This window comes from Pseudomonas sp. GW704-F2 (genome assembly GCF_059423025.1).
Genome location: NZ_JBWKXO010000016.1, coordinates 1 through 55,068, shown reverse-complemented (window position 1 = coordinate 55,068; position 55,068 = coordinate 1). Strand labels below are relative to the sequence as shown.

Sequence of the window (55,068 nt, the reverse complement as noted above, 5' to 3'; positions counted from 1 at the left end):
GGTGTGGTGATGCCGGAAGCACGCAATGCGGTAAGCATACCTAGGCCGTCAAGCGCTCCAGGTAGCATGCGATCAAGAACAATGATGTCGAAGGTATCGCTAATGGCTGCTAACAAGCCTTCACGACCATTGTTTACAAGGGTCACGTCAAAGCCATGGTCTTGAAGTGCTGCCTCGATCTCCCGCGAGGTGACAGGATCATCCTCGATAACCAGTACGTGGGTCATAGGCGTCGCGCTGAGCTCCTGGCTTGAAATTAATAGGCCGATGTAAATCAAACGACCCCTTTGATGGCATAGTGTGCCAAGCCAGTCTATACACTGAGCTTCCGACAAGATGAAAAAAAATTTATTTAAGTCTTTGCGAGGTTTGAGTGCGTATTTTAGTCATTGAGGATGATGCCCGTACCGCTTCATACCTAGTGCGAGGACTCGGAGAGAGCGGACATGTCGTCGATGCCAGTGCAGAAGGTCGTGACGGGCTCGCGATGGCGCTTGAGGGTATCTATGACGCTTTGATCGTTGATCGATGCCTACCTGGTATGGACGGTTTGTCGTTGGTTCGAGAGTTACGCAGGGAGGGGATGCAGACGCCAGTATTGATGCTCAGCGCCTTAGCCTCGACCCAGCAGCGAGTTGAGGGGCTTCAGGCGGGTTGCGACGACTACTTGGCGAAGCCCTATGCCTTTGTTGAAGTATTGGCGCGACTGGAAGGGTTATTGCGACCTAGAGATCAACAACCTGGTAAGGCGAGTACCTTGTGTATTGGCGAACTGTGCCTTGACTCTGCAGCTCGGCAGGTAACATGGATGGGGCGAACGATATCCCTTGCTCACCGCGAAACCTTGATTCTAGAAAAACTCATGAAACATTGTGGTGAGGTTGTTACTCGCTTGATGCTACTTGAGAGTGCATGGGACTATGAATTCGATCCAAACGACAACGTTATCGATAAACATATTTATCGCCTACGTCGAAAGTTAGATGATGGATTTGGAATTTCGCTAATTGCTACCATTCCTGGCGCAGGCTATTGCCTCAACGTATCGACAAACTTATCTGAAGCTCCTGCTCGATAGTAACCTGAATCGAAGCAGCTGGGTGGTGAAATGCTTGCGTATCATTAGAGCAGCTTTTGTGCTGCCGACCAATTACTCGGATTGTCGGTGTACCCCGCAACCCGAGCAGGTCGTTTTGACTGTTTAAAGGATTAGTCCTACTGCCACACGGCGAGTAAGCGACTCTGGTTATGCGTCCTTTCGGCAGTTTTCCCGACTGCACTTCATGGCACTTAAAGCGCATGATCGAGTAGTCGGCTGCTAATGAATTTGATGAGTAGAACGCCCTATCAATTCGAACGTGCGACATCGTTGGACGCCGCTTTTTGATTGCTGGCAACGGCGGTTGCGTGTTCAGATTTTTGGTAGGTTGTCATTGCAGACGCTCTTGCGGCCTCCATCTGCGCCATTACTTTATCGCCACCGCCTTCTGCCATCGCAGCTACAGAGGCACTCATCAAGGTTACGATCAAAAGAGCTTTCAGGGTTTTCATGGCAAATCTCCAGTGTTTAGGTTCAGCCATCAGAATGTTTGCTGGCTTGGGCTAATACTAAAGCTGGCTGTATTTCACGTTCTTCCCCGCAAAATGAATTTTCTGACAGGTAAATATCTGAGGTGCGCTATGTGTGACTTTCGTATCCTGGAGGCCATTTCTTCAGACCACTATCTGCATTCTCGGCGAGTACGATAGGAATGTAGAAGTGGCCCTGCCTTTCCCGACCTCTCTTCGCCAATAACAAGTACAGGATGAAAATATGAGCAGCGATATGGAGGCGTGAGTGCCCGGTACGAAGCGCGCGAGAAATATGCTCTTGGCTTCGTATCGCTCGAAAAAGGCCTTGCTGCTCTGAATCAGTTCAGGGTGGCGGCTCGAAGGCGAGAAACCGAGAGTTTTTGGGCGGGTGTCGATGCCCTAGCCAAAACGAAAGACCATCCCCACGTCAGCACCCAACGTCGCGGCGAATACCAACGCGCAGAGCAACAAAGGCACTGAGCGCGATTATTATGGCAGTGCCTGAAACAAAGACTCCGATGATCGGAACTGACTCGGAAAGAGCCAAGAAAATACCGCGAGATACGCAGCATGGGGATGCACCGTGAGGAACTCAATGAGCGTTGAGACAGGGACGCCATGATTCGGGGGCTGCCTATAGAGTACCGGTGATGAGACAATCGTGCCCGATAGGTCACACGACCATTCTGAAGCGGTCAACGGTAGCGGGAAATTCCTCGATGCGTTTTTCAAAGCGCCTAATTGGCTTAAGATCAAATGCCCTATCGAGCATTTTCGATTTTTAGACCAGGCACATCTCAAGGTTGGGGCGACCACACAACGTAGTCAACAGTGACGATGAACGCCGTACGCGGAAAACTTGGCTCACACAAAACGCTGCCAAGCACCAACTCGACCTTGTAGCACTCCCCCACAAGCCGTTCAGCCATACATTTCTTCAGCGCTGCGTGCCTTGACGGCGAAGGACACCAACACTACCAACACACTGGCCAACACTAACGATGAACCAACGGTGCCAAAATCCAGACCGCCTTTTTCGTGAGACTTGGTCAAAAAATCGCCGAGTGTCGCGCCGAACGGTCGGGTCAGGACAAACGCCAACCAGAAGAGCAGCACTGTGGAAATCCTCGTGTAGAACTTGGCCAGCATCACAGCGGTAATCGCCGCCCCGATCAGCAATGCACCTCCAGCGAAGCCCAGTCCGGAGTCATCTGCCAGGTAGTCGCCTAACGCTGTGCCCAGCGTGTTGGAAATCAGAATTGCCGCCCAATAGAACACCTCGCCCTTAGTGGTGTGGATGTTGTTTACCGACAGCGTTTTCTCGCTCAAGCGCCAGACCGCAAAAATAGTGATCAACAGGCTGATCAGAATTAGAGAGCCGGACGCATAGCCTAGGCCCAAGGTACGATCCATAAAGTCCGACATGGTGGTGCCTGCGGTACTGGTGGAGAGAATAACGACCCAGTACAACACGGGATTATAACTTTTCGAAAATAGCTGCAAACCAAGTGTAATCAGGAAGGCGCTTATCAGGATCATTGAGCTGATCGCATACCCCACATTCAGCGTCATCGACAGTAAATCACCCGCAGTCTCACCGAGGGTGGTGGCGCAGATTTTCATCGCCCAGAACGCCAAGGTTATTTCTGGCAGCTTATTCAAACTGATAGGGGTGCTCATAGGGGGGGTTCCTGAAAACGGATTAAATCTATAAATTACAGCGTCTAAAAGCTCGCCGTTCGCACCGGACTCACATGTATCATTAGAGACGACCAGTATAGGTTGTGAGTGCAACGTTCAAGCTATAGCTCGATGTATGGACGAGTACAGCTTAGGGGGCAAAATATAAAAATCCTGTCAAATAATAATCAGGATTAAGTTTATTAATCGTGTTGTCTCTGGCGTAAAATTCAGCCCTGAGGGTTTATTTTATTAACCATCCAGCAAGAAGTTTTCAGCTTGTTGGAATTAGGATTTAATGCGAGCTAACGAGCAGATTTATTGTGATTTTTTAATTTCAATAAAATTGTCGCCGGCTATATTTTTCACGTGAGTCTTGGATGTGGGGCACGCAATTTAGATTGGCTATAACTCCCATATAAATTATATGCGTTAAGTATCATCATGCAAAAAGTAATTTTTGCACGCCCGTTGCTCGGATTGTCGATGCACATCGCAATCCGAGTTGAAATCTTTGATTCTTTTAACCTGGTAACCCCTACTGCATGCTGCGAGCAAGTGGCTTTTTTAGTGGTTGTTTTTAGCAGGTTCTTTGGCTGTGGCCCATGGCAGTTAAAGCGCACGAGCAAGTCGCAGTCTGCTAAATGCTTTGATGAGTATTGCGTAATATCAATTTGTGCATTCGACATCATTGGATGGCGCTTTCTGATTGCTGGCAACGGCGGTTGCGTGTTCAGACTGCTGGTACGTTGCCATCGCAGACTCTCTTGCGGCCTCCATCTTTGCAGTTACTGTATCGCCACCGCCTTCTGCCATGGCAGCTACAGAGGCACTCATCAAGGTTACGATCAAAAGAGCTTTCAGGGTTTTCATGGCAAATCTCCAGTGTTTAGGTTTAGCCATCAGAATGTTTTCTGGCTTGGGCTAATACTGAAGCTAGGGGCATTTCACGCTCATCCCCACAAAATGAATTTTTTGACAGGCAGATGCCTAGGTGTGTCCCGTGTAACGTAAGCGTCCGAGCTACACCGTCTTGCAACTCAAATCTTAATCCGTTTAAACCACTGGTTCACGCGCTCGCACTCAAATGCCGCTGGATCAAAAACATCTCCATACCATTCAACCATCGCGTCATGCTCTGGATGATCGGGGTTGGCCATCGCTTCTAGAAACTCCTCATAGCCAGGCCCGCCACCTACGTCTTCCGGTGGGCAAGCATTGGCGCCGTCGATGCAATACGGAACCTGAGGACAGGCAATAGCAGGTAGCATTTTTTCGACCTTGATACGGTGATGCCAACTGTCACCAAAGTCGTAAAGATAATTAAATGTCCGCTTTCCGTTCAGCGCCTTGATCAGCGTTTTACGGGCTTCCGGGTTCACCGTCGGCCCCCAGCCATCAGGATCGGGAATACCGTAATTCTCACCGGCAATTTCAAACTCATGCAGATGGCTATCACTCCAGCCCATCACGACCTGGATGACATGGTGCAGTTTGCCCAAGGTAATATTTTCAGGCACCGCGAACCGACGCCAGATCGTCGGAGTGATCCACTTCAGCTCAATGTGCAGCAGCAACAAGTCGGAGGCGGGTTTGGGTAAACGGACAGTTTTAACCATGGATCAGGCGGCCTCGCAGTGTTCAGTGTGGTTCAAAGAAATGTTCCAGGGCAGCAACTCGCTCACCCGATTGATCGAGTGTTCGGCAATGCGCTCAAGCACGTAGGTCAGATAGGCCTGTGGATTTAACCCGTTTAACTTGGCAGTGCCCACCAGGCTGTAAATCGCAGCCGCTCGTTCTCCGCCTGCATCGGAACCGGCAAACAGGTAATTTTTTCGACCCAATGCGACGGCGCGTAACGCGCGTTCGGCGGCATTGTTGTCGATTTCGATTCGGCCGTCATTGCAGTAACGCGTCAGCGCCTGCCACCGGTTGAGGGCATAGAGGATCGCACCGCCCAATGCCGATTTTTTCGACAGTTGAGTCAGCGTCTGGTTAAGCCATGCGTGTAGTTGTTCCAGCAGCGGACTGGCCCGGCTTTGTCGAACCGCTTTTCTCTGATCTGGCGGCTGTCCTCGGATCTCGCTCTCGATGGCATACAGGGCCGCAATCCGTTGCAGCGCCTCGCTGGCAAGTGGTGAAGCCTGATCTTTGTAGACATCGTAAAACTTGCGGCGGGCGTGAGCCCAGCAGGCGGCTTCCTGAATGGTGCCTTTAGCATAAAGCTGAGCAAAACCGGCGTAGCCGTCAGCCTGCAAGATCCCGCTGAAACTCTTGAGATGAGCGCGGGGATGTTGCCCCTTGCGATCCGGCGAGTAGGCAAACCATACCGCTGCCGGTGTTGAGTCGCCCGCAGGTCGGTCGTCCCGCACGTACGTCCACAGGCGAGCCGTTTTGGTTTTGCCGTTGCCCGGCGCAAGTACACCAATCGGCGTGTCGTCGGCATGGACTTTATGGCCGCTCATGACATGGCGTTCAAGGGCGCTGATCAGCGGCCTGAGTAATTGACTGCTCTGGCCGACCCAGTCGGCCAGGGTTGAGCGCTCCAGCTCCACGCCCTCACGGGCGTAAATCTCGGATTGCCGATACAGCGGCAAATGGTCAACAAACTTGGAGACCAGCACGTGGGCCAGTAGCCCAGGGCCTGCAAGGCCTCGGGCTATCGGGCGACTCGGTGCCGGCACCTGAGCGATGTGCTCGCAGCAGCGGCAAACCAGCTTCGGGCGAACATGGCGGATCACTTTGAAACGCGCCGGGACGTACTCCAGCACCTCCGACACATCCTCGCCCAAATGGCGAAGTTTCCCACCGCAGCCAGAACATTTTGATTCAGGCTGATGGACGTGAATTTCGCGAGGCAAGTGTTCAGGTAATGGCTTGCGCCGAGAGACAGGGCGAGATGGCGGTTCGGTTGGCGGTGTCAGTTCAGTCTGGCTGACTTGCAACTCTTCAAGACTCAGTTGGAGCTGATCGATCATCGCGTCCAGTTGCTCGGAGCTGCGACCGAACTGCATACGACGCAGCTTGGCGATCATCATTTTCAAACGCTCAATCTCTGCCCGCTGGGCAGAGACCAGAGCCTTCAAGGCTTGAAGATCGTTAGGCAGGGAGTCGGTCGCGAGAGTCATGACCGAATGTTACTTGGGATTTTTTCAGCGTGGCAAGTCAGACCGCGAGGACGGGCGCTGTACGAATTGGCCTGCGCCAATCAATGCCTTCCAACAGCATCGACAACTGCGCAGCCGTCAGCGACACGCTGCCGCTGGTTGCTTGCGGCCAGACGAAGCGCCCTTGTTCCAGCCGTTTGCAAAACAGGCACAACCCGTCGCCGTCCCACCATAGCAGTTTGATCCGGTCACCGCGCCGTCCGCGAAAAGCAAAGATCTGACCCGAGAAAGGATCGGCTTCAAGCTGAGTCTGCACCAGCGCGGCTAAACCGTCGAAGCCACGGCGCATGTCCGTGACGCCGGCGGCGATCCAGATGCGGGTTCCAGCAGGAGGAGCAATCATCGCAGTAACTGCTGCAAGATGAGTTGCAAGGTCTGCGGTTCTGGCGTGCCAGTGATGCGTAGCGTGGCTTTACCCACTTCAACAACCAGCTCGGAATGAAACTCGAATTGAGGCCGGGCGGCTTGCGAGACATCCGGCGACGCCTCGATCACCTGGACAGGCAAAAATGTTGCACTCTGGTTAACCGGGCCGAAGGCTCCTTCCTGATACTGGTGCCGCCAGCGAAACACCAGGTTGGCATTGACGTCATGCTCACGAGCGATCAACGACACGGAGGCGCCAGGCTGAAACGTGGCCTCAACGACCTGGCGTTTGAAGTCCAACGGGAAGTTGGGGCGGCGGCCGGTTCGACGAGCGGGGGCAACTGTATCCAAGATAGTGTCCACTAAAAAATGGTGTCCACTATCTTGGCCAATTTGGAGGGCTGTCAGGAGAGGGTGCTGGCCGGACGGTTACCGTGTAACCTCCATATCTTGGGCACCATTTCTTCCTACTACTATCTGCAGTCCACGCGAGTGAGATAGTCACGTGGAAGGGGCGCTGCCTTTCCATACCTCTCTGCGGCACCGACGAGTACAGGATGAAAATATGAGCAGCGATAGTCCTAATACAAATGTTGAGCGTCTTCGGATTCCGCGCACGATCTGGGCGTTGGGCTTTGTTAGCCTGTTCATGGATCTATCGTCTGAGCTGGTACACAGTTTGCTGCCTGTGTTTTTAGTCACTACGTTGGGCGCGAGTGCATTGACTGTAGGGGTGATAGAGGGGATTGCCGAGTCGACCGCCATGTTCGTCAAAATATTCTCTGGCGCCATCAGCGACTTTATAGGGCGACGCAAAGGACTAATGCTACTTGGATATGGTTTGGCCGCCCTGACCAAGCCGCTTTTCCCTTTGGCTCACTCGGTTGAGGTGGTCTTCACTGCTCGCTTTCTGGATCGTATCGGTAAAGGGATTCGTGGCGCACCGCGAGATGCACTGGTCGCAGATGTTTCGCCACCAGAGATCCGGGGCGCCTGCTTTGGGTTAAGACAATCGATGGATACCGTAGGAGCCGTTCTTGGCCCCGCTCTGGCCATATTGCTGATGTTGTGGCTCGCAGACATACAGCTTGTACTGTGGGTTGCAGTGATTCCTGCAGCAATAGCGGTGACTCTAATTGTCACAGGAGTAAAAGAGCCCGTACACGCCCCCAGTGAACACAAATTTCGCTCTCCGATTCATTGGAGAGCCTTGCTCGACTTCTCGTCTGGGTACTGGTGGGTTGTTGTCATTGGCGGGGTATTTACACTAGCCCGGTTCAGTGAAGCGTTTCTGGTATTACGGGCCCAACAGTTAGGCTTTTCGGCCACCTGGACTCCACTGGTGATGGTGGTAATGGCACTTTTCTATACCTTGTCTGCTTACCCTGCCGGTTGGCTATCTGATCGTATCAGCCGTACGAAACTGCTCGTTGTGGGGATGGGATTACTCATCCTAGCGGATCTGGTGCTTGCTCAGTCCAGCTTTGCCATCACGATGATGCTGGGCGTTGCATTGTGGGGGCTTCATATGGGATTCAGCCAAGGCATTCTTGCCTCGCTTGTAGCCGATAAAGCGCCTGGAAAACTTAAGGGCACCGCCTTCGGTATTTTCAATTTGGTCAGTGGTGTATGCATGCTGATCGCCAGTGTTCTTGCGGGCTGGCTATGGCAAAGCATCGGATCAGACAGCACCTTCGTCGTGGGGGCATTGCTTGCCTCAACAGCTCTTCTCTTACTGTTGCTGAAGAGTCAATAATTCCTCAGGTCAGATCATCTGCTCACTGGAACATCAGGTGCCCATTCGTCTCGTCCATCAGATCGATATGCCGCGCCGGCAGTTTCTGCCAACCTGAAGCCTGCCAATAGGTGGCGGTCAAGGGTTGGGTTTGCGCCATGACAGCATAGCGCTCGGTATCGGTTGCATGGCTACGATAGATATCGAAGCCTTCGGTAAGTATCAGTGTCTAGCATCCGTCGACGAGTAGTCCCTCTGGCTCAACGTGGCCGGTTTAACTCCCTGGATTGGACAACCCAAGAAGTGCCGGCCACGCCGATCCAAATGCCAGCCCTTCAATAACCTCGCAAATTTAGCTTTATCTTTGCAGGGTTTTACTCGTGTGAGTGGCCGTGTTCAGCACTTTCGGCGGTATGAAGTTTTTCGCCACCATCGCATGCCGCCATCAGGCCAAGGAAGCAGATCAGGAGCATCGAACGGATCAGGGTCGTTTGAGTTTTCACGGGAGCACTCTTCAAAAAATGGATAAAGAAATTTCCGTGGTTAGGCTGAACGCTGCCTTTCGACAGCAGAACAGCCATCGCCGCATAGGATTACTGTTTGACGCTCAAGTAATCGCCGGTGGCTTTCAGTGAAATGGTCACGTCACTGTTGCTGCGGTTACGCCAAAACCAGCCATGAGTACCGTCAAAAATCGCGGTAAATTCTCCCTGGTTATCTTTGACTTGTTTGCCTTTACCATAACTGTGGAAATAGCCTTTTTTAGCGTTGTAGGGCTCGCCATGGGTCTCGTAGTTCACTGGCCCGCCAACCGCTGTCCATTCATAGCTGACAGTCCTGCCCTTCAGGACTTCCAGTTTGATTTCTTTCCCTTCACCAGGCTTGAGCATGACGGTGATTTGATTGGTCTTCAGAGCAGAGGTAGGTATCGCCACTGGCGGAGCAACGGGTTTCGCAACAGGTTGGACTTGCGCAACCTGCTGCGCCGGAGCCGGAGCTGAAGGGGCTTGTTGAGGTGGCGCTGTATCCGCCAAAGCCTCTTGGGCAAGGATGATCTTCAATTCGCCCATCTGGGTCAGCCCGAGTGCTCGACCCAAACCTGTAGGATCAATGGCGTATTCCGAAGGCATTACGACCGTTACCAGAAGACCGGCAGCAACCAGTATTGCAATGACAGTCGAACGTAACAGTTTGCGAGTGCTGGGCAATTCATTAACAGTTGGAAGCGGAGTATTGAACATGGTCAGAATTCCTTACGCAGAGACAAATAGGCCAGTCAGCTGGTAACCCATCAGCAGGAAACCGGCACTCATCATGGCGACGTTGGCGGTATAGGCGTGGCGCCAGAAACTGCCGGTGCGCCGCCAATACCCCATCAGAATGAGAATCGCGCTGAGGGCCAGCAATTGGCCGATCTCGACGCCGACGTTGAAGGCGATCAGGTTGGGAATCAGGCCATCAGGCGAGATCTCGTACTCCTGAATCTTGGTGGCTAGACCGAAACCATGGAGCAGGCCGAAGATTAGCGTGGCCACCTTGGTGTTGGGTTGGAAGCCGAACCAGCGCTGGAATGCACCCAAGTTATCGAGCGCCTTGTACACCACAGAGAAACCAATGATGGCGTCGATGATGTAGGAGCTGATGCTGATCTCGGTCAGCACGCCCAGCAGCAGCGTAACCGAGTGGCCTACAGCGAATAGCGTGACGTAGAGCCCCACGTCTTTCAGGCGGTAGAGGAAGAAGATCACCCCGAACAGAAACAGCAGGTGGTCGTACCCCGTCATCATGTGCTTGGCGCCCATGTAGATGAAGGGCAGCAACATGACGCCGGAACTTTCCTGGATGAAGCCCTTGTCACCTTCCGCGACGGCATGAGCCATCGCCTCGGGCATCCCGAGGAAAAGTGCAGCGACAAGTAAAAACAACAGCAGTAGTGGGCGGTGCGATGGCGCAGTGAATGCGACAACGCCACTCATTGAGTGCGAATGCATAGATCAATCCTACGTTGCAGGGATCAAAGGCCGCAGTGCGGCCATGGTCAGGATGCGAACGAAGGACGGGGCGGACGCTCGATCAAGAAAATCGGCGGACGAGGAACGGAATATCTGCGCGCATCAACTCGTATGGACAGCTTTGGCTGTGCAGCCAAACTCAACGCGGACGTGAGCTGTGGCGTTTCGTGCTGATGGTCAGGGGTCAACGGCGAGTGGTAATGATCCGAGTAGCTCGCGCTCGACATCTCTGCCTGCTGCTCATGGGAGTGATGTGCGTCTTGCGCAATCTCCCAGGCTGGCTGTTTCGATGTCACCGACAACGTATAGGTGTGCCCGGCCCAAGCCACAAACATGGCGAGAGCAAGTGCGATTACCACCGTCATTGTCAGTGTTTTGCTGAACATAGTGTTCGGGTTTCAACTCGTTTTGTAGGGCTTTGATTCGTTTGACCGTATCCCCCTAGGGGGGATACGATGCCAGCGTAATTCATTGAGGCCTGAGGCTCAAGTCATGAGTGAGCACGAACACGAACACAGCCATCCCCACACCCACCAAAGTCATGAGGCGATCATCAAGCGCCTCAAACGAGCGGACGGCCATTTACGCGGCATCATCACCATGATCGAAGAGGGTCGTGAGTGCGTGGACATTGCTCAGCAGTTGCATGCAGTTGAGAAAGCCGTATGTCAGGCAAAACGAACGCTCATCCAAGATCACATTGATCACTGCCTTGAGGACACCGTTTCGGCGCTGGGCAATGGAGAGCGTGCACCGCTGGAAGCTTTCAAACAAATCACCAAGTACCTTTAGGTCTGATATGCCCAACTTCGCTGAACTCTTGCAACAGGGTGGTTCGCACGCCTGGCTGTACTTCCCGAGCGCCATTCTGCTCGGTGCTTTACATGGGCTTGAACCGGGCCATTCAAAAACCATGATGGCGGCTTTCATCGTGGCCATCCGTGGCTCGGTAAAACAGGCCGTATTGCTGGGGCTGGCTGCAACGCTATCGCACACCGCCGTAGTGTGGCTGGTCGCCATCGGCGGCATGTATCTGGGCAAAGGCCTGGACGCTCAAACCACTGAGCCATACTTCCAGCTAGCATCCTCTGCCCTGATCATCGTAATTGCGCTGTGGATGCTTTGGCGTACATGGCGCGGTGAGCAGATGTTCAAGTTCGAGCAAGGTGATGATCACCACCATGGCGAGCATGACCACGGCCATCATGATGAAACCCACCGAATCGATACTGGCCATGGTCGTGTTGAGCTGTCGATCTTCGAAGACGGTGTGCCACCGCACTGGCGCATGAAGACATTGACCGGGCACGCTTGGGCAGCCTCAGATGTTCGTCTGATGACTACCCGTCCGGACGGCAGCACCCAGTCGTTCACCTTCGTCGAGCGCGAGGGCTTCCTGGAATCGGCAGTCGATATCCCCGAGCCTCATGAGTTCAGTGCTCGCTTGAGTCTTGGGCACGCGGGGCACTCCCATGATTATGACTTGGACTACCAGGAGCATAATCACGGCCATGTGCATTCCGAACTGGAAGGCCTGGAGTTGTCGATTGACGGCTATCAGGATGCACACGAACGTGCTCATGCTAACGATATCCGTAAACGCTTCACTAACCGCGAAGTCACCACCGGCCAAATCATCATGTTCGGTCTGACTGGTGGTTTGATTCCTTGTCCGGCTGCTATCACCGTTCTGTTGCTATGTCTTCAGGTCAAAGAGGTCGCCTTGGGTGGCGTGCTAGTCCTGTGTTTTAGCATTGGTCTGGCACTCACACTGGTAACCGTCGGTGCTGCAGCCGCGATTGGCGCCAAGCAGGCGTCCAACCGTTGGCCGTGGTTCGGCACCGTTGCGCGTCGTGCGCCCTACCTCTCCAGTGTCCTGATCATCGGTGTTGGTCTCTACGTGGGCTTCCATGGCTGGATCGGCTTGAACGCTTGAGGCGACTCTTTCGTGTTTGAACTCACCAGCTACGTTGGTCTATTCCTGGCGGCATTCGGTGCCGCCACGGTATTGCCAATGCAGTCTGAAGCCGTGCTGGTCGGAATGTTGCTCTCCGACCGGTACGTCGTATCTACGCTCTTGGCGGTCGCCACTTTTGGCAACGTTCTTGGCTCCGCACTGAACTGGTTTGTGGGCCGTTCTGTTGAGCGATTCCGCCACAAGCGCTGGTTCCCCTTGAGCGAGAGCAAGTTAGAAAAAGCCCAGCACTCCTATATGCGCAGCGGGCGCTGGTCACTGTTGCTGAGCTGGGTGCCCATCATTGGCGATCCGCTGACGGTCGTCGCCGGAGTCATGCGCGAACCATTTTGGAGTTTCCTACTGATCGTCACCCTGGCCAAGGGCGTGCGTTATCTCGTGCTTACCGCAGTCACATTGGGATGGACATGACGACGGCTAATACAACCCCGCATCCTTCACTCAAGAACCGAAGCATTAGCCTGGATCTGATCAAGTGGCTGGCGATGCTGACCATGGTTATCGATCACTTGCGCTTGGTGTGGCCGGAGATGAGCAATCTGTTTATTCTGGGACGACTGTCTTTTCCGCTGTTCTGTGTCGCCATTGCGGCCAACGTGGCGCGCTCCAAACCGGGCGAATTGCTGACGGCGACGAATGGTCGATACCTTGCGTTGATGCTGTTGTTTGCTGCCATTTCAGAAGTGCCTTATCGCTACATCAGCACCTCGGGATCATTCAACGTGTTGGTTACCCTGGCATTAGGGCTATTGATTGCGTGGGGATTGCAATATCGCACCTTGTTGAGCGGCGCTACGGCGTTGATGGCCGCCGCAGTTGCCTACGTGCTGGATGATCCACTGATGTATGGCTTCTACGGAGCACTCCTTCCATCGGCGGTCTTGTTAGCGATCAAGAGCCCCGGTGTTCTTTGGTTGCTGCCAGCGGCTCTATGCCTGTTGAGCAATACCCGCAGCAGCATCGTGACCAGGGCGATGGACTTGGAAATCTATTCATTGTTGGCTTTGAGCTCCGCGTTCGCGGCTCCCCTGATCGGGCTCTGGCTTCTTCGTCAGACTTTCACCTTCAAGGTCTGGCCGGTCGGGCAATGGGGCTACTGGTTCTATCCGGGGCACCTTGCTGCTTTGCAAGCTCTCCGGCTTCTGACCTGAGGGAGGTCAAATCAGATAGTGGGAGCCTGGTGCTTATTAGTAATCGATGGTAGAAATTGCATTGAGCAACAGAAGTATAAGTAAGCGAGAAATACTCGCCAACGCCGACAGGGGCTAGTAAAAATGGACGCATACCAGCGCCGCCGACGCATCCAATTCTGGTTGGGCTCATTCCCAGTGTTAGTAGGCTTTACCATTCTAGTTCTTGCCTTGATTCTGTCTGACAGAGGGGCCACGTTAAGCCCTCAAGAACTTGATGGCTTAAGCTTGAGTCGGCAAACGAAATCGCCTCCTCAAATAACCGACCATAAAGCAACTACAATCCTGGCGGTGGCCCAATAGAGAGCACACAGCTCCTAGCAGGGTTCATCGAACAGGTGTTAATCCGCCTAGCTTCATGGCACTCCTAGCGGCCTCTGAACTGAGGAACTTTAATAGCGTGGCAGCCTCCTCTTGCTGCACGCTGCCTGTGGTGATGGCCGCTGAGTACATTGTCATTTTCTGAACCTGATCGGGGATAAGCCCAATCACATCGATGCCTTCAATGTGCATCAGCTCACTCAATTGTTGGAAGCCTATCTCCGCTTCGCCACGGGCTACTGCTTCTGCGACAGGCTTCGCGGAAATCGTTTTGGTTTTGATCCTCAACCTTTCTGAGATGTGCATTTGAGGGAAGAGAATACGTGACAGGTATGTTCCGCTGGGCGTATCCGATAGAGCCAGAGACTTTGCGTTGAGCAACGTCTTTTTGAAGTTCTTCATGGTGCTTATATCGGGCTTTTTAGCGCCTTTGCGGACGGCCATGGCAATGAACGACTTGGCAAGCTCAATTCGACTCGTTTTTTGCAAATGGCCTTGATCTATAAGCTTTCGCAGCTCCCAGTCCTCCATGATTACAACATCTGCTTTTTGACCGCTCTCCAACAGATTTTCGATTGCCGTTGGCGTATTGCCGGTGGGCGGGGATTCTTTAATTACCAGGCTGATTCCTGTCGTTTTTTCATAAAGGGGGGCTATGGATTGAATCGCCGCGATGAAGCCTCCTGTCGTAAAGAGGGTAAGCGTTTTGGTGGGAGTGGCATCCTGTGCCTCAATGCCATCTGCAAATAGAAACAAGCAAGCCAATGCGAGCCTCGATAAGGTCTTCGTCATGACGGGATATCCTGAATCGAGTGTAGAGATGAGATTTAGCAGTGGGGGCGCGAAAAAATAGGCACCTTTCAAGCAAAGACGAAATTAAGGATGGTTAAGAAATATTTAGTTTACCGCCCGATGCACCCTACCTAGGCTGCACTGATCTTTAAAGCCTACGGCGCTTGGAGCTCGCTCGAGCTTTAGGTTTGCAATCGTTGTGTGGAGTAAAAATGAATCGCGCGCTGGTGATAGAGGACGATGAGGTTACAGCCAAGGCTATTGTTAACACGCTGACCTCCCATGGATTCGAAGTTCTATGGACGGCGAACGGTCGTGATGGATTATCAGCGGCCATTTCTGGCGGGCATGATGTGATAACACTTGACCGGATGCTGCCTGATTTTGATGGTTTGACGATAATCAGTACGCTGCGAAGCCTCGGTATTCAGACGCCAGTCTTGATGATCAGCGCATTGTCAGATGTCGATGAGCGGGTCAAAGGGCTTCGTTCAGGGGGCGACGACTACCTGACCAAACCGTTCTCTACGGTTGAAATGATCGCCAGGGTGGAGGTGCTGCTGAGGCGCCCGCTTGCCGGTGTGAGTGAGCGCCTACTGAGCGTCGGCAACCTCCATATTGATCTTATTGAGCAGTCACTCAGTCGCGAGGGCGTGCAGATCCCACTTCTCCCAACCGAGTTCAAACTGCTCACTTATTTCATGCGCAACGCGGGTCAGCTGGTTACTAGAACCATGCTTTTCCAGGCAGTTTGGGGATATCACTTCGATCCAGGCACGAACATTATTGATGTCCATATCGGTCGCCTGCGTAAAAAAATCGAGGGTGGAAATTCACCCGTTATTCAAACCATACGCGGTTCTGGTTATGTTCTTGCCTCCCAGGAATGAGCGTTGGCGTTCCTCCAATAGCCGCCTTCTTGGGCTCTACGCCTTGTTTTTTATCGCTTGGGGAGCCGTTTTTACAGGTGTGCTTTATTGGAAAATATCAACCTATCTCGGAGCTGTTGCCGAGCGGACATTGATGCAGCGAGCCCACTATTACCAAAAAATTGATGATGCCAGCCTAAAAGACGAGTTGGCCGCTAGTGAGGTGTATTCGACGTCGGGGATCGACGCCTACGGCTTATTTGAAGCTGACGGCACCCATATCGCCGGCGACCTGCTTCGTTTGCGAGCAAGTCTGCCAGGTGACGGCCAGGTACATTATCTCGAGAGAGGATTGAGCATTGCATTGCCACGAGAGCAAACCCGAAGCAGTCATGCACTGATGCAGCATCGTGACGATGGTCGAATTTTGATCCTGTCGCGCGATGGGGGCTCTATCTCCGCAGTCGGCGGTATTATCGAGCAAGCATTATTTTGGGGGTTTTCTCTTACCCTTATCCCTGGGCTGATCGGTTGGTGGCTCCTGAGGCGAAGGCCCCTACGCAGGGTACAGCGACTCCAAAGCTGCACTGAAAGTATCGTATCGGGCAATCTCGGCGAACGACTTCCGCTGTCTCCACGCCGCGATGAGCTCGACATGTTGGCCAATGCTGTCAACGTCATGCTCGAGCATATAGAGCAGCTTATGCATGAGGTTAAGGGGGCGTGTGACGGTATTGCGCACGATCTGCGTACACCCCTGACTCGCCTGCGTGCCCATCTTGACCAGCTACAGCAGTTACCCCTGGATAGCTCTCATGCAGAGACCTTGAACATGGCACTGGAAGAAAGCGAATCCATCATGTTGCGCTTCCAAGGGCTGCTGCGAATATCTGAACTTGAAGATACGAGGAGAAGGTCAGGATTTGAATCTTTTCAACCTGCGGCCCTAATAACGCAGGCGCACGAATTTTTCGAACCGTTGGCACAGGAACAGGGGCTAACACTGCTCCTTGAGATTTCAGCGGATCTTCCGGCTTTATCGGGTGATGTTTCTCTTCTGTTCGAGGCGTTGGTTAATCTTTTGGATAACGCCATCAAATTTACTCCCGAGGGTGGTGTCATTCACTTTAGGGGCTATCTGGCGGGTAACTCGCTCAATATCGAGGTCTCTGATAATGGCCCTGGAATCCCTGAGGAAGAACGTGAAAGCGTGATTCGCAGGCTTTATCGCGTCGACTCTACTCGCCAGCAACCTGGACATGGGTTGGGGCTTTCTCTGGTATCGGCAATCGTTCGGTTGCATGGATTCGTATTGAGCATCCAAGAGTCACCGCGTGGTTGCGGAGCCACGGTGTCGATTATCTGTCCTTTGCCAGAGGTGAAAGCATCCCTTGCCGCGCCAAGTTAAATTTATTTTAACCTGGGTTAATTTGAGCGATCACAAGTCCTAACTTAGTTTGGCGCGTCTTTCTGCTATCCGAGGCGGGCACTTGTGAAACACCCTAAATTGCGGCTTACACTCATTCTTGTGTGTTCTTTTTTGACACCAGCTTGGGCGGCTCCAGTATCAACCCCAAGTCCTGCGTCACCTACCCCGAGAGCGATGATCCCCGCAGCACCGCAACTGAGCGCAAAATCCTGGGTGCTTATGGATGCAGCGACCGGTACGGTTATAGATAGCCAAAACGCTGATATGCGCTTGCCCCCAGCCAGCCTGACCAAATTGATGACCGTTTATGTCGCTACCAATGAGATACAGGCTGGGCGCCTCAAGGTCGACGACCCGGTCACTGTCAGTGAGAATGCCTGGAGAACGGGCGGTTCTAGAATGTTTCTTGATCCGGGCGCCGTTGTGCCTGTGCGAGACCTACTGCGCGGCGTGGTGATCGACTCTGGCAATGACGCCAGTGTGGCGCTATCTGAGCATATCGCGGGTAGCGAAGATGCGTTTGCTGGGTTGATGAATGTCACAGCTAATAAACTTGGGCTGACTGACACCCACTTTGTGAACCCTACAGGCTTGCCGGCACCTGAACACTATTCTTCAGCTCATGATATGGCTCGGCTTGCACGGGCGATCATCACCGATGAGTCAGCTTACTACTCGTTGTACGCGCACAAATATTTCACCTGGAACAACATTCGCCAACCCAATCGGAATCTTCTCCTTTGGCGCGATCCGAGTGTTGACGGCCTCAAGACTGGCCATACTGAGGAAGCCGGATACTGCATGGTGACTTCTGCTGTTCGTGATGGGCGGCGCCTAATCAGTGCAGTATTTGGCTCGACCACGATGAACAGTCGTGCGGAAGATGCTCAAAAGATCCTGAGCTATGGCTTTCGCAATTTTGAGACGAATACCTATCAGAAAGGCGGAAAAATTTTAGCTCAACCGCGACTTTGGAAAGGCGACAAGGACGTAATCGCTGTTGGCTTGCGCGATGATGTGACACTCACGCTACCCAAGAATAGTGGTCGCAAGGTAGAAACGCGCCTACACATTAATAACGCTCTACAAGCTCCTATTGCTGTCGGCGATGTAGTCGGGAGTTTTGAGCTGTATGACGGTGTAAATAAACTTACTACCCGATCACTCATAGCGTTAGAAGCGGGAGAAGCAGGTGGTTGGTGGGTGCGTACCTGGGACACACTTCATCTTTTTTTTGCAGGATTGTTTGATGTGAAGGACGACACGGGAGAGGCAAAGGCCTGAATCTGGACGGATGATATCCAGCCGTGATTCACCTCACTGACAATCTCAAATGATGCCCACTGATCTGACTTGGCAGGGACGAAAACATCCAGTTGAGTCAGCATCCTCGATGCCCAAGGACATTTGCTTCGATGTCGTCTACCCACTGGAATGTGAGCGCTCCTAACGCAGTCATGGCAAACAACGCTATGACATGAAGCGAGATAGCCCCAATTGCAGGAATAAACCGTTCTTTGTGGCTTAACGTAGCCGATCCTGCCGAGGCTAGCGAGAAGACCGCGAGCCCTATGCAAAAGCTTGTGATGATCGCAAGGTGCCAACGAGGAAAGAGCAGCGGCGAATCCGCCCAAAAGCCGATGGTCAGGCCAATGAAGTACCCCCCGACTAAATTCGCTACGAGCGCTCCTGCGGGCATGCTAGGAAACAAAGCCTTGAGCTTCGACCCCAAAATACTGCGTAGCCACCCTCCAAACGATGCGCTTATGGCGATGGCCACTAATGTTCTCACCAAGCTGACGAACTCCTTGCCGCTCTAGGGGCTGAGAGCTTATGTACTGAAGGAAAGGGATTGGTTATCCAAAGCGACCTGTAATGTAGTCTTCCGTCTGCTTCATTTTTGGTTTGGTGAAGATGGTATCGGTCACATCATGCTCAATCAATTCGCCCATAAACATAAAGGCGGTGTAGTCCGAAACCCGAGCCGCTTGCTGCATGTTGTGGGTCACGATGATGACGGTATATTGCTCTTTCAACTCAGTAATCAACTGCTCTATGCGCCCGGTTGAGATTGGGTCAAGTGCGGAAGTCGGCTCATCCAGAAGTAATACTTGGGGGCGCAGCGCGATGGTGCGAGCGATACACAGGCGCTGTTGCTGACCACCCGACAGGCTTTGTGCGCTTTGTTTGAGCTTGTCCTTTACCTCGTCCCAAAGCGCTGCACCATTGAGGGCTTGCTCTACGCGGGCATCCATCTCATACCGGGAGAGTTGTTCATGGTGGCGCACGGCGTAGGCAACGTTGTCGTAAATGGACATCGGAAACGGCACTGGCTTCTGAAATACCATGCCGATATGGCTACGTAGCCGGTTCATCGAGTAATCCGGCGCGAGAATATTCTCTCCGTTAAGCAGCACCTCGCCGCGCGCCTCCTGCTTCGGGTACATGGCGTAGATGCGGTTGAATACCCGCAGTAACGTCGACTTCCCGCAACCTGAAGGGCCAATGATCGCAGTGATGCGTTTCTCTGGAATATCCATATCGATGGACTTAAGAGAGCGCTGGCTGTTGTAAAAAAACTCCAGGCCACGAACGCGAATTTTTGTTCTTTCGTCGGCAAGGTCACGGCTATTCATCAGGTCAACCTATTGCGTAAAAGGATCAAGCGGGACAGTAAGCTGAGTACCAGTACAAACAAGGTCAGCACCAATGCGCCAGCCCAGGCTAGGGAGTGCCAGTCATCGAATGGGCTCATGGCGTACTGGAAAACCACTACGGGCACGCTGGCAATCGGTTTCAGAAGATTGCTGCTCCAGAACTGGTTGCCGAACGCTGTAAACAGCAGCGGCGCTGTTTCACCAGTGATTCTGGCCAGTGCGAGAAGCACCCCGGTCACCACGCCTGCTTTTGCAGCTCGCAGTACGATTTGCAGAGTCAGTTTCCATTGCGGGACGCCTAACGCCAGTGCGGCTTCCCGCATGGTTGAGGGTTGCAGTTGAAGCATCTCGTCAGTGGTTCTCACCACCACTGGAATCACCAATAGCGCCAGTGCCAGAGCGCCGGCGATAGCGGAGAAGCCGACTTGGTGGTTAGTCAGTATGTTCAACGGCAGGATGACGCCGGTGTAAATGAACAGACCCAGCACAATGGACGGTGCCGAAAGCAGAATGTCGTTAATAAAGCGGACTGTGTTGCCCAGGCGCGAGTGTCGTGCGAACTCCGCTAGCCAGATTCCCGCCATCAAGCCAATGGGCGTACCGATGAGCAGGGCGATAGCGGACATCAGGGCACTGCCATAGAACGCATTTGCCAGTCCACCTTCCGTACCGGGCGGCGGTGTCATCTGTGTAAAGAGACGAAGATTGAGCGCCTGGAATCCGTTTATTACCGTAGTCAACAGAATCCAGACCAACCAAATGAGGCCGAAGGCTGTGGCGCCACAACTGAGTACCATTGCTAGCCGATTCTTGAAGGCTCGGATTTGGTAGAGACGTTCGTTACCAGTCATAGACCCTCCTTGCGTGACAGCCGCATCAGTAGGAGTCGTGCTAACGCCAAGACAATAAAGGTGACGACAAACAGCAGGAAACCCAGCGCGATGAGCGCGGAGCGATGCAGGTCGGTATAGGCTTCGCTGAACTCGTTGGCAATGACTGACGCGATGGAACTGCTTGGCATCAGCAAGGAGGCGGAGAACTGTTGAGCATTACCCAGCACGAAAGTCACCGCCATGGTCTCGCCCAATGCCCGTCCGAGCCCTAGAAAAATGCCCCCGACAACCGCAGATCGCGTGTAAGGCAGGACAATGTCCCAGACCACTTCCCAAGTAGTGCTACCTAACGCGTAAGCAGACTCCTTTAGGGTTGTGGGAACACTACGGAACACCTCATGCATGACAGAGGTGATGAAGGGCATGATCATGATTGCCAGCACAATGCCCGCTGTCAGCATGCCAATTCCTAATGGCGGCCCCTGAAACAGCGAACCGACCAAAGGAAGTTCACCCAGATAGTCATTGATCCAGGGCGATAGATGCTCTGCCATGAACGGGCCGAAAACGAACAGCCCCCACATGCCATAGATAATCGATGGGATTCCCGCAAGTAATTCAACCGCCGAGGCGACGGGCATCCGCAGCCAAGGCGGTGCTACTTCAGTAAGGAAAATCGCAATGCCAAAGCTGACGGGAACGGCAATCAGCAACGCCAGAAAAGAGGTCACCAAGGTGCCGTAAATCGGCACCAATGCACCGAAGTGATTGTTGACGGCATCCCACTCAGTGCTTGTCAGAAAGTCTAGGCCAAAAGTCTTGAGCGCAAGACTACCGCCCCAAAGTGTCGAGGCGGCGATGCTCGCCAGTAGCAAAAGCACCAGCATTGCCGCGCCCAGCATTGAACGCTTGAACCAGAGATCATGACGCTGATCGCGAGCCGCACGCTTATCACTCGTAACGTCGCCAACGTGGAGGGTCATGGTCAAAGGTTGGACTGTGTCGTTCATCATACGTCTACTCACAAACAAACCCCTTCGCCAGGCAAAACTTGCTTGAGGAAGGGGTTTGAGTGTTGCTGAATCAATGGGCGAAGTCAGACTTCCAGTAACCTTCGATACGCTTCACCAGAGAGTCAGGCAGGGCTACATAGTCCAGCGCAGAGGCCTGTTGCTGGCCTTTCTCCAACGACCATTTGAAGAAGTTGAAGGCAGCTTGGCTTTGCTCGGCATTCTTCGGCTGTTTGTACATGATGATCCAAGTGGTCGCCGTGATCGGCCATGCGCTATCGCCAGGCGCGTTGGTCATGATCAGGTTGAAGTCTTTGGCGTTAGCCCAGTCCGCAGTGTCGGCAGCCGCTTGGAAGGCTTTGGCATTGGGCTGAATGAATTTCCCGGCGGCGTTCTTCAGTTGCGCGTGCGTCATTTTATTTTGCAGGGCATAGGCGTACTCAACATAACCGATTGAGTTTTTGATCTGCTTCACGTAGGCCGAGACACCTTCGTTGCCTTTACCACCCACACCAACCGGCCAAGGCACAGTCGTGCCGAAACCGATTTTCGATTTCCAGCCATCACTCACTTTGGAGAGGTAGTTGGTGAAGTTGTATGAGGTGCCAGAGCCGTCAGAACGGTGGACGACGGTGATTTTACTGTCTGGCAGTTTCATGCCCTGGTTCAGGGCGACGATGGCCGGATCGTTCCAGACTGTAATCTCACCCAAGAAGATTTTCGCCAAGGTCTCACCATCGAGCTTCAATTGGCCCGGCGCTACACCCTCAATGTTCATCACCGGCACGATGCCGCCAATCACACTGGGAAATTGGCCTAGGCCACCGGCCTTGAGATCATCGGCAGACAACGGTGCGTCAGACGCACCAAAATCTACTGTTGCCGCTTTGATCTGAGCGATACCGCCACCCGATCCAATCGACTGGTAATTGATACGGTTGCTGGAGCTTTTGCTGTAGTCCTGCGACCACTTGGACAAAACCGGATAGACAAAGCTGGAGCCCGCACCGGTAACATCGGTCGCATGAGCAAGGCCACTCATGCAGAGGGAAGCCAGTAAGACAGACAGGCTTTTTTTAGTCAGCAACATCACGACAACACCTCAATGAAAGGAGTTAAGTGGAGGTATCCACCTATCGGAGAAGTGACGATTTAATTCTTTAAATATTTCTATCCGATGACAGTTTCGGCATTTTCAGAAATATTTTGAAATACGTGTGAATCGAGAACCTTCACTCGTTTGCTCGTTGAAAATGCTCGTCTGCATCGGTGTAAAGCCCTGGGGCTGCCGTTTACCCTCTTATGCGGAGGGCGATGTCGGGAGCCGAACGAAGGTCTGTCTTGCTTACATAATGGACAAATACGCAACGAGCAAAACGCCCAGGATTGCCGTGATGACATTGATGCCAGGGCCAGCATTGACGCTGTAGCCAAGGGGGATCTCAACAGGCTTGAGGGTCTTTACCACCTTTTTGTACTGCCAGGATGACCAACAGGCAACCGATGAGCCCAGCATTAGAAAAGCGAGTCCGATCCAGAAAGAAAAATGTTTTCCTGGAGCGCTCAAAACACCTGGCTTGAGCATTTGCAGCAGTAGTCCGAATCGTTCAATTACAAAGCCAAACGCCATCAGCGAAAGGCTGGTTCGGTTCCAGGCCAGCAAGGTTCGCTCAGCAGCAAAGAAGACTCGTGGATCGTTCAGGTCTGACATCAAATACCCCTTGGCTCTCAATAGGTGAAATCGATCTGGTCAGCGTGTGTAGACGTCTGACCGTGCTTCAGTCATTCGCTTTCATGGCTATCACCTAATCAGGCCGTGCGCCGACGTTCTAATAGAGAGAACAAGTACATACCCGCCAACATGGCCAATACGAATATGATGATTTTCCCGTGCCCCGTAAGCAGAATAGCGACCGCTGGCCCAGGGCAGATCCCCGCAATTCCCCAACCGATACCAAACACCAGGCTGCCGCCAATCAAGCGGGCATCCAACTCCCGTTTCATCGGTAACTGCATGGGGGCACCAAGCAACGATTGCTTGTTCTTGCGCGCCCAATTCAAGGGGATAGCCGCCACTGCGATAGCTCCTCCCATCACCAGGGCGAGTGACGGATCCCAGGCCCCGGCCACATCAAGAAATGCCAACACCTTGGCGGGGTTCGCCATACCTGCCAGAAGAAGCCCGAAGCCGAAGATCAGTCCTGCAAAAAATGCGCTCAGCTTGATCATTTTCATGCTCCCACCACATGACGAATGGCGTACACCGTTGCAAAACCGGCGAACATAAAGCACATCGTTGCAGTGATCGAGCGGGCTGACAGTCGAGAGATCCCACAAACGCCATGACCGCTTGTACAGCCGGAGCCGTAACGGGTGCCCACGCCTACGAGCAGCCCCGCAATAATCAGAGCGGGCCACTCAGCCTTGATCTCGATCTCCGGTAATAAGGTGAACGCTCCCCACAACAACGGAGCAATCACTAGGCCAAGAAGAAACAGCGCCTTCTCGCTCCAGCCTTCACTGCCAAATTGCATCACGCTTCCAATCAGCCCACTGATGCCTGCGATGCGACCATTTGCGAGAACGAACAAGCTAGCCGCCAGACCTATCAAGGCCCCTCCGCCTACGGAAGTCCAAGGCGTAAAGTTGATCCAATCAATGCTCATTTTGCATCTCCTGCACAGAAGTGCTGATAAAGGACATGGATCACCGCAAGCGCGGCAGAGCTGCTGATTCGGTAATAGACTTGCTTTCCCGCGCGTCGCGTTTCCACCATGCTCTTGCTACGTAGCACCGCGAGTTGTTGAGACAACGTAGGTTGCTGAATGCCCGACAAGGCCTCTAAATCGGTCACATTTAACTCACCCTGCGACAGTTGGCAGAGAAGGAGCAATCGATCAGGGTTCGCCAGCACTTTCAGTAGCTGGCCAGCAGCTTCAGCGCTAGCTCGCAGTTGCTGGATATCGAGTTCATTTTCAGGGCGTTGCATAACTGCCGACTCATTTAGAATTTATATAATATATATATTTACATAATGAATGCCTAGGGCCATGGTGTCGAGGCGGGTGCAGCCCGCATCCTGAATTGAAAAACTCGACGCAAATGAGATTAAATCTTAAATGAAAAGCTCACATGATCTTGTGACAGAAGCTAAATTACACATCAGAGAAATAGACCTTGGCTCAGCAGATGCTGCAGTAGAGGAAGCTGATCTACTGATCGATGTACGGGAGCCAGATGAGTACAGCGCTGGCCATATCCCTGGCGCAGTAAACATTCCACGTGGGATTTTGGAGTTCAGGCTTAGCAGCACGCCAGAACTCGCTATCCGAGACTTAAAGATAATTCTTTATTGCAAAACGAGCGGAAGAGCTGCTCTTTCTGCCTTAGCTCTGGGTGAGATGGGCTACGTCAATGTGTCTTCTATCGCTGGAGGCTTTGATGCTTGGGTAGCAGAGGCTAAGGCAGTAGCTACGCCAAGCCTCCCTGCGTTTGAATAAGTGAGTCTCGGTTTTTGGTACTGCACTTCGTTTGGCATCCACTGAGTCGCACCTGTATTTGTTAGATGCGACCCAATTCGTGTACTTGCAGCTACTCAACGAAGCAACAGTATCGGCATGGTGGCTGTGCTGAGCATCATCGTCGTTGTACTGCCTACCAGAAATTGTCTAATGCGCGAGTGGCCGTAGGCCCCCATGACGAGAAGATCAATTCCCTGCTCCGCCTGATAAGCGTGCAGAGCCTCGTCCACTTCTCCATGCAGGATCTGGGCGTGGATGACAAAGCCAGCAGTAAGGAGCGTGCTCCTCGCTTTCTCCAGCGACTCTCGGTTGCCTTCCGAATCAGCACCAACCATAACGAGATGAATCGGTAGGTTTGCGCAAAGCGGACTAGCGGCAAGCAGATCAACGGTTTTGTGTGCTGTGCGGCTACCGTCAAACGCGAGCATCACCTTTTGTGGCATTTTATAGCTGCTTGCGGTTATCAAAATTGGACGGTGAATTGTGCGTACAATAGCTTCAATTTGGCTGCCAAGGCTGTGCACTCCACGTTTGCTGTCTTCACCCACTCGCCCAATGACCAGCAGTCGAATATCGTCCTGAAGATCGATCAGACTTTCTATCAAGTGTCCGTGGCGCTGCTTTAACTCAGGAAAAGCTGCGCCGGCTATGACCGTCCGCTCCCTGGACTTCTCGAGCATGTGTTGACCTTGCTCCAGAGCGAGCCTGGCACGCTGAGCATCTAGAGTAGCCAGCTCCTCCAGTAGATGCTCTCGACTTCCGAGACCAATATTTCCGCTCAGGTTTGCTGATGCAGGGTATTTCTCCTCATCCAATACATGCAGCAAGGTAAGAGGCGCGCTAAGTCGTTGCGACGCCCATGCTGAGTAGTCGCAGACCGCCAGCGAGGATTGTGAGTTATCAATGCATGCCATTACGTGGGTCATTGTCGGTCTCCTTAGTGGCTCATGAGCTTATCGATGGCGTCAGGTTTGTCATGCACGCCAAAGCGGTCAACGATAGTGGCACTGGCTTCATTCAGACCGAGCACTTCAACCTCGGCGCCTTCGCGACGGAACTTGATAACCACCTTGTCCAGCGCTGCAACCGAGGTGATATCCCAGAAATGGGCTTGGGTCAGCTCGATAGTGACCTTCTTGAGTGCCTCCTTGAAGTCGAAGACATTGGTGAATTTGTCTGCGGAGCTGAAGAACACCTGGCCCACAACACGGTAAGTCCGGTGCGATTCAGTCTCCTCAAGACTGCTTGTGATATCCAGGTAGTGCCCGACTTTGTTCGCAAAGAACAGCGATGCCAGCAGCACCCCAACCAACACACCATAGGCCAGGTTATGCGTTGCCACGACCACCACAACAGTTGCCACCATGACGATGTTGGTCGACAACGGGTGCGCTTTCAGATTTCGCAGCGAGTCCCAACTGAAGGTGCCGATGGACACCATGATCATTACGGCAACCAATGCCGCCATCGGGATTTTGGAGAGCCATTCGCCCAAGAACACGACCATCAGCAGCAAGAAGATGCCTGCGCATAAAGTTGAAAGGCGAGTTCGACCGCCAGACTTCACGTTGATGATCGACTGTCCAATCATGGCGCAGCCGGCCATGCCACCGAGCATCCCTGCTGCAATGTTGGCAACGCCTTGGCCCTTGCACTCGCGGTTTTTGTTACTGGTGGTATCGGTCAGATCATCAACGATGGTCGCTGTCATCATGGACTCCAGTAGGCCCACAACTGCGAGCGCTGCTGAATACGGGAAAATGATGCGCAAGGTTTCAAGGTTCATCGGGACTTCAGGCCACAGGAAAATAGGCAGTGTGTCCGGTAGCTGACCCATGTCTCCAACGGTGCGGATATCCAGCCCCAAGTAAATCGCGATAGCAGTCAGGGTCAGGATGCACACAAGTGGCGAGGGAATCAGCTTGCCGATCTTCGGTACATATGGAAACAGGTAGATGATTCCGAGACCTGCTGCGGTCATGGCGTAGACGTGCCAGGTGACGTTGGTCAATTCAGGCAACTGCGCCATGAAAATCAGAATCGCCAAGGCGTTAACAAAACCCGTGACCACAGAGCGAGAGACGAAGCGCATCAGCGAACCTAGCTTCAGGTAACCCGCGAGTATCTGGAGTACCCCACAGAGCAGCGTTGCTGCCAGCAGATACTGAAGCCCGTGATCTTTCACCAAGGTGACCATGAGCAGTGCCATCGCTCCGGTCGCCGCCGAGATCATGCCAGGGCGACCGCCGACGAATGCGATAACTGCGCAGATACAGAAGGAGGCGTAGAGGCCGACCTTGGGGTCGACGCCGGCGATGATGGAAAAGGCGATGGCTTCGGGGATCAGCGCTAGTGCGACCACGATCCCCGCGAGCACATCTCCACGAACGTTGGAGAACCACGTTTTTTTGAGTGATTGCAACATCAGAATATCCAAGGCAATGCACCGCACGTACACCAAGCGAATGGCGAGCGCGTCGATACGAATTCAAATTTTGAGGATTATTTGACTGTGTGCTTTGGGTGTAAGAACCGGGCATACAGCAGTACGCACCGCGAGCGAAAACAGGCCGGTGCGAGGTGTTGCGAGGGGGCGTAGCGCTAAGGCGGCGTAGGCTGCCAGTAGATCGTTCGGAGTACAGTCATGCTGGTGTTCCTGTAGCTCAAGCGCGGGGCTGAGCAATAAGTATACAGTTGAGTTATCGCCGATTGCCACCCGCCGACTCAGTTTGGTTGGTTTCCTAGGACTCGCCCTGATCGGACTAGATTGAGCAGTCGAGGAGAATATGACATCGTCACTGCCAACCTTACTGAGCTACCCAAGCTGCTCCCTGCCTTGGAAGCATTCGCGGATGACTGAACCCGATAATTGCAACGAGCCCCTGCAGGCGGCATTGATTCAGGAGGAAATCCTAAAGATTCTGAAAGACGCCAAGGTGCTGGCGCGCAGATTCTACCGCCTAACCGGCAAGCCGCTGGGCGTCACCGGCGAGGTCGCAGAGTACGAAGCTGCTACTCGACTCGGCCTGTTGCTACATCCTGCAAGGCAGGCAGGTTACGACGCTACAGAGGCGCTGGAAGATGGTGTCGCGAGAATCCAGATCAAGGGTCGCTGTATCCTGAACCCGCAAAAGATTACGGGACGTATGGGTGCAATCGATCTACGACAACCCTTCGATACGGTGCTCTTGGTGCTGCTTGATTCGTAAGCGTACGGGCAAACCGTCTTGCACGACTAAGCCGGACGCCACCTATGCGGTAGCAACTCTGCAATCTCACTTGCTCGCTGCGTAGGCATGCGCGTCAGCACATCCTTCAGGTAGGCATAGGGATCGTGCCCATTGTTCCGGGCCGACTGGATCAAACTCATGATCGCAGCGGCGCGTTTGCCGCTGCGTAGCGACCCAGCAAAGAGCCAGTTCTTGCGCCCCAGCGCCCAAGGCCGTATCTGGTTCTCACACCATTTATTATCAATAGGTACGGCCCCGTCATCGAGGTAGCGCGACAGCGCCGTCCAGCGTTTCAAGCTGTAATCCAAGGCTTTGCCAATGGCCGAACCGTTATGCACGATGTCGCGCTGGGCAACCATCCAGGCATGCAACGCATCCATCACGGGTACCGCCTTTTCCTGCCGTATTCGGCGGCGTATGTCCGGTTCCAGTTCCTTGATTTCCCCCTCGATCTCGTACAGCACCTGCATGTAACGCAACGCTTGTTCAGCCAGCGTGCTCTTCTGGGTCGCATGCAGTTCGAAGAACTTGCGCCGGGCATGAGCCATGCAGCCGATTTCAGTCACGCCGAGTTCGAAGCTGGCCTTGTAACCGCCGAAATCATCGCAGACCAGCTTGCCTTTCCAGTCTTGCAGGAAGTTACGCGCATGCTCGCCGGCCCGGCTGAGGCTGAAGTCGTAAACGACAGCCGAGGTTTCGCAAAACGGGCTGGTGGCGTAAGCCCAAACGTAGGAACGATGGGTTTTCTTGGTGCCCGGCATGAGCATTTGCACCGGCGTTTCATCAACGTGAACGACCGGCTGTTCAAGCACCACTTCGCGCAGCGCATCGACCAGTGGCTGCAACTGCACGCCACAGGCGCCAACCTATTGGGCGAGGGTCGAACGCGGGATAACCAGGCCGGCGCGGCCAAACATGGCTTCCTGGCGATACAGCGGCAGATGGTCAGCAAACTTCGCAATCATGACGTGGGCCAACAAGCCCGCAGTCGGGATGCCCTTGTCGATCACCTGCGCTGGCACCGGGGCCTGGATCAGTGTTTCGCAACTGTCGCAGACCCACTTGCCACGGATATGGCGCTCCACGGTGAACACGCCAGGTGTGTAATCGAGCTTCTCGCTGACATCTTCACCGATGCGTTTGAGCGCGCAGCCACAGGCACACTCCGTGTTGTCCGGCTCGTGATGGATCAGCGTGCGGGGAAACTCAGGCGGCAAGGCGCGACGCTTGGGTTTCTGCTTTTCCTGGGTCGGTGCCGGAGTAACTTGCAGCGACTCCAGTTCCGCTTCAATGGCAGCGATATCGGTATCGATCAGATCGTCGAGCAAACTGGCCTGTTCCGGGCTCATTTGTTCGCTGCGTTTGGCGAACTTGAAACGCTTGAGTTGGGCGATCTCGTGGCTGAGTTTTTCGATCAACGTTTTGTCGTTATGGATCTTCTTGTCCATGACCTGGACGGTCTTGCCCATCGTTTCAACTTGCTCGTCGAGCGCCGAGACGCGTTGCAGCAACTGCGCCGCGAGTGCACGCAGTTGTTCGGGGTTCAGTTGGTCGAGGTCGGGGATCGAAGTCATGTCGCCGATCTTGCCAGATCAGCGTAAACAGGACGACAGGCTGATCGGACAATTGCGCTGCCGGATGGGGCATGGCTCGGTTCAGAGGATGGAAATGGCGTTTGCGGGGCCAACTCTCTGCCATGGCAAGCCCAGTATCAAGGCGTGTAGCTGTTCGGTGCTCAGCTCCATTTGTGAACCGTGGCGCGTGCCAGGCCAAGCGAATTTGCCCTGGTGGAGCCGACGTGCCGCCAACCAGATGCCCAACCCATCGTGCACCAGGACTTTCATGCGGGTGGCGCGGCGGTTGGCGAACAGATAAGCGCAGTGCGGCTGCGCCGCACCGAACACTGAAATCACGCGGGCCATGGCGGTGTCGGTGCCGGCGCGCATGTCCATCGGCTCGGTGGCGAGCCAGATGGTATCGATGCGGATCATCGCAGCAGATCTCGCAGAAAGGTGGCACAGGCTGCGGCGTTTTCGGTTGGCCAGCTCACTTTGACGGTGCCGCATGGGTGCGGGATTTCGAGACAAATAGTCGACGACACGGCTTGTGAATTTACTCCGGCTAGCTGCAAGGGCAGCGGAATGAACGCAGGCTGCAGAGCCATGGTTTTCTGCGCTTGGACTCGAATCCATTTATGGACGAGGTTTGCGTTAAGGCTGTGGCTCAGCGCAACGCTGGCAATCGAGGCCCCTGGCTGGGCGCACTCTTGAATGACCTGAGCCTTGAAGGATTTGGAATAGGAACGGCGTTGTGACTGCATGAAAGACCCGCTTAAAAGGCTAGAAATGGTGTCCACTTTCAGGTGGACACCATCACCTTTGGCGTTGGGGTCAGGAAGGTGTGTTGGCCGGACGCATACGCCCCAATCTCTATAATCGCCGACCTTTAATTTTATGGACCTCCGGCCCCCCCCCCCGGTTACATGAGGCCGGATGTTGGAGGAGGATGGCAACGAGGCTGGGACGTTAGTGCAGATGGCCAAGATTTCGTCGTATGCAGGGGCGAGTAAGAGGCTCTGAATGCTTGACTCTGGTCGCCCCAAAGCGTGACGCATACTTCTGTTTTTTCACGTTGTTTTCACCGTTTTAATACACAGCCATCTCTACATTCCCGCAGTATCTATGGTGCCGCGAAAAGGCGAGCTCCTGACTAGTACCGCTGTTCCTACCTCTGCAGGAGTGATGATATGGCTAGCATCCAGATGGGTGATGCTACAGCAGGCAAAGTGAACAATCGTACCGTGCGCTTGAGCAGGAAAAATATCGCATTTGGCTTAGCTGCCATTGCCGCATTGACTGCTGCCACATGGTATTTCCTTGCGCCCCGCGTGCCGGATCTGGGTGATGGAAATAACTTTGTACAGTCCGGCCTTAACGGACAGTGGATGGAGGGAAATGTCATAGTGATGGTTAGGCATGCCGAGCGCTGTGATCGTTCAAGCAATCCCTGCTTCGGGCCCCCCAACGGCATCACGGTCAATGGCCAGCAGCAGGCGTTGGCTGTCGCTAAGGGTTTGCAGAAGTTGGGTCTTGATAACGCTACCCTCATCTCCAGCCCGAAGACGCGTACCCAGCAGACAGCCGATCTCATCGCGGGCAATACCGCGACCTCACAGAAGTGGGTTGGCGAGTGCGACGCAGGCTTCAGGAATGCCGCGATGGCTTACAAGAAACCTAAGGAAAACCTGGTGCTGATTACTCACAGCGGTTGCATCGATCACTTCGAACGCACGATGCGGGTGCCTGCAGGTCAGCGATCCAGCGATTACGCCGAGGCATTTTTCATAGCTGCCGATGGTGCTAATGCGCCGAGGATCCTGGGCTCTCTGGGTTTTACACAGTGGAAGACAGTGATGGGCGAATCGTCGAAATGATGCGGCGCGTCACGCAGAGCACTATCGCTGGCTCGTCTGAAATCCACCAATATCCGCTTCATCCATAAGAGAGACTAGAGGAATAATCCACCAAAGTTCGCGTCACTCGCGCCGCTACCACTATTGGGAGAGCTAAATGAGGTGGGGAGTCTTCCCAAGAAGCTCATTTTTCCTGTCTTCAGTCAATTTGCCTAATCTCGTCCTCATTCTTGGGACAATGGCCACCCATCGTTCTTTCATGGCAGCAGGTCCTGCGGTCGACGCACTGTCTGATTGTCATTTCAGCGCCCATTCCCTAGTTATTCAACGGGAGGTTTCTGTGAGCTGTCACTGTGAGTTTCAGCCGCACCGAGCTCTAAACCTGGCAACAGGTAAATCGACCCAATAAGCGAAACCGGGGCAGGGAATTGCTCTGTTGTAAGTCCTATTAGGCAAAACACCCGGCTGCTCTGCTGGTCAACTGGCGCAGGATTGATGTGCACGACGTAAGCGCCAACGTGCAGCGCAACGATCTACTCGGCAAAGGAAATATGGCAATTTCATAACAGTCCCTCAGTCTCAACTAAGTTTCGCTATGTATCTTTTCCTCTGCGCAAGTTCAGTGCAGCTCACCTCAGGAGAAGCTACCTACACATGGATCACGAAAAAGCCGGATGGCTCAACAAAGTACCCGATGTGAGCGCCCCATCGCCGTCTATCGCCAGATCGACGATCCAGCCGGCTTCCTGCAAGCTGCGTTGCACGGTCTTGCCCAGCAGGGAGTTGTCTTCGACCGTCCGCGCTTTCATGCGTACTTCCCTAGATCTTCCCCATCCGAATTGCGCCAGTTCCAACGTATCACTCCGTTTGTTCGCCGGCACAGCATTTTAAGGAGACCCACCGCATGTCTTCGACCACCTCGATAACACCCCCCACAGTAGTCACTAGGCCAGCCGGGATGGTGACGCTGCCCGCGCTGGCCTATCCGGCGCTGTTCATCGCCTTCGCCCTATTCTTCGTTCTGCCTCTGGGCTTCCACGGCCTCTGGGTGCCGGATGAAACGCGCTATGCACAGGCGGCCCAGGAGATGCTGAACACGGACAACTGGGTGGTGCCGCACTTCATGGGGCTGCGTTATTTCGAGAAACCCATAGGAGGCTATTGGCTGATCGCGATCGCCCAGGCGCTATTCGGCGACAACCTCTTCGGTACGCGCATAGCCTCGGCGCTGACCACCGGTGCTACCGTGCTGCTGGTGTTCCTGCTGACTCGCCGGCTGTGGAGCGACCCACTCAAGACCTGGACCGCTTGTCTGCTTTACATGACCTTCGGCCTCGCCGCCGGGCAGGCCGGGTACTCCAACATCGACCCGCAATTGGCGCTTTGGACCACCCTCAGCCTGGCCTCGGCCTGGCTCGGCATGGAAGGCCGCAGCGCTCGGGAGCGCTGGCTAGGTTGGGCTCTGCTCGGCGCGGCCTGTGCCATCGGATTCATGACCAAGGGCTTCCTCGCCTGGTTACTGCCGGTGATCGTGGTGGTGCCTTACGCCGTGCTTCACGGGCGCTGGCGGGAGCTGCTCAAGGGCGGGCCGCTGGCGGTGCTGATCGCGGTGCTGATCAGTCTGCCGTGGGTGCTGGCGGTCAATCAGCGGGAGCCGGACTTCTGGAACTTCTTCTTCTGGAACGAGCACATCCGCCGCTTCACCAGCAACCATGCGCAGCACACGGCGCCGTTCTGGTTCTTCATCCCCATCCTGCTTGCTGGCAGCTTGCCCTGGACGCTGTTGGTGATACCCGCCCTCAAGCGTACCTGGGCGGAGCGGCGCGAGCGCCATAGCGGGTTTCTCGCGCTTTGGTTCGCTATGCCATTCCTGTTCTTCAGCCTCAGCAAGGGCAAGCTGCCGACCTACATCCTGCCATGCTTCGCGCCACTCGCGCTGCTCATGGCCAACACCCTGGTAGACAAGCTGCGCCAGAAGGACCTGCGTCTGCTGCGCGGTAACGGGCTGCTCAACCTGGCTCTAGGAGGTTTGTCGCTGCCGGGGCTGATCGGTCTCGAACTAACTCACCCTGTGTTTTCCGGCTACCCCGCGCGCTTGGCCAGCGCGGCGCTGGTCTGCATGGTCTGGGCGCTGTGCGGTGCGATCCAGTGGAAGCGCGCCAGCCAGCACTGGTACGCACCGGCCCTGGCGATCTGGGTACTGATCGCAGTGCTGCCGGCATCCATGCCGCAGACCATCGTCGATAACAAGATGCCTGACCAGTTCATCGCCGAGCACCTGGACCCGCTGCAGGGCGCGCGCAGCCTGCTGAGCAACGACCTGGGTGCAGCTTCGGCCTTGGCGTGGCGTCTGAACCGCAGTGACGTGACGCTGCTCAATGTTGATGGAGAGTTGCGCTACGGCCTTGGGTACGCGGATGCACAAGATCGACGCGTTCTGTCGAAAGACGTTGGTGACTGGCTAAGTAAGCAGATGAAGCTAGGACCCGTAGGGATTGTGCTGAAAGCCCCCGACATGCATGGCGACCAGCTTCCGTCTTGGCTTCCCGATGGAGCGAAGGTGTTTCGAGAGAACAACCTCCTAATTGTGATCACTCGCTAGCTTTATCAGGCGACTTTTCACGCATCGAGAGATTCGTCCGGTAAAGGCCTGGAATTTCCAATGCCCGCCAAGTGCATACAGGGCTCTCCGGTGCGTTATGGATTACGGTGTGTGGAAATAGCGACGTCAACGCTGCACTCGTGAGGAGGGGGGCAGCACTCCAGTGGCATCTTTTTCGTGTAGTTGCATTTCCTCCCAATTTTCACAGCAGCTGTATCCAAGCTTTCGATGGCCGCACCGGTAAGTTTGTGCCCTTGCCAAAAACTCTACCCTCCGCGCGGGTTCGTACTAAGTCGTGCTTTGACCCACATAGATGACTCCTGAAATACAGCACCCGCGTGGCACCATCAAAGTGAACTGGCCGATCGGAAGCGCTGTCGCCTGTGCCACTTTTCTGCGAGATCTGTTGGTATGATTGGAGTTGAAGCCATCTGGCTTTCCATCGAGCCTATGGACATGCGCGCCGGTACCGAGATCGCGCTGGCCAGATTGATCGCAGTGTTCGGTGTCGTGAAGCCGCACTGTGCATACCCCTTCGTTAATCGCCGTGCCAACGAATGAAGTTCTTGGTGCATGACGGTGTGGCAACGAAGCCCACGTGGATAATGACCCGGTGCCAACCTCTGCATGAGCTACGTCTGCAGGGCCTCCCGACTCATCTATTTTTGTGAACATAGACCGACGTCAGACGGTCGCGGTAGGGGGGGCAGGTAACCACCGTCCCTGCCGCGGCCCTTGAAAATACACCTAAAAGGGACTAGATATAAAAACGCTACCCTTTGAGATTCCGAACATGAAATCCACATTAGCCGCAGAGCTTCGCCAAATCGCCAAGAACGCTCCACGACTTTATTTCGCTCCGCTGATCGGAGCCATAAAAGAGATCCGATCTGAGATGCATAAAACCTACAACACAGAGTCAAAGAAAAATTAAGTGTTTCTTCGACTAACTCTTAGGTAGGTGGTAGATTTTTTACTTCTCCGCTACAGGCTATGCGCATGCTGAGGCGGGCCTCTCTACTTCAGCCATTAGTAGGTAAACTGCGTACGGCAGAGGAGAACAGGATGATCAGTGGTGAACGTCTTAGCGAGCAGCAGGCTACCACCGGGTTGAAGGTGGCTTTGCGCATCATCGGCGCCTGGGAAGCCACGCCCAGTCAGGCGTGCCGGATTCTCAGAATTTCACCCGCGACCTACCGTCGCGCATGGCGTGGCATTGCTGCAGGTCAGCGGCTCGATAAAGATCAGCAGCAACGCATCGGGATGGTGCTGGGTATCCACGCTTCGCTGCGGATGGTCTTCTCCAACCAGGCAAACGTGAAAGGTTTCCCTCGCTTCAAGAACGACAATCCGTTTTTTGCCGGCCGATTGCCACTGGAAGTCATGGCTCAAGGTGACATGATTGCGCTCTTCGAGACCTACAAGCGGATCGAGCACCTGGTGCTAGCCAGCTGAGAAGGCGACCCTTATCACAGAGACATTGAGGACATCATCATCATGCTTGACGGACGTCCAGCGCTACTGGCGGAAGTCAGTGAAGCCAGCGAAGAACTCAGGCATTACATCGCTGCGGGCATGCGGAGCAGCATACTCGTGCGTTAGTTTATCTCTACTGCGTGTTCGCTGGCCGCTTACGAGTGAAAGACCGTAGCATTGACACGTTCCTGACGATCAGCACGAGTGAAATTCACGACATTTGTCTTCATTGCAGCAGATAGATCGAACGGGCAGTGCAAGTCCTTGAGCTTATGTTTTTTGAGACTGCTCAGCGCCAGTAGCATTAGCTCCTCCACCTCACCGGCGCTCGCTGTGTAAGCTGTGGCACGGTATGCACGAGTAATATCGAGCTGGTTCACGCACTGCCGCCCCGAGTTGCGACATTCCACATAGGCCAGCTTCAACAGCTGTACCACCAGTCGCTTGATACCAAAAGTACAGCGGTACAGCTCAACGGCCGATTAACCAATATCAGCCTTTACGTAGGCATAGCTCGCTCTGAGACATTCAGCGATATCGTTCAGCCAATTCGCGCTGCCAGGCTCGTCCGGCAACATGCTTCGGGGATCAGCGAGCAGACGTTGCTTGTCCTCGCTGTTTCGGCCAAGTAGCTTATGAGCCAAGCTGTAGTTGCATACAAAAACCATCGGCACGCCAATGGCTGCCATGGTCAATAAAATGTCAGTAATCTTTGCAGCACCTGAGCCAGAGTTGGTGTGTTGCATCTCTTCTAATATCGCCAGGGAAAACTCGTTGAACGACCTGAGCCTGATTCCAGCAGGGTCACGTGAGGTGCCGCCCGAGATCAAGCGGCACATGCGACGGTTTTAATTCACACGCGATAGTTGTAATTCTCAAAAACCACCCTTCATGACTGCACTCTAGTTGTTCGTGTCAAACTATGTTGTGAGCAGCCGAGCCCTGTATTTGAAGCGCAGCCCATCTGTGTCAATCTATGTTGCTGTTGTCTTTACCCCGAATCATCCTACAGACCCCGATTTGCGCGAGGGGTTGTGTCAAATTATGTTGTTGGTACCCACCTGGTGGTTTTAGAGAATTAAAACTGTCGCAGAAGGCGGTAGGACCCATCTACCGCCTCCTGCGATGTCCCAAGCCTTTGGCTGCTTCCCAGTCTTCTAAGACCTTGAGCCGGACGTTTCATGCTGTTGCGAATCCAACCTGATGAGTCGCTTCGTTCGTACGTGGAGCGAAACCTATTCCTGCAATTACGCAATCCTGATTTAGACATTTTTAGATCACCGAACTTCCGCTATTACTCATGGGATAATTCACAAGTAATTTCCATCGCTGAAATTTTTGGCTGGTATGGCTGCTATGGGTTCAATAAGTTAGTGCATCTGCACACCGATTATCATTTTCGCAGCGTATTAAAATCTGATAGTAGCTTTGCATATTCAGAATCAGAGTTCGTCACTGCAAACTATTGTTTCGATAGTCTTAAAGTTAGCCGATCCTATTGCCCAATATGTGTGAAGCAAGACATCCACGATATAGGTTATTCATACTGGCGGCGTCTTCATCCTAAGGTAACGGTATGTGCTCGGCATAACGTCAATCTTCTCTTGTACTGCCTATTCTGTGGGAAGCCATTTTCTCGGGGTGGCCATGCTCTCAGCGTGCTATGGAGCGGCTGTGGGGGGCGCTGTCTAGGCGATGCACAGGCTACGATGAACACGGATTGATCAAATGGGCGTAACCCACTAGGTTTCCCATTTTTTCCCCTGTCGTTGGCTAGATTTTCTTAAACGTGCCAAGATTTTCTTAAAATGTGAGCCGAACACTCAGAAAATATTAACCGAAAATGGCCGCGCAACCACTATTTTTGGGCTTTCCGCTTATCGGCGGTAAGCGTCCGGCAATCACACCTTGCCGCATTGCGCTTTCTGGGCGACCTGGGCTTTGAACGCCATGGGGTTGAAATCTGCGACCATCGGAGCGGGTTTTCGCCCGATCACTGGAACATAACGAGCATAGGCCTGTTCGGCACACTCTCTGATCTCGGGGTCATCGTTTGCCTTGGCTGGTCGGATCATATCGGTCTCTTGAGTTGGAGCAGATTCAATATTGTTCGACTCATGTTGCTGCCGCACTAGGCTGATACTTGAAGAATAAGAGCGCCGATCCGCGATCAGGCCACCTACTCTTGGAAGAATCGATCGGGCCGACAGGGAGCAAGGGCAGAGGAGGCCCTGTGGTCGATAATTTCCTCGCTGACAAGACGGCCCACTACTGCCGCCAAGGTAACGCCTGGGTGCATGGCGCAAACGTATACGCCGCCGATTTTTGACAGATAACCGATGATGGGGACGCCATCCTCAGGCATTGGTCTGAGGCCGACGCAGGCCATTTCCGGATCAATGGAAACAGCCCCGTGCAGTTCGTTCTGGATCGCTCTAGCCGTTCGTAGTGCTACCGCTGCTGGCTGGTTTTGCAATGAGTCATCCACGTAATCCTCGGCCGCCAGCAACGCACCGTCCGAACTTTGCCTGACTTCCATTTCACGGCTTGAAATCAAGGTGTGTACGAGGTTGGGTTGTGACTTGTAACGGATGAAAATGGCGGGTGAGGCCTCTATAGGAAGGGACACTCCAAGCATATCTGTCAGCTTCGTGATGCCTGTACCCGCCGCCAGTACGACAATATCGGCATTGATGATGCCCATCGCGGTTTCAATCCCCGTGACTTTTTTGCCCTGGGTTGTAAAGCCGAGAACGCGCGTGTGGGTGAGAATTTCCGCCCCATTTTCCTGGGCTCCTGCGACCAACGCAAAGGTTGCTGCCACTGCGTCCAGCGCGCCTTCTGCTGTCGCATACAACGCATACTGAGGGGGATTTTTGAGATTTGGCTCAAGGTCTAGAATCTGCGATCTGGATACGAGATGTGCCGACTTCAGGTGACCTGAAGCCGGCATTTCATTTGACCTGGCGCTATAGGATAAGGCACCCGTCCAGCGAATCTTAAGATCAGGCAGTTGCGCCTCGAGCCGGCGGTATTCTCCGATTGCAGCACCGCGCAGTTGCGCAATGGGGTCTGGTTCGGGGTGTGAAGAATTGATCCATGCAAACGAGCTCCCAGTCACGCCGGAGGCTATATATTCAGCCTCGACCAAGGTGACTTTGGCGTTTTTACCTGCCAAGTGGTAAGCCAGAGACGCGCCTACGATTCCTGCACCGACAATAACGATTCGTTTGTCTGGGTTTTCCATATCAACTCCCTGTTCTGCCGAACTTGCGATGTTACACAGCCGGTCTACCGATATGTGAACCTGACAGCTCATGAGTAAGCGTCTGCTGGAGTCAGCTTGCATAGCTCTGGCAGGTATCGCTGGGATCGGGTAGGTGACTTTGTCGTACCCTTACGAACAAAGCATTGGTAGACATCCTTGTAGGGCGAAGGCTTAGAGCGGTAGGGAGTGCTTAAAAGGATATCGTAGCTGGCAGACCGGGGTAAAGATCACGTCAGCTTCGCTGGATTTGCCACCGCCAATCCTTTAGATCAAGGCGACTTAACAAGACGCTTACCGAGGTGGCGTCTGGTCCGAAAGCGCACATTCGGCTACCCAGGCGCGAACCACCGGTGATGTCTAGTGAAGGACTGGACTGTTCGTCGGCCGCCGTATGGAAGCATGCTACATGAGGGTATTGGCGCTGCCCCTGGGTTGACCCGGTTGCCGACGCAAGACTGCCCCTTTTCCAAACCTGTAAAAATCCAGCACAGACAATGATTCACGAGGAGTCAGACTGGGTCAGTGAAATCTCGGCAACTGGGTCAACTCGGCATCAGCGCCAACATGCGGCGTATCTTACACGCGTCTTTGCGACAAAAGATGAGGTCGATACGTCACCTCAATGCCGAGCGTGCGGGAGCAAACCCGCCCTCACATGTTGATCTTCGTCGGGCTTGAGGGCGGTGTCGGTCAGGTCCACCAGTAGCGCACGAGGTGGAAGAAAATCGGCGCCGCAAAGCACACCGAATCCAGCCGATCGAGCATCCCGCCGTGCCCCTCGATCATATGCCCCCAGTCCTTCACGCCACGGTCGCGTTTGATCGCCGACATCACAATGCCGCCGGCAAACCCCAGCAAGTTGATCAGCAGCGCAATCAGAAACGACTGCCATGGGTTGAACGGCGTGGTCCACCACAGCGCCGCGCCGATCAGCGAGGAGAGCAGGATGCCGCCGACAAAGCCTTCGACGGTTTTCGACGGCGACAGGTTGGGCGCAATCTTGTGTTTGCCGAACAGCTTGCCGCACACGTACTGCAACACGTCCGACAGTTGCACCACGATCACCAGGTAGGCGATCAGCAGCAGGTTGCGGCCTTCATAGCCGGGGATGTCGAGGGTGAGCAGGGCGGGCACGAAGGACACGCAGAACACTGCGATCATCAAGCCCCATTGCACCTTCGAGGCGCGCTCCAGGAAGTGTGTGCTGTCGCCGCCGAGGGAGGCGAGGATCGGCAGCAGCAGGAACACGTACACCGGGATGAAGATCGAGAACAGCCCGTACCAGTCGGCATAGATCAGCAGGTATTGCAGCGGCAGCGCCAGGTAGAACGCGGCCACCAGCGCCGGGTAGTCGCTGCGCCGGGTCGGGGTGAGGGTGAGGAATTCACGCAGGGCATAGAACGACACGGCATAGAACAGCACGATCACCGCGCCGGTGCCGAGCCAGAAGGCGATGCCGATCATCACCACCATCACCCACCAGGCGTTGATGCGGGCGTTGAGGTTGTCGATCACCGCATTCGGCGTGCCACGGGTGCGCAGCTTGAGGATCAGGCCGATCAGCGAGGCGAGTACCAGGATCGCGCCGATCCCGCCGAACAGCATCAGGGTTTGGCTATCCATCTCAGGAATGCTCCGGGGCGAGGGCGAGCAGGGCATCGCGGGTGCGGGCAAGGAAGGCGGCTTTGTCTTCGCCTTCTTCCAATTGCAGTGGCGCGCCGAAGCTGGTGGTACACAGCAGAGGCAGCGGCAGGACGCGGCCCTTGGGCATGACGCGGTTGAGGTTGGCAATCCACACGGGGATCAATTCGGCCTGTGGGTAACTTTTTGCCAGGTGATACAGGCCGCTTTTAAACGGCAGCAAGCCGTCTTCCAGATTGCGCGTGCCTTCGGGAAAGATGATCAGCGAGTCGCCGCCTTCCAGTGCGGCGAGCATGGGCTGCAAGGGGTTATCCACAGGGTCTTTGCGCTCGCGGTCGATCAACACGCCGTTGAACACGCGGTGGATGATGTAGCGGCGCAGCGCACTTTTGTTCCAGTAGTCGCTGCCGGCCACCGGGCGCGTGAATTTGCGCAGGTTCTGCGGCAGCGATGCCCACAGCAACACGAAATCGCCGTGGCTGCTGTGGTTGGCGAAGTAGATGCGTTGCACCGGCACCGGCGCGCAGCCCAGCCACAGGCTGCGGGCGCCGGTGACGGTGCGGGCCATCGAGGTAATCAGGGTGGCGACCACGGGTTCGAACATGGGAATTCCTTATCCGGCGAAAGGTAGCCAAGGGCTGGCGAGAATCACGCCCAGGGTCAACAGCACTTGCGCGCCCAGTAGCCAGGCTTGCTTGCGCAGCAGTTTGAGGGCGCCGCGACGGCGTTCGGTCCAGGGTCGGCCGGCGCGTTTGGGCGACTGCAGGCCGAGGGTTTGCAGGGCCTGGTCGAGGTCCGGGGTGTGTTCGGTGTTATGGGCGAGCAGGGCGAACAGGTCGGCATCGAAGGCCACGCGCAGCGCCCAGTACTTCTGCAGCAGGCCGAGGATAATCATCCACAGGCTGAGCAGCAGGCAGATCGGCGCGATGCTGGCCATCAGCAGTTGCGCCAGGCCGAACAACACGCCCAGCAGCGTCAGGCCTGTGGATAACTGATCCAGTGAGCGGCCGCGGCGCAGCAGGCTGGCGACGACCTGGAGTTCCATATCAGCAGGCATGGGGCAAGGCCTCCAAAGCATGGCGATGAGCGGGATGCAGGACCACCTGGGTCCGCGCTGTACGAATAATAGCCAGTGCCTGATCCACCGTGGCGGCGCGCCCGCTGTGCAGCAGCCAGGCCGCCACAGCGGTGGCGCTGCGCGAATAGCCAAGGGCGCAGCACACCAACACCGGGCCGCTGGCGCGCAGGCGTTCGATGGCTTGCGCGGCTTGCAGGCATTCGGCGGGGGTCGGCGCGATCAGGTCGAGGACGGGGACGCATTGATAGGCACGGCCCTGTGGATTAATCGGCAATTCCGCGCACAGATCGACGATGGCCTTGAATGAACCTTGCTCGCGCACGGTAGGAAGCCGACCGAGCGAGACGTTATCCACAATCAGGTCGGGCTGTGGATGCGTGCGCGTCCACAGCCGTGAATTGAGCCACGCCGCTGCCAGATATGGCGCATACAGCCAGCGCGCCGCAGGGGTCAGTCGACCGTCGGCACGCTTCTGGAAACCTGGCGCGCCGAGGACGACGTAATTCGCCATGATCAGCCCCAGGGACAGCGCCGGCCACAGCAGCCATAGCCACCACCCGCCGTAAGTCAGCGCGAGGATGAACAGCCCCAGCGCGCCCAGGCCGTAGCGCAACCCCAGGCGCCAGTGCGTGGAATCACGGGTCAGCCGCGCATTCAGCAGCGGGCTCGGATGTTCCAGCGGCCACAGCCACACGCACAGCCAACCCGCCAGGGCACCTGTGGGTAAGTCGATAAAGTGGTGTTGATAAGTGGTCAGCACTGAAACCCCAATCAACCCGAACCAGCCATGCACCAGCCAGCGCCAGGCGCCCTGGGTGTGGCGTTGGTACATGATCCACAGGATCACCAGCAGCGCGATATGCAGCGACGGCGCCTGGTTGAACGGTTTGTCGAAACCGGCCAGCACGGCAAACAGCCAGCCGAACACGCCATCCAGCTCCGGCCGTTCGAAGGTGAAGCGCAGCGGCCAGATCAGGAAGCAACTCACGGCGATGAGCTGCGCACTCAGCAGGCGCAGCGCATGTTGCTTCAGTTCATGGCGGCTGTTGGGCAGCAGCAGGGAGAAACCGTAGAGCAGGTCGATGGTCCAGTAGGGCACGATGGTCCAGGCCCAGAACGGCATGTGGGTTTCCCAATCGAACACCAGTGTGCCGACGTCGCTGCGCTGGCTGGTGACCCATGTGGCAAAACCGTAGGTGCTGAAAAACAGCGGCGCCAACAGCAACAGCCACAGGAACGCGGGCTTTAACAGGCCGGGTTCGCGCATGTTCAGATCTTCTGTGCCAGGGATACGGTAAAGATGCCCCACTCATCCACCCGCTGGGTGATCTTGCGGAAACCGGCGGCTTGCACCAGTTGATCCATTTCCGCCTGACTGCGCCGGCGCATCACCCAGGCCTGGCCCTGGCGATGGCTGGTCAATGCGCGGGCGATCAGTTCCAACTGCGGGTGCCATGGCTGGCCGGTGTAGACCAGATAACCGCCGGGCTCCACGGCTTCGGCCAGGCCCGCCAGCGAACCGCCGACCATGGCGTTGTCGGCAAACAGTTCATATAACCCGGAGACCACCGCCAGCGTCGGCTTGGGCGCCAGCGCTGCCAGCTCCGCACGGTCGAACGCATCGGCTTTGATGAACTGCGCAATCTCGCCCAGGCCTTTCTCGCGGATCAACGCACCACCGTCGCGCACGTTGATGTCGCTGTAGTCGCGCAGCAGGATCGATTCCGGCAGCGGCGAAACGCCCTGCAAGGCTTCGAGAATGTAGCGACCGTGGCCGGCGGCGATATCGACGATACGCACTTCGCGATCATCGGTGCGCAGCGTGGCCATGGCCAGGCGCAGCAGCTCTTCGACGTTCAGCTTGCGCTGGCGAATGCCGCGCCAGCCGATGGAGTTGAGGTAATGGGTGTCGATCATCCGCCCCAGCGCGCCTTTGCCGGTGGGCGTGTTGCGGTACACGTAGTCCAAGGTGCTACCGGAGTCGAAACCGGTGTCGAAGCCCAGCTTGACGCCGTCCGACAGGTTCTTGCCCAGGCCCATGCTGGCGCGGGTCAGGCGCCAGTACAGGTCGCGCAGGGAATTGCGCGGCAGCGGCGCGGCGAGGGCTTCGGATTCGGCACAGGTGGCGCCCAGTTTGTCGGCATCGAGCAGCGAGGCGCGGTCCAGCGGGTGCGTGAAGTTCTGCAGAATAAAACGCCGGGCGCTGCTCACGGCCACCGCACGGTCGCGCTCGCCGAGGGTGTCGTGGAAGAAGCCGGGGAGGATATGCAGCTCTTTTTTCAGGCTGCCAAGGCGGTCGAAGAACTGTTGTTGGGGTTTGCGGTGGACCACGAAGTCGGAGCCGGAGATCAGCAGTTGGGTCGGCACCTGGATCGCCTGGGCATCGGCGACAACCCGGTCGGCCGCTTCATACAGCCCGAGCAGCACATTCACCGAAATCGCCTTGGTGATCAGCGGGTCGCTGTCGTAGGACGCGACGCGCTCCGGGTCGTGGCTGAGGAACTTGGCCTTGACGTAACTGTTGACGAAAAAGTTGCCGCGAAACCTGCGCATCAGCGCCAGGCCCAGCCGGGCGAAGGGCACGTAGAGTTTGACTTTGAACGCCGGGGAGGCGAGCACCAGGGCGCGGATTTTCGGTGCGTAGTCGTGGACCCAGGTGGCTGCGATCACCGCGCCGACGCTTTGGGCGATGACTGCAAGATTTTCCGCCTCGACGCCGTAAGTGGCGCCGATATGCTCGCAGAACGTCTGCACGTCGCGGGCGCTGGTGGCGAAGCTGGGGCTGTCGCCGCGCTCGCCGGGGGATTGGCCGTGGCCACGGGCGTCCCAGGCGAAGAAGTCGAAATGGGGCAGGTTCAGTTCATCGACCAGATGGGCAATGCGCCCCGAATGCTCATGGCCGCGATGGAACAGCAGGATCGCCTTGCGCGGCTCGCCGCCTGCCGGGGCGGTGGCGGGCCAGTGCCGGTAGAAAAGCTCGACGCCATCATGGGTACTGAAGGTGTGTTCTCGCTGTTCGCGCATCGCAAAATCCTTATGCAGAAGGGGAAATGTGTTGTTCTTCTTTGAGGCCCTGGCGCACTCGGTTGACCACGGTGTAGGCGAGCAGGGCGGCGACCAGCCACATCACCGTGTCGACCCAGCCGGCACCGAGCCAGCCCAGCGCCACGCCGCTGGCCAGCACGCCGAGGACGAAGGCCCGATCACTCTTGCCCATCGGCCCGTCGTAGCGCCGCGACGCGCCCACCATCGGCCCGAGCACCCCGGCGTATTCGCTGAACACTGCCAGCAAGGTCACCAGCAGCACCGGCGCCAGGCTGACGCCGGGGATCAACGCAAAGGGCAGGATCAGCGCGCTGTCGGCGATCACGTCGCACAGTTCATTGAGGTAGGCGCCCAGGCGCGACTGCTGGCCGAATTCGCGGGCGAGCATGCCGTCGATGGCATTGAGGGCCATGCGCAGGATCATCCACAGCGGGATCAGCGCGAACAGCCAGAGGTGTTGGGCGAAGCCGGCGATCAGCAGGCCGACCAGCAGGGAGATGACCCCGGCCAGCACAGTGATCTGGTTGGCGGTGGTGCCGTTGTCGTAGAGGCGCTGCACGAGGGGGCGCAGCAGGTTTTGAAAACGCGGTTTGAGCTGATAGATCGAAATCATGGGAGTGACGTTTCCTTGTCCGTAAGCCCGCGAAAAACTGGCCTGAAGTGTGCCGACTAATCGTGGCCTGCACCAGTGATGGCACGTGTTTATGGGGGGGTAGTCACGTTCCGGAGCGCGATGCAGAACGAATGTGGGAGGGGGCTTGCCCGCGATGGTGGCGGCCCCGCCAACCCATGTATCACCTGACCCACCGCCATCGGAGCAAGCCCCCTCCCACAGTGGGTCTGTGTTGCAGGTGAATACGGTGTTTAACGAACAAAAATTTCACGCCATGTGTTATATCGTAACGAATTATGTGTGAACGGGCATGAGTGGATGCAAGTGGATCTAGAAGCTGACGGCGCTTCGGTTGAAGGACTGCCGCGTTTTCAGCAAGGGCTGTTCCATGCCCGTCGATTGAGGCAGGCCGGTATCAGCCTGACTGCGGTGGCTATCAGCGGCTGGGTGCTGGCGTTGTTCGTCGCGCTGTTCGCCCCGTTGTCGATCTGGCCGGTGGTGTTGATCAATTGCGCGTCTGCGTTGCTGGTGCTGGTGGCCGGGTTGCAGTCGGCGTGGTGGGTGGCCGATTGGCGTGCCCAGGCGCTGGAAGCGTCGGCACCTGAGTTACTCGAAGCAGAGAGTGAACCCGCTGGCTGGCAGGCGCGCCTGGTAGGGCGTTTCGGCAGAGGGTTGCTGGCGCAGATCGGCGCACCGGTGTTGTGGCTCGGCGGTTGGTCGTTGTTCGCGCTGGTCAGCATTGTCGAGTTCTGGAACCTGGGCTTGCCCGCGGCAGCGGTCGGCCAAGGCGCAAGTATCGGCGCTGCACTGGCCTTGGCATTGGCCTTTGGCCTGCTGGTGTTCGAGCGGCGCCTGGCCCAGGAAACCGCCGCGCAATGGCCGGAAGCCGCGCAGTTGGCGCAACTGAGCCGGGTGGCGATTGCGTGCCTGGTGATCAGCGCGATTTGCCTGCTGTTTGCCAGTGCCGGGTCGGTGTGGCCGCTGCGCCTGGCGACACTGGTCGGGCTGTTGCCGGCGCTGGTCGCGCTGGAGTTTCTGTTACGGGCCGCGCTGTCACTGTTCAGCCCGCGCCAACCGCGCCTCGAACCACGCCTGATGGCGCAGAGTTTTGTCGCCGGGCTGCTGCGCTGGCCGCCGCAACCGCTGCAGGCCTTGCAGCACGAATTGCACAACCGCTTCGGCATCGATCTGCGCCAGATCTGGGCGTTTACCTACATGCGTCGGGCATTCCTGCCGGTGCTGCTGGTGGTACTGGCCGTCGGCTGGGCGCTGACGGGGGTGCATGAAGTGCCCCTGCAAGGCCGTGGGATTTATGAGCGCTTTGGCAAACCGGTGCAAGTCTTCGGCCCTGGCTTGCATGCCGGGTTGCCGTGGCCGCTGGGCCGCGTGCTGAACGTGGAAAACGGCGTGGTGCATGAGCTGGCGACCAGCGTCAGCGAAGCCGCCAGCCCGGAACTCGCGGCGGCCGAAGGCCCGGCACCGCTGATCGCCAACCGGTTGTGGGACGCCAGCCATGTGAATGACAAGTCCCAGGTGATCGCCAGCAGCCGTGGCGACAAGCAGAGCTTCCAGATCGTCAATATGGATGTGCGCTTCGTCTACCGTATCGGCCTGACCGACCAGGCCGCACTGGCCGCCACCTATAACAGCGCGGATGTGCCGACCCTGATCCGCAGCACTGCCAGCCGCATCCTCGTGCATGACTTTGCCTCGCGTACCCTCGACGAATTGCTCGGCGAACAACGCACCGGCCTGGCCGACGAGATCGGCCGCGCCGTGCAAGCGGACCTGCATACACTCGACAGCGGCGTGGAGATTCTCGCCACGGTGGTCGAAGCCATCCACCCGCCGTCCGGTGCCGCCAACGCCTACCACGGCGTGCAAGCGGCGCAGATCGGCGCTCAGGCGCTGATCTCCCGCGAACGCGGCGCCGCCAGCGAACAAACCAACCAGGCCCTGCTGCAAGCCAGCACCGTCCGCGACCAGGCCCAGGCCACCGCGCACGAGGTCAATGCCGGGGCCCGGGCGGCGGACCTGCGTTTTGCCGCCGAACAAAAAGCCTACGCCAGCGCGGGCAAAGCCTTCGTGCTGGAGCAATACCTCGGCCAGCTGACCCAGGGCCTGGCTCACGCCAAGCTGTTGATTCTGGATCATCGCCTGGGCGCCGACAGTGCGCCGACGATCGATCTGCGTTCTTTTACCTTGCCGGCCGATCCCTCGGTGCCGCGTAAAGCCGTTCAATAAGGAGTCTGTCTGTTGAGCGCTCATTCTCACGATCATGGTCACCACCACCACGGCCACCATCATCACCACCATGGTGACGAACAACCCGCCGGCCCGTTCCCTTGGCGGCGCATGGCCTGGGCTGTGTTGCTGGTGTTGTTTGCAGTAGCGGCCGCCAGCCTGGTGCAGGTGCGCTCCGGTGAAGCCACGGTGATTACCCGTTTCGGCAACCCGTCGCGGGTGCTGCTGGAACCGGGCCTGGGCTGGCGTTGGCCGGCGCCGTTCGAAGCGGCGATTCCGGTGGACCTGCGCCTGCGCACCACCTCCAGCGGTTTGCAGGATGTCGGTACCCGCGATGGCCTGCGCATCATCGTGCAGGCTTATGTGGCGTGGCAGGTACAGGGCGATGCCGACAATGTGCAGCGCTTCATGCGCGCGGTGCAGAACCAGCCGGATGAAGCGGCGCGGCAGATTCGGACGTTTGTCGGTTCGGCGCTGGAAACCACGGCGGCCAGCTTCGACCTGTCCAGCCTGATCAATACCGACGCCAGCCAGGTACGCATCAGCGATTTCGAAGCGCAGTTGCGCCAGCAGATCGATCAACAATTGCTCACCACCTATGGCGTGCGTGTGGCGCAGGTGGGCATCGAGCGGCTGACCTTGCCGTCGGTGACGCTCACCGCCACCGTCGACCGCATGCGCGCCGAGCGCGAAACCATCGCTACCGAACGCACCGCCGTGGGCAAGCGTGAGGCGGCGCAGATCCGTTCCGCCGCCGAGCGCGATGCGCGCATCGTGCAGGCCGATGCCACGGTGAAAGCCGCCGACATCGAAGCGCAATCGCGGGTCGAAGCGGCGCAGATCTATGGTCGCGCCTACGCCGGCAATCCCCAGTTGTACAACCTGCTGCGTTCCCTGGATACCCTGGGCACCGTGGTCACCCCGGGCACCAAGATCATCCTGCGCACCGACGCCGCGCCGTTCCGCGCGTTGGTGGACGGGCCGAAGGACGTCCAGCCATGATCGAGCGTGACAGCCCGGACAGCCCATGGATTCAGGCCGGGCGCCTGACGTTCATGGCGCTGTACGCGGTGACGGTGTTGGCCGCCCTGGCCTGGGCGTTTTCCAATGTGCGGCAGATCGACCCGCAGAATCGCGCCGTGGTGCTGCACTTCGGCGCACTCGATCGGGTTCAGAATGCTGGGCTGTTGCTGGCGTGGCCGCAGCCGTTCGAGCAAGTCGTGCTGTTGCCGGCGGCAGACCGGGTGATCGAGCGGCGGGTCGGCAACCTGCTGCGTTCCGATGCCGCGGTGCAGGCCGATCGCGTGGCCAGCTTCGCCACGCCGTTGAGCGATGCCCTGGCCGGGTCCGGCTACCTGCTGACCGGCGATGCCGGCGTGGTGCAGCTGGATGTGCGGGTGTTCTACAAAGTCACCGAACCTTATGCGTTTGTGCTGCAGGGCGAGCACGTGCTGCCGGCGCTGGATCGCCTGGTGACGCGCAGCGCCGTAGCCCTGACGGCGGCGCGGGATCTGGACACCATCCTGGTGGCGCGCCCCGAATTGATCAGCAGCGACAACGGCGCCGCCGAGCGCCGTGAACGGCTGCGCGGCGACCTGGTGCAAGGCATCAACAAGCGCCTGGCGGAGTTGACCGCCAGCGGCTTGGGGGTGGGCATCGAAGTCACCCGCGTCGATGTGCAATCGAGCCTGCCGAGCCCAGCGGTGAACGCCTTCAATGCGGTGCTCACTGCCAGCCAGCAAGCCGACAAAGCGGTGGCGAATGCGCGCACCGACGCGGAAAAGCTCACCCAGACCGCCAACCAGCAGGCTGACCGCCTGGTGCAAGTCGCCCACGCCCAGGCCAGCGAACGCCTGGCCAACGCGCAGGCGCAAACCGCCACCGTCGCCAGCCTGGCCCAGGTCAAAGACCCCGGCTTGCTGTTGCGCCTGTACCGCGAGCGCTTGCCGAAGATTCTCGGCCAGGCCGGTTCCGTGACCACGGTCGATCCCAAAGACGACTCCCGCTTGATCATTCAGGGAGCCGAACAATGAGCGCACCCATGCTGACATCCGCCGAGCAGCGCAGCGCCGCCCGGCAATTGACCCTGGCCATGCTCGCCCTCGGCTTGCTCGTGCTGGGCCTGGTGTGGCGCTGGCTGGCGCCGGACCAGAGCGGCGTCAGCCAGTTGCTGCTCGGCGTGGCCTCGCTGCTGGTGGCTGTGCCGGTGATGCGCTCGGCCTGGTACAGCCTGCGTTTTCCCAGCCTGCATGGCATCACCGACCAACTCATCGCCCTGGCGATGCTCGGCGCGTGGGCCACGGGCGATCTGCTGACCGCCGCGTTGCTGCCGATCATCATGATCTTCGGCCATGTGCTCGAAGAGCGCAGCGTGATCGGCTCCCAGGAAGCGATCCACGCCCTCGGCAAACTGACCCGCAGCCACGCACGCCTGGTGCAGGCGGACGGCAGCATCCGCGAAGTCGACAACGGCACGCTGAACAGCGGCGACATCGTCGAAGTGCGCGCCGGCGACCGCGTGCCTGCCGATGGTGTGGTGCTGTCCGGCCAGGCCAGCCTCGACACGGCGCCGATCACCGGCGAGTCGGTGCCGCTGGAAGCCAGTGTCGGCGTGCAAGTGTTCGGCGGTGCGATCAACCTCGACGGGTTGTTGCGCCTGGAAGTGACGCGTACCGGCAACGAGTCGACCCTGGGCAAGGTCATCGCCCTGATGCAGAACGCCGAGCGCTCCAAGCCGCCGATCACGCGGCTGCTGGAGCGTTACGCCGGCAGCTATATGGTGTTGGTGCTGTTGCTGGCGGCGGTGACCTGGTTTGTCACCAATGACGCCCAGGCGATGCTCGCGGTGCTGGTCGCGGCGTGCCCGTGCGCCCTGGTGCTGTCGGCCCCGGCCACGGCGATTGCCGGGATTGCCGTGGCGGCGCGGCATGGGATTCTGATCCGCAGCTCGGCGTTCCTCGAAGAGTTGGCGGACCTGACCTCGCTGGTGGTCGACAAGACCGGCACCCTGACCTTTGGCACTCTGCGCCTGCAGTCCATCCAAACCACCGCGCCGGACCGCCAAGGGTTGTTGAACCTGGCGGCCAGCCTCGGTTCGGCCAGCAGCCACCCGGTCAGCCGCGCGTTGGCCGGGTTGGCGAGCCAGGAACAGCTGTTGGTGCTCACCGACATCCGCGAACGCCAAGGCCTCGGCGTGGTGGCCCAGACCGCGCAGGGCGAAGCGGCCTTGGGCCGGCCGGAGTTGTTCGAGCAGTTGGGCATCGTCACTACCCGCGTCCCCGACCATGATGGCCCGATTGCCGGGCTGGCGTTGAACGGTGCGTTCCTCGCCTGGCTGTTGCTGGCCGACAGCGTCAAACCGGAAGCCCGCCAGGCCCTGCAAGAGCTGCGCGACCTGGGCCTGGGGCGGCAACTGCTGCTGACCGGCGACCGCCAAAGCGTGGCCGACAGCCTGGCCCTCGACGTGGGCATCAGCGATGTCGAAGCCCAGGCATTGCCGGAAGACAAGCTCAACCGCGTGTTGGGCGAAATCAGCAGCGGTTTCCGGCCGATGGTGGTGGGTGACGGCATCAACGACTCCCTGGCGCTCAAGGCCGGCGTGGTCGGCGTGGCCATGGGTGCGGGCGGTGCGGACATTGCGCTGGCCTCGGCGGATGTGGTGTTGATTGGCAGCGACTTGCGCCGCCTGGGCACCTGTGTGCGCTTGAGCCGACGGTGCCGGCAGACGTTGCAGGTCAATGTGATCATCGGCCTGGGCTGGACGCTGGCGATCGTGGTGTTCGCTGCGTTTGGCTGGTTGGGCGCCGCGGGCGCAATGATCGCGGCGGTGTTGCACAACCTCAGCACCTTGCTGGTGCTGGGCAATGCCGGGCGGTTGCTGCGGTTTCAGGAGCCGCTGTCGAAGCTGGAGGAATAAATCCCAGGTTTTTTTCGAAGGTGCTGTAACGGCAAGGGGGCACCTCACTCTAGTGCTATGTCGCGACTGAGCATTCCGCTCAGCCGACCTAACCACGATTTATGAGGATGACCCCATGACCATCAAAAACGTCGTTTCCGGTGCTGCCCTGGCTTTCGCTGCCGCCGCCTTGTTTGCCGGTGTCACCACCCAGGTCCAGGCCGCCGACGCTCCGGTTCATTGCTACGGCGTAACCTCCTGCAAAGGCATGAATGACTGCAAGACCGCTGAAAACGCCTGCAAGGGCCAGGCGGTCTGCAAGGATCATGGCTTCAAGGCCATGACCAAGGCCGCGTGCGACGCGGCCGGTGGCAAAGTCGGCGCGTAATCGGCCCCGCGTACCCCGCAGCGGTCGCCGTCACCGCTGCGGACACTTTTGCCCAGGAGTGCCTGATGTCTACATCCCTTCCGAGCCTGGGTTACGGCCTGGGTCTACGCAGTGAGTACTACCAGCAGATCCTTGAACAATCGCCGGCCGTGGATTGGTTCGAAGTGATCTCCGAGAATTACCTGGTGCAGGGCGGTAAAGCCTTGTACTACCTGGACGCAATCGCCGAGCGCTACCCGTTGGTGATGCACGGCGTGTCCCTGTCCATCGGCGGGCCCCATCCGCTCGATACCGATTACCTCAAGCAGCTCCAGCAACTCGCCGCGCGCATCCAGCCGGCGTGGATCTCCGATCACCTGTGCTGGAGCCGCGGCAGCGCGCACCAATTGCATGACTTGCTGCCCCTGCCGTACACCGAAGAAAGTTTGTATCACGTGGCCAGTCGCGTGCTTCAGGTACAGGATGTGTTGCAGCGCCCGCTGGTGCTGGAAAACGTCTCCAGCTATGTGCGCGCCAAGGCGGATGAATTCACCGAGTGGGAATTCCTCAACGCGCTGACCCACTTGACCGGGTGCCAGTTGCTGCTGGACGTCAACAATGTGTACGTCAGCTCGCGCAATCATGGCTTCGATGCCTGGACGTTCATTCACAACCTGCCGCCGCAGAGCATCCGACAGCTGCATCTGGCGGGGCATATGGACTACGGCGATTACGTGGTCGATACCCATGACCACCCGGTGTGTGATCCGGTATGGGCGCTGTATCAACAGACCCTGGAGCACCTGGGCCCGGTCTCGACGTTGCTCGAGCGCGACGACCATTTCCCGCCGTTCGAAGACTTGCTCAGCGAGTTGGACAAGGCCCGGTCGCTGGGGGCGAGTGCCTTGCTCAGGAGAACGCTATGCGCCTGACAGATTGGCAACGGGCCTTCGAAGAGCATTTATTAGCCGAAACGCCCGTGGCCGGTACTGGCTTTGCCGCCACCTTGCTGGGTGGTCCTACGCTGGATGTGGAAACCGGCCTGGCGATTTATCACAACGCCTACCTGTCGCGCTTGCAGGACGTATTACGGCAGGACTTCGGCGCCCTCTGGTATTGGCTGGGCGATGACGAATTCGCCTCGCTGACCGAGGCCTACGTGCGTCGCTATCCGTCCGCCCATTACAGCCTGCGCTGGCTGGGCGAGCGGTTTGCGGGGTTTATCCAGGAGCACCTGGTGGCTGAACAAAGCGCGCCGTTGGCCGAGCTGGCACGGCTGGAGTGGGCGTTTACCCTGGCGTTCGATGCGCCGCCGGGCACGCCGCTGACCCTGGACGACATGGCGCGACTGCCGCCGCCCGACTGGCCGGGCTTGCAGGTCACCCTGGCGCCGACCGTTCAGCAGATATTCTGCCGCTTCAATACCGTCGAAACCTGGCGTGCCGCCAAGGCTAAATCGGCCTTGCACGCCGGCCAGCCTCTGGACGCGCCGCAGGTCTGCCTGGTGTGGCGCGATCAGCAGATATGCCGCTACCGCAGCCTGGAACCCGCGCAAACCTGCGCCCTGGCGGGCATGGTGAGCACCGGCTGGTGTTTTTCAGAACTGTGCGAACGGTTGGCGGTCAGTCATGGAGAGGGTGCGCCCCTGCAAGCAGTCTCATGGCTGAAACAGTGGGTTCAGGACGGTTTGCTCGAACGCCGGATTCCATAAGCGCAGGTTATCAGATCGATAGCTTCCTACCCGGTCGTCGGATGGTCTACCCTCTTTCCAGACGTCTGAAACAAGGGGGGACTACTCATGCTCGCGCAACTTCCACCGGCCTTACAGAATCTTCAGCTACCGCTGCGTCTTCGACTCTGGGACGGCCATGAATTCAACTTGGGCCCTGAGCCCAGTGTGACCATCGTGGTGAAGGACCCCACGATTGTGTCCAAGCTTTCCCATCCCACGCTCGATTCATTGGGCGAAGCCTTCGTCGAGGGCAAACTGGAGCTGGAAGGCTCCATCTCCGAGGTGATCCGGGTGTGTGACGAGTTGAGTCACGCCCTGGTCGATGACGATGGGGGCAATCGTCCGGTGCGCTCGTTCCACGACAAGGCCACTGACGCAGCGGCGATTTCCTACCATTACGACCTGTCCAACGAGTTCTACCAGCTGTGGCTCGACCAGGACATGGCGTATTCCTGCGGTTATTTCGAAACCGGCAGCGAATCCATCGATCAGGCCCAACAAGACAAATTCCGCCACCTGTGCCGCAAGTTGCGCTTGCAGCCGGGGGAGTATTTGCTTGATGTCGGCTGTGGTTGGGGCGGGCTGGCGCGGTATGCGGCGCGGGAGTTCGGGGTAAAGGTGTTCGGCATCACCCTGAGCAAGGAGCAACTGGCCCTGGCCAAGGCACGCGTGAAAGCCGAGGGCCTGGACGATCAGGTGGACCTGCAACTGCTCGATTACCGTGATCTGCCCCAGGACGGTCGTTTCGACAAAGTGGTGAGCGTGGGTATGTTCGAACACGTCGGCCACGCCAACCTGGCGCAATACTGCAAAACCCTGTTTGGCGCGGTGCGCGAAGGCGGGCTGGTGATGAACCATGGCATCACCGCCAAGCACACCGACGGACGCCCCGTGGGCCGCGGCGCCGGGGATTTCATCGAGCGCTACGTTTTCCCCAACGGCGAACTGCCGCACCTGGCGATGATGACCGCCGAACTCAGCGAAGCCGGGCTCGAAGTGGTCGACGTGGAAAGCCTGCGCCTGCACTACGCACGCACCCTGGACCACTGGAGCGAACGCCTGGAAGACAACCTGGAAGCGGCGGCGAAGATGGTTCCAGCGCAGGCGTTGCGCATCTGGCGGTTGTACCTGGCCGGTTGCGCCTACGCGTTTGCGCGGGGTTGGATCAACCTGCACCAGATCCTGGCGGTAAAACCCCACGCCGATGGCAGCCATGAACTGCCGTGGACGCGGGAAGATATCTACCGCTGAAGCATTTTCCCACAGCCCCGCAGATCCAAATGTGGGAGGGGGCTTGCCCCCGATTGCGGTGTGTCAGCTAGCGGATTGGGCACTG

At 56.8% G+C, this 55,068-nt stretch carries 59 protein-coding genes and 1 pseudogene (1 of these 60 only partly in view); 23 read left to right on the top strand and 37 right to left on the bottom strand.

All coding sequences use genetic code 11. The features are described 5' to 3' along the window. Positions 1-227, bottom strand: the start of a protein-coding gene (locus tag AC07W0_RS15425; RefSeq protein WP_017850090.1) for a response regulator transcription factor. Its footprint begins 466 nt before the window's first position; 227 of the gene's 693 nt are visible here — the first part of the coding sequence; it begins with the start codon at positions 225-227; its stop codon lies beyond the left edge, outside the window. A gap of 146 nt (positions 228-373) precedes the next feature. Between AC07W0_RS15425 and AC07W0_RS15420 the strand changes: the two genes are divergently transcribed. Further along, a complete protein-coding gene (locus AC07W0_RS15420) occupies positions 374-1,078 on the top strand; it encodes a response regulator transcription factor (protein ID WP_046482288.1) in 705 nt (234 codons plus the stop codon). A gap of 269 nt (positions 1,079-1,347) precedes the next feature. Here AC07W0_RS15420 and AC07W0_RS15415 read toward each other — a convergent pair whose 3' ends face one another. The 7 genes from AC07W0_RS15415 to tnpA (AC07W0_RS15385) all read right to left on the bottom strand — a co-directional run bounded on the left by AC07W0_RS15415 (position 1,348) and on the right by tnpA (AC07W0_RS15385) (position 7,136). Next, on the bottom strand, positions 1,348-1,551 hold the full coding sequence (locus AC07W0_RS15415; RefSeq protein ID WP_017850088.1) for a co-regulatory protein PtrA N-terminal domain-containing protein: 204 nt from the start codon (positions 1,549-1,551) through the stop codon (positions 1,348-1,350). 942 nt (positions 1,552-2,493) lie between these two features. Then, entirely contained in the window at positions 2,494-3,234 is a 741-nt protein-coding gene (locus AC07W0_RS15410) for a COG4705 family protein (protein WP_046482581.1), read from the bottom strand. 687 nt (positions 3,235-3,921) lie between these two features. After that, positions 3,922-4,125 (bottom strand): co-regulatory protein PtrA N-terminal domain-containing protein, encoded by a 204-nt coding sequence (locus AC07W0_RS15405; RefSeq protein ID WP_017850086.1) that lies wholly within the window; start codon positions 4,123-4,125, stop codon positions 3,922-3,924. Between the two features lie 167 nt (positions 4,126-4,292). After that, entirely contained in the window at positions 4,293-4,871 is a 579-nt protein-coding gene (locus AC07W0_RS15400; protein WP_034112255.1) for a plasmid pRiA4b ORF-3 family protein, read from the bottom strand. A gap of 3 nt (positions 4,872-4,874) precedes the next feature. Beyond that, entirely contained in the window at positions 4,875-6,380 is a 1,506-nt protein-coding gene (gene tnpC, locus AC07W0_RS15395; protein WP_034112254.1) for an IS66 family transposase, read from the bottom strand. Between the two features lie 37 nt (positions 6,381-6,417). Continuing rightward, the gene (gene tnpB, locus AC07W0_RS15390) at positions 6,418-6,762 is read right to left on the bottom strand and encodes an IS66 family insertion sequence element accessory protein TnpB (RefSeq protein WP_020723502.1); all 345 of its coding nucleotides are present in this window, start codon (positions 6,760-6,762) and stop codon (positions 6,418-6,420) included. Next, complete coding sequence (gene tnpA / locus AC07W0_RS15385) at positions 6,759-7,136, bottom strand: IS66-like element accessory protein TnpA (protein WP_158243614.1); 378 nt, start codon at positions 7,134-7,136, stop codon at positions 6,759-6,761. The genes tnpB (AC07W0_RS15390) and tnpA (AC07W0_RS15385) overlap by 4 nt, the downstream gene beginning before the upstream one ends. 214 nt (positions 7,137-7,350) lie before the next feature. Here tnpA (AC07W0_RS15385) and AC07W0_RS15380 point away from each other — a divergent pair, with 214 nt between their 5' ends. Further along, positions 7,351-8,541 carry an MFS transporter gene (locus AC07W0_RS15380; RefSeq protein WP_102617664.1) on the top strand — a complete coding sequence of 397 codons (1,191 nt, stop codon included), beginning with the start codon at positions 7,351-7,353 and terminating at the stop codon, positions 8,539-8,541. A 353-nt stretch (positions 8,542-8,894) separates the two neighbouring features. On the opposite strand, the gene AC07W0_RS15375 is transcribed toward AC07W0_RS15380, so the two are convergent. From AC07W0_RS15375 to AC07W0_RS15365, 3 genes are read right to left on the bottom strand one after another with little or no spacing between them, the layout of a single operon-like run. Beyond that, the gene (locus AC07W0_RS15375; RefSeq protein WP_057005883.1) at positions 8,895-9,101 is read right to left on the bottom strand and encodes a hypothetical protein; all 207 of its coding nucleotides are present in this window, start codon (positions 9,099-9,101) and stop codon (positions 8,895-8,897) included. 12 nt (positions 9,102-9,113) lie between these two features. Further along, positions 9,114-9,761, bottom strand: a complete 648-nt coding sequence (locus AC07W0_RS15370) for a hypothetical protein (RefSeq protein WP_057005884.1) — start codon at positions 9,759-9,761, stop codon at positions 9,114-9,116. Positions 9,762-9,773: 12 nt separating this feature from the next. Beyond that, a complete protein-coding gene (locus AC07W0_RS15365) occupies positions 9,774-10,511 on the bottom strand; it encodes a HupE/UreJ family protein (protein ID WP_057005885.1) in 738 nt (245 codons plus the stop codon). Positions 10,512-11,024: 513 nt separating this feature from the next. On the opposite strand from AC07W0_RS15365, the gene AC07W0_RS15360 reads away from it, so the two are divergent. From AC07W0_RS15360 to AC07W0_RS15345, 4 genes are read left to right on the top strand one after another with little or no spacing between them, the layout of a single operon-like run. Next, the gene (locus AC07W0_RS15360) at positions 11,025-11,324 is read left to right on the top strand and encodes a metal-sensing transcriptional repressor (protein WP_032894820.1); all 300 of its coding nucleotides are present in this window, start codon (positions 11,025-11,027) and stop codon (positions 11,322-11,324) included. Positions 11,325-11,331: 7 nt separating this feature from the next. Then, positions 11,332-12,468 carry a nickel/cobalt efflux protein RcnA gene (locus tag AC07W0_RS15355; protein ID WP_046482256.1) on the top strand — a complete coding sequence of 379 codons (1,137 nt, stop codon included), beginning with the start codon at positions 11,332-11,334 and terminating at the stop codon, positions 12,466-12,468. Between the two features lie 12 nt (positions 12,469-12,480). After that, positions 12,481-12,918 (top strand): YqaA family protein, encoded by a 438-nt coding sequence (locus AC07W0_RS15350; protein ID WP_046482254.1) that lies wholly within the window; start codon positions 12,481-12,483, stop codon positions 12,916-12,918. After that, the gene (locus AC07W0_RS15345; protein WP_046482252.1) at positions 12,915-13,658 is read left to right on the top strand and encodes a TraX family protein; all 744 of its coding nucleotides are present in this window, start codon (positions 12,915-12,917) and stop codon (positions 13,656-13,658) included. Before AC07W0_RS15350 ends, AC07W0_RS15345 begins: the two co-directional genes overlap by 4 nt. Positions 13,659-14,024: 366 nt before the next feature. On the opposite strand, the gene AC07W0_RS15340 is transcribed toward AC07W0_RS15345, so the two are convergent. Continuing rightward, positions 14,025-14,810: a substrate-binding domain-containing protein gene (locus AC07W0_RS15340; RefSeq protein ID WP_046482250.1), complete on the bottom strand. Its 786-nt coding sequence runs from the start codon at positions 14,808-14,810 to the stop codon at positions 14,025-14,027. A gap of 212 nt (positions 14,811-15,022) precedes the next feature. On the opposite strand from AC07W0_RS15340, the gene AC07W0_RS15335 reads away from it, so the two are divergent. The 3 genes from AC07W0_RS15335 (at position 15,023) to AC07W0_RS15325 (ending at position 18,392) form a co-directional block, all read left to right on the top strand. Next, positions 15,023-15,700 (top strand): response regulator transcription factor, encoded by a 678-nt coding sequence (locus tag AC07W0_RS15335; protein ID WP_046482248.1) that lies wholly within the window; start codon positions 15,023-15,025, stop codon positions 15,698-15,700. Beyond that, entirely contained in the window at positions 15,678-17,087 is a 1,410-nt protein-coding gene (locus AC07W0_RS15330) for a sensor histidine kinase (protein ID WP_046482245.1), read from the top strand. Before AC07W0_RS15335 ends, AC07W0_RS15330 begins: the two co-directional genes overlap by 23 nt. 84 nt (positions 17,088-17,171) lie before the next feature. Then, positions 17,172-18,392: a D-alanyl-D-alanine carboxypeptidase family protein gene (locus tag AC07W0_RS15325; RefSeq protein ID WP_234427168.1), complete on the top strand. Its 1,221-nt coding sequence runs from the start codon at positions 17,172-17,174 to the stop codon at positions 18,390-18,392. 97 nt (positions 18,393-18,489) lie between these two features. On the opposite strand, the gene AC07W0_RS15320 is transcribed toward AC07W0_RS15325, so the two are convergent. From AC07W0_RS15320 to AC07W0_RS15280, 9 genes are all read right to left on the bottom strand, one after another. Beyond that, entirely contained in the window at positions 18,490-18,888 is a 399-nt protein-coding gene (locus tag AC07W0_RS15320; protein ID WP_325073710.1) for a CrcB family protein, read from the bottom strand. Between the two features lie 76 nt (positions 18,889-18,964). Beyond that, positions 18,965-19,744 (bottom strand): phosphate ABC transporter ATP-binding protein PstB, encoded by a 780-nt coding sequence (pstB, locus tag AC07W0_RS15315; protein ID WP_057005889.1) that lies wholly within the window; start codon positions 19,742-19,744, stop codon positions 18,965-18,967. Continuing rightward, positions 19,744-20,616 carry a phosphate ABC transporter permease PstA gene (pstA, locus tag AC07W0_RS15310; protein ID WP_057005890.1) on the bottom strand — a complete coding sequence of 291 codons (873 nt, stop codon included), beginning with the start codon at positions 20,614-20,616 and terminating at the stop codon, positions 19,744-19,746. Before pstA ends, pstB begins: the two co-directional genes overlap by 1 nt. Continuing rightward, positions 20,613-21,608, bottom strand: a complete 996-nt coding sequence (gene pstC, locus AC07W0_RS15305) for a phosphate ABC transporter permease subunit PstC (RefSeq protein ID WP_057005900.1) — start codon at positions 21,606-21,608, stop codon at positions 20,613-20,615. Before pstC ends, pstA begins: the two co-directional genes overlap by 4 nt. Before the next feature lie 73 nt (positions 21,609-21,681). Further along, complete coding sequence (gene pstS / locus AC07W0_RS15300) at positions 21,682-22,698, bottom strand: phosphate ABC transporter substrate-binding protein PstS (RefSeq protein ID WP_082118724.1); 1,017 nt, start codon at positions 22,696-22,698, stop codon at positions 21,682-21,684. A 255-nt stretch (positions 22,699-22,953) separates the two neighbouring features. Then, entirely contained in the window at positions 22,954-23,319 is a 366-nt protein-coding gene (locus tag AC07W0_RS15295; protein WP_046482237.1) for a YidH family protein, read from the bottom strand. 98 nt (positions 23,320-23,417) lie between these two features. Next, the gene (locus tag AC07W0_RS15290; RefSeq protein ID WP_057005901.1) at positions 23,418-23,837 is read right to left on the bottom strand and encodes a DUF6691 family protein; all 420 of its coding nucleotides are present in this window, start codon (positions 23,835-23,837) and stop codon (positions 23,418-23,420) included. A gap of 2 nt (positions 23,838-23,839) precedes the next feature. After that, positions 23,840-24,274, bottom strand: a complete 435-nt coding sequence (locus AC07W0_RS15285; RefSeq protein WP_057005891.1) for a YeeE/YedE family protein — start codon at positions 24,272-24,274, stop codon at positions 23,840-23,842. After that, positions 24,271-24,597, bottom strand: a complete 327-nt coding sequence (locus AC07W0_RS15280) for an ArsR/SmtB family transcription factor (protein ID WP_057005892.1) — start codon at positions 24,595-24,597, stop codon at positions 24,271-24,273. The genes AC07W0_RS15285 and AC07W0_RS15280 overlap by 4 nt, the downstream gene beginning before the upstream one ends. A 130-nt stretch (positions 24,598-24,727) precedes the next feature. Here AC07W0_RS15280 and AC07W0_RS15275 point away from each other — a divergent pair, with 130 nt between their 5' ends. After that, a complete protein-coding gene (locus AC07W0_RS15275; protein WP_082643907.1) occupies positions 24,728-25,108 on the top strand; it encodes a rhodanese-like domain-containing protein in 381 nt (126 codons plus the stop codon). A 95-nt stretch (positions 25,109-25,203) separates the two neighbouring features. Here AC07W0_RS15275 and AC07W0_RS15270 read toward each other — a convergent pair whose 3' ends face one another. Both AC07W0_RS15270 and AC07W0_RS15265 read right to left on the bottom strand, forming a co-directional pair. Further along, entirely contained in the window at positions 25,204-26,055 is an 852-nt protein-coding gene (locus AC07W0_RS15270) for a universal stress protein (protein WP_057005893.1), read from the bottom strand. A gap of 11 nt (positions 26,056-26,066) precedes the next feature. Continuing rightward, positions 26,067-27,554, bottom strand: a complete 1,488-nt coding sequence (locus AC07W0_RS15265; RefSeq protein ID WP_057005894.1) for a SulP family inorganic anion transporter — start codon at positions 27,552-27,554, stop codon at positions 26,067-26,069. 427 nt (positions 27,555-27,981) lie between these two features. Between AC07W0_RS15265 and AC07W0_RS15260 the strand changes: the two genes are divergently transcribed. Beyond that, the gene (locus AC07W0_RS15260; protein WP_234427167.1) at positions 27,982-28,338 is read left to right on the top strand and encodes a hypothetical protein; all 357 of its coding nucleotides are present in this window, start codon (positions 27,982-27,984) and stop codon (positions 28,336-28,338) included. Between the two features lie 26 nt (positions 28,339-28,364). On the opposite strand, the pseudogene tnpC (AC07W0_RS15255) reads toward AC07W0_RS15260, so the two are convergent. From tnpC (AC07W0_RS15255) to tnpA (AC07W0_RS15245), 3 genes and pseudogenes are all read right to left on the bottom strand, one after another. After that, a pseudogene (gene tnpC, locus AC07W0_RS15255) lies at positions 28,365-29,933 on the bottom strand (IS66 family transposase). Positions 29,934-30,014: 81 nt separating this feature from the next. Continuing rightward, positions 30,015-30,350, bottom strand: a complete 336-nt coding sequence (gene tnpB / locus AC07W0_RS15250) for an IS66 family insertion sequence element accessory protein TnpB (RefSeq protein WP_057005895.1) — start codon at positions 30,348-30,350, stop codon at positions 30,015-30,017. Continuing rightward, positions 30,347-30,679, bottom strand: coding sequence for an IS66-like element accessory protein TnpA (gene tnpA / locus AC07W0_RS15245; RefSeq protein ID WP_186355073.1), 333 nt, complete (start codon positions 30,677-30,679; stop codon positions 30,347-30,349). Before tnpA (AC07W0_RS15245) ends, tnpB (AC07W0_RS15250) begins: the two co-directional genes overlap by 4 nt. 426 nt (positions 30,680-31,105) lie before the next feature. Between tnpA (AC07W0_RS15245) and pmrG the strand changes: the two genes are divergently transcribed. Further along, entirely contained in the window at positions 31,106-31,792 is a 687-nt protein-coding gene (gene pmrG / locus AC07W0_RS15240; protein ID WP_057005896.1) for a lipopolysaccharide core heptose(II)-phosphate phosphatase PmrG, read from the top strand. Positions 31,793-32,430: 638 nt separating this feature from the next. Here pmrG and AC07W0_RS15235 read toward each other — a convergent pair. Beyond that, positions 32,431-32,580 carry a response regulator gene (locus AC07W0_RS15235; protein ID WP_134939716.1) on the bottom strand — a complete coding sequence of 50 codons (150 nt, stop codon included), beginning with the start codon at positions 32,578-32,580 and terminating at the stop codon, positions 32,431-32,433. A gap of 149 nt (positions 32,581-32,729) precedes the next feature. Here AC07W0_RS15235 and arnT point away from each other — a divergent pair, with 149 nt between their 5' ends. The 3 genes from arnT to AC07W0_RS15220 all read left to right on the top strand — a co-directional run bounded on the left by arnT (position 32,730) and on the right by AC07W0_RS15220 (position 35,828). Further along, positions 32,730-34,373: a lipid IV(A) 4-amino-4-deoxy-L-arabinosyltransferase gene (gene arnT, locus AC07W0_RS15230; RefSeq protein WP_102617666.1), complete on the top strand. Its 1,644-nt coding sequence runs from the start codon at positions 32,730-32,732 to the stop codon at positions 34,371-34,373. 411 nt (positions 34,374-34,784) lie between these two features. Beyond that, on the top strand, positions 34,785-34,934 hold the full coding sequence (locus tag AC07W0_RS15225; RefSeq protein ID WP_057005898.1) for a transposase: 150 nt from the start codon (positions 34,785-34,787) through the stop codon (positions 34,932-34,934). Positions 34,935-35,438: 504 nt separating this feature from the next. Beyond that, positions 35,439-35,828, top strand: a complete 390-nt coding sequence (locus AC07W0_RS15220; RefSeq protein ID WP_057005192.1) for an antitoxin Xre-like helix-turn-helix domain-containing protein — start codon at positions 35,439-35,441, stop codon at positions 35,826-35,828. Positions 35,829-36,004: 176 nt separating this feature from the next. Here the strand turns inward: AC07W0_RS15220 and AC07W0_RS15215 are convergent, their stop codons facing one another. The 10 genes from AC07W0_RS15215 to AC07W0_RS15170 form a co-directional block, all read right to left on the bottom strand. Continuing rightward, a complete protein-coding gene (locus AC07W0_RS15215; protein WP_143041273.1) occupies positions 36,005-36,229 on the bottom strand; it encodes a hypothetical protein in 225 nt (74 codons plus the stop codon). Between the two features lie 102 nt (positions 36,230-36,331). Further along, positions 36,332-36,688: a hypothetical protein gene (locus tag AC07W0_RS15210; protein ID WP_057005194.1), complete on the bottom strand. Its 357-nt coding sequence runs from the start codon at positions 36,686-36,688 to the stop codon at positions 36,332-36,334. A 1,062-nt stretch (positions 36,689-37,750) separates the two neighbouring features. Then, a complete protein-coding gene (locus tag AC07W0_RS15205) occupies positions 37,751-37,924 on the bottom strand; it encodes a hypothetical protein (RefSeq protein ID WP_017850069.1) in 174 nt (57 codons plus the stop codon). Between the two features lie 104 nt (positions 37,925-38,028). Then, positions 38,029-39,096 carry an NAD(P)/FAD-dependent oxidoreductase gene (locus AC07W0_RS15200; RefSeq protein WP_102617667.1) on the bottom strand — a complete coding sequence of 356 codons (1,068 nt, stop codon included), beginning with the start codon at positions 39,094-39,096 and terminating at the stop codon, positions 38,029-38,031. Positions 39,097-39,807: 711 nt separating this feature from the next. Further along, positions 39,808-40,740 (bottom strand): phosphatidate cytidylyltransferase, encoded by a 933-nt coding sequence (locus AC07W0_RS15195; protein WP_017850067.1) that lies wholly within the window; start codon positions 40,738-40,740, stop codon positions 39,808-39,810. Between the two features lies 1 nt (position 40,741). Next, the gene (locus AC07W0_RS15190) at positions 40,742-41,362 is read right to left on the bottom strand and encodes a lysophospholipid acyltransferase family protein (RefSeq protein ID WP_046484323.1); all 621 of its coding nucleotides are present in this window, start codon (positions 41,360-41,362) and stop codon (positions 40,742-40,744) included. Between the two features lie 9 nt (positions 41,363-41,371). After that, entirely contained in the window at positions 41,372-41,815 is a 444-nt protein-coding gene (locus AC07W0_RS15185) for a hypothetical protein (RefSeq protein ID WP_046484321.1), read from the bottom strand. Further along, positions 41,805-43,103, bottom strand: a complete 1,299-nt coding sequence (locus AC07W0_RS15180; protein ID WP_102617668.1) for a phosphatase PAP2/dual specificity phosphatase family protein — start codon at positions 43,101-43,103, stop codon at positions 41,805-41,807. The genes AC07W0_RS15185 and AC07W0_RS15180 overlap by 11 nt, the downstream gene beginning before the upstream one ends. 2 nt (positions 43,104-43,105) lie before the next feature. Next, complete coding sequence (locus tag AC07W0_RS15175; RefSeq protein ID WP_102617669.1) at positions 43,106-44,860, bottom strand: bifunctional alpha/beta hydrolase/class I SAM-dependent methyltransferase; 1,755 nt, start codon at positions 44,858-44,860, stop codon at positions 43,106-43,108. A gap of 10 nt (positions 44,861-44,870) precedes the next feature. Continuing rightward, positions 44,871-45,494, bottom strand: coding sequence for a CDP-alcohol phosphatidyltransferase family protein (locus AC07W0_RS15170; protein ID WP_046381592.1), 624 nt, complete (start codon positions 45,492-45,494; stop codon positions 44,871-44,873). Between the two features lie 318 nt (positions 45,495-45,812). Here AC07W0_RS15170 and hflK (AC07W0_RS15165) point away from each other — a divergent pair, with 318 nt between their 5' ends. The 8 genes from hflK (AC07W0_RS15165) to cfaB all read left to right on the top strand — a co-directional run bounded on the left by hflK (AC07W0_RS15165) (position 45,813) and on the right by cfaB (position 54,983). After that, positions 45,813-47,738 carry a protease modulator HflK gene (gene hflK, locus AC07W0_RS15165; RefSeq protein WP_102617670.1) on the top strand — a complete coding sequence of 642 codons (1,926 nt, stop codon included), beginning with the start codon at positions 45,813-45,815 and terminating at the stop codon, positions 47,736-47,738. 12 nt (positions 47,739-47,750) lie between these two features. Then, entirely contained in the window at positions 47,751-48,740 is a 990-nt protein-coding gene (gene hflC, locus AC07W0_RS15160; RefSeq protein ID WP_017850060.1) for a protease modulator HflC, read from the top strand. Continuing rightward, positions 48,737-49,771, top strand: a complete 1,035-nt coding sequence (hflK, locus tag AC07W0_RS15155; RefSeq protein ID WP_017850059.1) for a protease modulator HflK — start codon at positions 48,737-48,739, stop codon at positions 49,769-49,771. Before hflC ends, hflK (AC07W0_RS15155) begins: the two co-directional genes overlap by 4 nt. Continuing rightward, the gene (locus tag AC07W0_RS15150) at positions 49,768-51,654 is read left to right on the top strand and encodes a cation-translocating P-type ATPase (protein WP_026140408.1); all 1,887 of its coding nucleotides are present in this window, start codon (positions 49,768-49,770) and stop codon (positions 51,652-51,654) included. The genes hflK (AC07W0_RS15155) and AC07W0_RS15150 overlap by 4 nt, the downstream gene beginning before the upstream one ends. Positions 51,655-51,769: 115 nt before the next feature. After that, on the top strand, positions 51,770-52,021 hold the full coding sequence (gene bufA2 / locus AC07W0_RS15145) for a BufA2 family periplasmic bufferin-type metallophore (protein WP_102617671.1): 252 nt from the start codon (positions 51,770-51,772) through the stop codon (positions 52,019-52,021). A gap of 65 nt (positions 52,022-52,086) precedes the next feature. Beyond that, positions 52,087-52,932 carry an MNIO family bufferin maturase gene (bufB, locus tag AC07W0_RS15140; protein ID WP_017850056.1) on the top strand — a complete coding sequence of 282 codons (846 nt, stop codon included), beginning with the start codon at positions 52,087-52,089 and terminating at the stop codon, positions 52,930-52,932. Beyond that, positions 52,923-53,711: an HvfC/BufC N-terminal domain-containing protein gene (locus AC07W0_RS15135; RefSeq protein ID WP_046484311.1), complete on the top strand. Its 789-nt coding sequence runs from the start codon at positions 52,923-52,925 to the stop codon at positions 53,709-53,711. Before bufB ends, AC07W0_RS15135 begins: the two co-directional genes overlap by 10 nt. A gap of 87 nt (positions 53,712-53,798) precedes the next feature. After that, positions 53,799-54,983, top strand: coding sequence for a C17 cyclopropane fatty acid synthase CfaB (gene cfaB / locus AC07W0_RS15130; RefSeq protein ID WP_026140407.1), 1,185 nt, complete (start codon positions 53,799-53,801; stop codon positions 54,981-54,983). The last annotated feature ends 85 nt before the right edge of the window (positions 54,984-55,068 follow it).

What these genes read in the sequence shown, in the direction of transcription:
- AC07W0_RS15415 (WP_017850088.1), bottom strand. Translation starts at nt 1,551, where the DNA reads ATGAAAACCCTGAAAGCTCTTTTGATCGTAACCTTGATGAGTGCCTCT.
- AC07W0_RS15405 (WP_017850086.1), bottom strand. Translation starts at nt 4,125, where the DNA reads ATGAAAACCCTGAAAGCTCTTTTGATCGTAACCTTGATGAGTGCCTCT.
- AC07W0_RS15400 (WP_034112255.1), bottom strand. Translation starts at nt 4,871, where the DNA reads ATGGTTAAAACTGTCCGTTTACCCAAACCCGCCTCCGACTTGTTGCTG.
- tnpC (WP_034112254.1), bottom strand. Translation starts at nt 6,380, where the DNA reads ATGACTCTCGCGACCGACTCCCTGCCTAACGATCTTCAAGCCTTGAAG.
- tnpB (WP_020723502.1), bottom strand. Translation starts at nt 6,762, where the DNA reads ATGATTGCTCCTCCTGCTGGAACCCGCATCTGGATCGCCGCCGGCGTC.
- AC07W0_RS15380 (WP_102617664.1), top strand. Translation starts at nt 7,351, where the DNA reads ATGAGCAGCGATAGTCCTAATACAAATGTTGAGCGTCTTCGGATTCCG.
- AC07W0_RS15375 (WP_057005883.1), bottom strand. Translation starts at nt 9,101, where the DNA reads ATGGCTGTTCTGCTGTCGAAAGGCAGCGTTCAGCCTAACCACGGAAAT.
- AC07W0_RS15370 (WP_057005884.1), bottom strand. Translation starts at nt 9,761, where the DNA reads ATGTTCAATACTCCGCTTCCAACTGTTAATGAATTGCCCAGCACTCGC.
- AC07W0_RS15365 (WP_057005885.1), bottom strand. Translation starts at nt 10,511, where the DNA reads ATGCATTCGCACTCAATGAGTGGCGTTGTCGCATTCACTGCGCCATCG.
- AC07W0_RS15360 (WP_032894820.1), top strand. Translation starts at nt 11,025, where the DNA reads ATGAGTGAGCACGAACACGAACACAGCCATCCCCACACCCACCAAAGT.
- AC07W0_RS15355 (WP_046482256.1), top strand. Translation starts at nt 11,332, where the DNA reads ATGCCCAACTTCGCTGAACTCTTGCAACAGGGTGGTTCGCACGCCTGG.
- AC07W0_RS15345 (WP_046482252.1), top strand. Translation starts at nt 12,915, where the DNA reads ATGACGACGGCTAATACAACCCCGCATCCTTCACTCAAGAACCGAAGC.
- AC07W0_RS15340 (WP_046482250.1), bottom strand. Translation starts at nt 14,810, where the DNA reads ATGACGAAGACCTTATCGAGGCTCGCATTGGCTTGCTTGTTTCTATTT.
- AC07W0_RS15335 (WP_046482248.1), top strand. Translation starts at nt 15,023, where the DNA reads ATGAATCGCGCGCTGGTGATAGAGGACGATGAGGTTACAGCCAAGGCT.
- AC07W0_RS15330 (WP_046482245.1), top strand. Translation starts at nt 15,678, where the DNA reads ATGTTCTTGCCTCCCAGGAATGAGCGTTGGCGTTCCTCCAATAGCCGC.
- pstB (WP_057005889.1), bottom strand. Translation starts at nt 19,744, where the DNA reads ATGAATAGCCGTGACCTTGCCGACGAAAGAACAAAAATTCGCGTTCGT.
- pstA (WP_057005890.1), bottom strand. Translation starts at nt 20,616, where the DNA reads ATGACTGGTAACGAACGTCTCTACCAAATCCGAGCCTTCAAGAATCGG.
- pstC (WP_057005900.1), bottom strand. Translation starts at nt 21,608, where the DNA reads ATGAACGACACAGTCCAACCTTTGACCATGACCCTCCACGTTGGCGAC.
- pstS (WP_082118724.1), bottom strand. Translation starts at nt 22,698, where the DNA reads ATGTTGCTGACTAAAAAAAGCCTGTCTGTCTTACTGGCTTCCCTCTGC.
- AC07W0_RS15295 (WP_046482237.1), bottom strand. Translation starts at nt 23,319, where the DNA reads ATGTCAGACCTGAACGATCCACGAGTCTTCTTTGCTGCTGAGCGAACC.
- AC07W0_RS15290 (WP_057005901.1), bottom strand. Translation starts at nt 23,837, where the DNA reads ATGATCAAGCTGAGCGCATTTTTTGCAGGACTGATCTTCGGCTTCGGG.
- AC07W0_RS15285 (WP_057005891.1), bottom strand. Translation starts at nt 24,274, where the DNA reads ATGAGCATTGATTGGATCAACTTTACGCCTTGGACTTCCGTAGGCGGA.
- AC07W0_RS15280 (WP_057005892.1), bottom strand. Translation starts at nt 24,597, where the DNA reads ATGCAACGCCCTGAAAATGAACTCGATATCCAGCAACTGCGAGCTAGC.
- AC07W0_RS15275 (WP_082643907.1), top strand. Translation starts at nt 24,728, where the DNA reads ATGAAAAGCTCACATGATCTTGTGACAGAAGCTAAATTACACATCAGA.
- AC07W0_RS15270 (WP_057005893.1), bottom strand. Translation starts at nt 26,055, where the DNA reads ATGACCCACGTAATGGCATGCATTGATAACTCACAATCCTCGCTGGCG.
- AC07W0_RS15265 (WP_057005894.1), bottom strand. Translation starts at nt 27,554, where the DNA reads ATGTTGCAATCACTCAAAAAAACGTGGTTCTCCAACGTTCGTGGAGAT.
- AC07W0_RS15260 (WP_234427167.1), top strand. Translation starts at nt 27,982, where the DNA reads ATGACTGAACCCGATAATTGCAACGAGCCCCTGCAGGCGGCATTGATT.
- tnpB (WP_057005895.1), bottom strand. Translation starts at nt 30,350, where the DNA reads ATGATCCGCATCGATACCATCTGGCTCGCCACCGAGCCGATGGACATG.
- tnpA (WP_186355073.1), bottom strand. Translation starts at nt 30,679, where the DNA reads ATGCAGTCACAACGCCGTTCCTATTCCAAATCCTTCAAGGCTCAGGTC.
- pmrG (WP_057005896.1), top strand. Translation starts at nt 31,106, where the DNA reads ATGGCTAGCATCCAGATGGGTGATGCTACAGCAGGCAAAGTGAACAAT.
- AC07W0_RS15235 (WP_134939716.1), bottom strand. Translation starts at nt 32,580, where the DNA reads ATGAAAGCGCGGACGGTCGAAGACAACTCCCTGCTGGGCAAGACCGTG.
- arnT (WP_102617666.1), top strand. Translation starts at nt 32,730, where the DNA reads ATGGTGACGCTGCCCGCGCTGGCCTATCCGGCGCTGTTCATCGCCTTC.
- AC07W0_RS15225 (WP_057005898.1), top strand. Translation starts at nt 34,785, where the DNA reads ATGATTGGAGTTGAAGCCATCTGGCTTTCCATCGAGCCTATGGACATG.
- AC07W0_RS15220 (WP_057005192.1), top strand. Translation starts at nt 35,439, where the DNA reads ATGATCAGTGGTGAACGTCTTAGCGAGCAGCAGGCTACCACCGGGTTG.
- AC07W0_RS15210 (WP_057005194.1), bottom strand. Translation starts at nt 36,688, where the DNA reads ATGTGCCGCTTGATCTCGGGCGGCACCTCACGTGACCCTGCTGGAATC.
- AC07W0_RS15205 (WP_017850069.1), bottom strand. Translation starts at nt 37,924, where the DNA reads ATGATCCGACCAGCCAAGGCAAACGATGACCCCGAGATCAGAGAGTGT.
- AC07W0_RS15200 (WP_102617667.1), bottom strand. Translation starts at nt 39,096, where the DNA reads ATGGAAAACCCAGACAAACGAATCGTTATTGTCGGTGCAGGAATCGTA.
- AC07W0_RS15195 (WP_017850067.1), bottom strand. Translation starts at nt 40,740, where the DNA reads ATGGATAGCCAAACCCTGATGCTGTTCGGCGGGATCGGCGCGATCCTG.
- AC07W0_RS15190 (WP_046484323.1), bottom strand. Translation starts at nt 41,362, where the DNA reads ATGTTCGAACCCGTGGTCGCCACCCTGATTACCTCGATGGCCCGCACC.
- AC07W0_RS15185 (WP_046484321.1), bottom strand. Translation starts at nt 41,815, where the DNA reads ATGCCTGCTGATATGGAACTCCAGGTCGTCGCCAGCCTGCTGCGCCGC.
- AC07W0_RS15180 (WP_102617668.1), bottom strand. Translation starts at nt 43,103, where the DNA reads ATGCGCGAACCCGGCCTGTTAAAGCCCGCGTTCCTGTGGCTGTTGCTG.
- AC07W0_RS15175 (WP_102617669.1), bottom strand. Translation starts at nt 44,860, where the DNA reads ATGCGCGAACAGCGAGAACACACCTTCAGTACCCATGATGGCGTCGAG.
- AC07W0_RS15170 (WP_046381592.1), bottom strand. Translation starts at nt 45,494, where the DNA reads ATGATTTCGATCTATCAGCTCAAACCGCGTTTTCAAAACCTGCTGCGC.
- hflK (WP_102617670.1), top strand. Translation starts at nt 45,813, where the DNA reads ATGCAAGTGGATCTAGAAGCTGACGGCGCTTCGGTTGAAGGACTGCCG.
- hflK (WP_017850059.1), top strand. Translation starts at nt 48,737, where the DNA reads ATGATCGAGCGTGACAGCCCGGACAGCCCATGGATTCAGGCCGGGCGC.
- AC07W0_RS15150 (WP_026140408.1), top strand. Translation starts at nt 49,768, where the DNA reads ATGAGCGCACCCATGCTGACATCCGCCGAGCAGCGCAGCGCCGCCCGG.
- bufA2 (WP_102617671.1), top strand. Translation starts at nt 51,770, where the DNA reads ATGACCATCAAAAACGTCGTTTCCGGTGCTGCCCTGGCTTTCGCTGCC.
- bufB (WP_017850056.1), top strand. Translation starts at nt 52,087, where the DNA reads ATGTCTACATCCCTTCCGAGCCTGGGTTACGGCCTGGGTCTACGCAGT.
- AC07W0_RS15135 (WP_046484311.1), top strand. Translation starts at nt 52,923, where the DNA reads ATGCGCCTGACAGATTGGCAACGGGCCTTCGAAGAGCATTTATTAGCC.
- cfaB (WP_026140407.1), top strand. Translation starts at nt 53,799, where the DNA reads ATGCTCGCGCAACTTCCACCGGCCTTACAGAATCTTCAGCTACCGCTG.